We start from the raw sequence: 57,671 nt of genomic DNA on the forward strand, positions 1-57,671 counted from the left end.
TTCGCCCTGCTGAAAGGGCAGGACGAATATCAACCTAAAGTCAGCTAATGGGCTTCCCTGAAACCATAGAATCTCCTACAGTTTCGAACCTGCCTCTGCGCCCTTGGTGGTCTGCTCGGCCAACGCCACCGCGCGGAACATCGCCCGGCGCTTGTTGAGGGTTTCTTCCCACTCCAGCGCCGGTACCGAGTCGGCGACGATACCGCCGCCGGCCTGTACATGCAGCTCGCCATCCTTGATCACCGCGGTGCGGATGGCGATGGCGGTGTCCATGTTGCCGTTCCAGGCAAAGTAGCCCACCGCGCCACCGTAGACACCGCGCTTGACCGGCTCCAGCTCGTCGATGATCTCCATCGCGCGGATCTTCGGCGCCCCGGACAAGGTGCCCGCCGGCAGGATCGCGCGCAGCGCGTCCATCGCCGTCAGCCCCTCACGCAACTGGCCGGTGACGTTGGAGACAATGTGCATGACGTTGGAATAGCGCTCGATCACCATCTTTTCGGTCAGGCGCACGCTACCGGTGGACGACACCCGCCCCACATCGTTGCGGCCCAGGTCGATCAGCATCAGGTGCTCGGCAATTTCCTTGTCGTCCGACAGCAGGTCGTCTTCCAAGGCGCGGTCGGCCTCTTCGGTAGCCCCACGCGGGCGGGTGCCGGCGATCGGGCGCACGGTGACCAGGTTGTCCTCGACCCGCACCAGCACTTCCGGCGAACTGCCGACCACGTGGAAGTCACCGAAGTTGAAGAAGTACATGTACGGCGTCGGGTTGAAGCAGCGCAGGGCGCGGTACAGGTCGATGGGCGCGGCCTTGAAGTCGATGGACATGCGCTGCGACGGCACCACCTGCATGCAGTCGCCGGCGAGGATGTACTCCTTGATCCGGCCCACGGCGTTTTCATAGTCGTCACGGGTATAGCTGGAACAGAATTGCGGCTCGGCCGCCTGTGGGCCGCTCAGGTCCAGGCCGCGGCGCGGGGCGATGGGCTGACGCAGCGTGGCCAGCAACCCTTGCAGGCGCGCCTGGCCCTGCTCGAAAGCCTGCTCGTCGGCCGGGTCGACCAGCACGATGGCGTGCATCTTGCCAGCCAGGTTGTCGAACACCACCACCGCGTCGGAAACCATCAACAGGATATCCGGCACGCCAAGCGGATCCGGGTTCGGGCTGGCGCCGAGGCGTTTTTCCACATAACGCACGCAGTCGTAGCCGAAGTAACCGACCAGGCCACCGTTGAATCGCGGCAGGCCCGCAATGTCGGCGACCTTGTAGCGCTCCTTGAAGGCCTCGACGAAGGCCAGCGGGTCCTCGACATCGTGGCTTTCCACCTCGACGCCATCCTCCAGGATGCTCACGTGGTAGCCATGCACCCGCAGCACGGTGCGCGACGGCAGGCCGATCATCGAGTAACGCCCCCATTTCTCGCCGCCCTGCACCGACTCGAGCAGGTAGGAGTTGGGTTGGTCGGCCAGTTTCAGGTAGATCGACAGCGGCGTGTCGAAGTCGGCCAGGGTTTCACAGGCCAAGGGGATGCGGTTGTAGCCGGCAGCGGCCAGGCGCAGGAATTCTTCGCGGGTCATGTGTAGCCTCGGGCAAGCAGCAAAGGGGGCAGACAAACGGACGTACCGGCGGGTGCCGGTGGGCAGCAGTCAGGCGCGCCAGCGCCAGCGGGCCAGGGCCTTGATGACTTTCATCCAGAGTTTGCCGGTAACCACCACGTTGTTGTCTCTGCTTGGCGGGGCTTGAAGGTCCGTCAACGTTATCCCAGTGTCGGAGACTAAGCAACCGGGCAGCAGCAAGCGCAGGTCGTCGATGACCAGGCTGGGGGATTCCTCGTCGATGGGGCGGCCATGATTGTAGCCGTAGCTCAGGCCTACGCACTTGACGCCGGCGGCCTTGGCAGCCAGCACGTCGCTGCGCGAATCGCCGACGAACAACGATTGTTCGGCGCTGACCCCGGCCATCTTCATCACGAACAACAGTGCCGCCGGGTCGGGTTTCTTCTGCGCCAGGGTATCGCCGCCGATGATCCAGCGGAAATAGCGACCGATCTTCATCTGGTCGAGCAAGGGGGCGACGAAGCGTTCGGGCTTGTTGGTGATCAGCGCCATCTCCACGCCCTGCTTGCGCAGCCAGCGCAAGGTGTCGCGCACGCCGGGGTAGACCACGGTCAGCTCATGGCTTTCGGCGTAGGCCTCCATGAACAGCGCCAGCGCCTGCTCGGCCAGCGCGTCGTCCACCGCCTGGTGCTCGATGCTACCGGCCAGGGCCCGGCGCACCAGCACCTGGGCGCCGTTGCCGACCCAGTGGCGTACCGCCTCCAGCCCGGCGGGCGGGCGCCCGAGTTCGAGCAGCATGCGGTCGACGGCTGCGGCCAGGTCGGGAACAGAGTCGATCAGGGTGCCATCCAGATCGAACATCACCAGCCTGGGCAGCGTCCCCGGGAACAGCTGCTCGAAGCCACTCATGCGCGGGCCAGCGCCAGTTCGGCACGCATCTTGTCGATGACCTGCTTGTAGTCCGGGGTGTTGAAGATCGCCGAACCGGCAACGAAGGTGTCGGCGCCGGCGGCAGCGATCTCGCGGATATTGCCGACGTTGACGCCTCCATCGATTTCCAGGCGGATATCGCGGCCGCTGGCATCGATCAGCGCACGGGCTTCACGCAGCTTGTCGAGGGTGCCGGGGATGAACTTCTGGCCGCCGAAGCCTGGGTTGACGCTCATCAGCAGGACCATGTCGACCTTGTCCATCACGTACTTCAGCGCATCCAGGCTGGTGGCCGGGTTGAACACCAGGCCGGCCTTGCAGCCACCGTCCTTGATCAGTTGCAGCGACCGGTCGATGTGCTGCGAGGCTTCCGGGTGGAAGGTGATGTAGGTGGCGCCGGCCTCGATGAAATCGCCGATGATGCGGTCGACCGGGCTGACCATCAGGTGCACGTCGATCGGTGCGGTCACGCCGTACTTGCGCAGGGCGCTGCAGACCATCGGGCCGATGGTCAGGTTGGGCACGTAGTGGTTGTCCATGACATCGAAGTGGACGATGTCGGCCCCGGCGGCCAGGACCTTGTCGACGTCCTCGCCCAGGCGGGCGAAATCGGCGGACAGAATGGAGGGGGCAATAGCGTAGGGCTGCATGGCGCACCTGTTGGGCAGAATCACGGTGGCGCGCATTGTAACCCAGGCAAGCGAATGAGGGCTGATTGGTATCAAGGGTGTGCAACACGTGGCAAGCCCGCCCCCCCCTTACTGAGCGCTTTCATGATCAGCCCGGCTGCTGGGTCCTCAGCTTCTCGCTGCGCCCGCGCAGCCACTCCAGGGTCAGCAGCAGGATCACCGAGAAGGCGATCAGCAAGGTGGCCGCCGCCGCGATGGTCGGGCTCAGGTTCTCACGGATGCCGCTGAACATCTGCCGTGGCAGGGTCGCCTGCTCGGGCCCGGCGAGGAACAGCGTCACCACCACTTCATCGAACGAGGTGGCAAAGGCGAACAACGCTCCGGAAATAACCCCCGGCGCGATCAGCGGCAGGGTCACCCGGCGAAACGCCAGTAACGGCGAGGCCCCCAGGCTGGCCGCCGCGCGTACCAGGTTGTAGTTGAAACCCTGCAGCGTCGCCGACACGGTGATGATCACGAACGGCACGCCCAGCACCGCGTGCACCAGGATCAGCGAGGTGAAGCTGTTGCCCATGCCCAACGGGGCGAAGAACAGGTAGCTGGCCACGCCGATGATCACCACCGGTACCACCATCGGCGAAATCACCAGCGCCATCACCAGCGACTTGCCGGGAAAATCGCCGCGGGTCAGGCCAATGGCGGCCAGGGTGCCGAACACCATGGCCAGCACGGTGGCCGCCGGGGCGACGATGATGCTGTTCTTCAGCGCGCGCATCCACTCGGCCGAGGCGAAGAAGTCCTGGTACCAATGCAGCGAGAAACCTTGCAATGGATACACCAGGAAGCTGCCACTGTTGAATGAAAGGGGGATGATCACCAGCACCGGCAGCACCAGGAACAGCAGGATCAGGCCGCAGAGAATCCGCAGGCTGTAGAACCACACCCGCTCCACGGGCGACATATAGGGGCTCAGCATGACAAGGCTCCTCAGCTCAGGCGCAGACGGCTGGCGCCGACCAGCCAGCTATAGATCAGGTACAGCAGCACGGTCGCCAGCAGCAGCAAGCCGCCCAATGCGGTGGCCATGCCCCAGTTGATGCTGGTGTTGGTGTAGAAGGCGACGAAGTAGCTGACCATCTGGTCGTTGGGGCTGCCCAGCAGCGCCGGGGTGATGTAGTAGCCGATGGCCAGGATGAACACCAGCAGGCAGCCGGCGCCGACACCGGCGTAGGTCTGCGGGAAGTACACCCGCCAGAAGCTGGCGAACGGGTGGCAGCCAAGCGAGATCGCCGCGCGCATGTAGCTGGGCGAGATGCCCTTCATCACGCTGTACAGCGGCAGGATCATGAACGGCAGCAGGATGTGCACCATCGAGATGTACACACCGGTGCGGTTGAACACCAGCTCCAGCGGTTGGTCGATGATACCCATGGCCATCAGCGCGCTGTTGATCAGGCCGCCGGATTGCAGCAGCACGATCCACGCCGCCACCCGTACCAGGATCGAAGTCCAGAACGGCAGCAGCACCAGGATCATCAGCAAGTTGCTCTGCCGGGTCGGCAGGTTGGCCAGCAGGTACGCCAACGGATAGGCAAGCACCAGGCAGATGGCGGTGATCACCACGCCCATCCACAGGGTGCGGGCGAAAATATCCAGGTAGATGGCCTGGTCGGGCGTGGCCTTGGCCAGCTCACCGAGGTCGTCGATACGGTGGTCGAGGGACGCCAGCAGGTAGAACGAAGTGACCGTACTGGTATTGCGGCGGATCGCCTGCCAGTAGGCCGGGTCGCCCCAGCGCTCGTCCAGCGCTTGCAAGGCTTCTTTATAAGAAGCCGGCTCGGCCTTGAACGGCAGGGCCCGGGCGGTCTTGGCCAGCAGGCTGCGGTAACCGGCCAGCTCCATGTTCAGGCGCTTGGACAGGTCGCCCAGGGTCTGGTTCTTGCGCGATTCGGCCAGGTCCTGGCTCAGGGCCTGGTAGACCGGCTCGCCGGGCAGGCTCTTGCCATCCCACTGCGCCACCGCCTCGACGGTGCGCGGCAAGCCGGCGACCACCTCGGGGTTGCCGACGCTCTTGTACAGCAGCGCCGCGATCGGCACCAGGAACACCAGCAGGAGAAACAGCGCCAGCGGCGCGATCAACGCCTGGGCCTTCCAGCGGTTGACCCGCTCGGCATGCTTGAGGCGCTGCTTGAGGCTTGGACCTGCGCCTTCGTTGAGGGGCACTGCAATGGCCATGGCGAACTCCGGGAAAACAGGGGTGAGGACTATCAGGCCGCACCTGACATCCTGGTTTGGCGCGGACACTGTGGGAGCGGCCTTGCGTCGCGATGGGCTGCCAAGCAGCCCCGGCGCGCCTGCATGATGCCGAGATCCCGGGGCCGCTACGCGCCCCATCGCGACACAAGGCCGCTCCTACAGGATTACTTCTTCGCCGCCCAGGCGTTGAAGCGTTGCTCCAGCTGTTCGCTGTTGTCGGCCCAGAAGGCCACGTCGATCTGCACCTGGTTGGCGATGTTCTCAGGCGTGGTCGGCATGTCCTTCTTCACCGCATCGGCCAGCAGCGGGACGGCCTTGGAGTTGGCCGGGCCGTAGGCGATGTTCTCGGAGTAGGTCTTCTGCTGTTCGGGCTGCACGGTGTAGGCGATGAATTTCTTCGCCTCGTCCACATCCTTGGCGCCCTTCGGAATGGCCCAGGCATCGAAGTCGTAGATACCGCCGTTCCACACCACCTTGAGGTTGCTTTCCTTCTGCACCGCGGCAATCCGGCCGTTGTAGGCCGAGCTCATGACCACGTCACCCGAGGCCAGGTACTGCGGCGGCTGGGCGCCGGCTTCCCACCACTGGATGCTCGGCTTGAGTTCGTCGAGTTTCTTGAAGGCGCGATCCTGGCCTTCCTTGGTAGCCAACACCTTGTACACCTCTTTGGGCGCGATACCGTCAGCCATCAGAGCGAACTCGAGGGTGTACTTGGCGCCCTTGCGCAGGCCGCGCTTGCCGGGGAATTTCTTCGTATCCCAGAAATCGGCCCAGCTGGTCGGCGCACTCTTGAGCTTGTCGGCGTTGTAGGCCAGCACCGTGGACCAGACGAAGAAACCCACCCCGCACGGCTGGATGGCCCCCGGCACGTAGTCGGCTTCGTTACCGAACAGTGCCGGGTCGAGCTCCTCGAACATGCCTTCATCGCAACCCCGGGCCAACTCCGGCGACTCCACCTCGACCAGGTTCCAGCTCACGCTCTTGGTATCGACCATGGCCTTGACCTTGGCCATTTCACCGTTGTACTCCCCGGCGACGATCTTGCCCTTGCCGGCCTTCTCCCACGGCTCGTAGAACGCCTTGGTCTGGGCCGCCTTGTTGGCACCGCCAAAGGAGATCACGGTGAGGTCGGCCGCCATGGCCTGGCCGGCGGCGAACAGCCCCAGGGCCAGGGCGGTCAGGTTCAACTGCTTGCGCATTATTATTCTCTCCACAGTACAGGGTTGGTGACGCAAACCATCAGTGGGCTTCGGTAATCGGATCGAGCGCGCGGCCGTGCTCTACCTCCCAGCCCAGCGGTACCACATCGCCCACGGCCAGGGCCGGGTCGAGCTCGGCGATTGGCTGCTTGACGAAGAAGTCGGCCTTGCCGCAGACCTCCAGGCGCACCCGCACGTGGTCGCCCAGGTAGATGAACTCGGCCACGCGGCCGGAGAAGCGGTTGACGCAGCGCTCGCTGTGGCCGTTCAGGCGCACCCGCTCGGGGCGGATCGACAGGGTCACCGGCTCGCCGGGCTGGCCGACATTCACCGCCAGCGCCTCGACCCGCTCGCCGCGGGCCAATTGCACTTGGCAGCGGTTGCCGTCACTGGCCAGCAAGGTGCCGTTGAGGCGGTTGTTCTCGCCGATGAAGTTGGCGACGAAGGTGTTGCAGGGTTCTTCGTAGAGCGTGCGCGGGTCGGCGATCTGCTGGATTTCGCCCTGGTGGAACACCGCCACCCGGTCGGACATGGTCAACGCCTCGCCCTGGTCGTGGGTCACATAGACCACGGTCACGCCCAGGCGCTGGTGGATGTGCTTGATCTCCATCTGCATGTGTTCGCGCAACTGTTTGTCCAGGGCACCGAGCGGTTCGTCCATCAGCACCAGCTGTGGCTCGAACACCAGGGCGCGGGCCAGGGCCACCCGTTGCTGCTGGCCGCCGGAGAGCTGGCCGGGATAGCGCTTGGCGAAGGCATCGAGCTGGACCATGTTGAGCACGCGCTTGACCCGCTCGCTGATGTCGGTCTTGCTCAGGTTGCGCACGGTCAGCGGGAAGGCCAGGTTCTCGGCCACGGTCATGTGCGGGAACAGCGCGTAGTTCTGGAACACCATGCCGATGTCGCGCTTGTGCGGCGGCACGTTGTTGATCGAACGGCCGGCCAGCTGGATCTCGCCGGCGGTGGGGGTCTCGAAGCCGGCGAGCATCATCAGGCTGGTGGTCTTGCCCGAGCCGGACGGGCCAAGCAAGGTGAGGAACTCGCCCTTGCGGATGTCCAGGTTGAGGTCCTTGACGATCAGCGATTCGCCGTCGTAGCTCTTCTGCACGCCCCGGAAGCTGACCAGCGTCTCGTTCGACTTCGCCTCGCTCATGCCCTGCACCTTCTTGTTGGAATGACTGCGTAGGGCAAGCGTAGAAGAGACGCAAGCGCACGGAAATCGGGGCGACCGAGAGAATGCCCTCATCCGGGTGGAAGAGTTGTTGTAGGGATCGCCCTACAAGGATGGCGTTTTCACGACAGACGCATGCCCTTGCAAGAGCGGCCTTGCCGAGGCGTCGGGCCGGTCGGATCGGGCGGTTTCGCAGCCCCCTCGCCACACATGGCCGCTCCGGCAAACAACCGCACATGTCGCAATCAGACCAGCTTGTGCTCCATGGCGTACTTCACCAGCTTCGCCAGCGAGTTGACCTTGAGCTTCTGCATCAAGCGCGCCTTGTGGGTGCTGATGGTCTTGCTCGACAGCGCCAGCTGCTGGGCGATGTCGTTGACGTTGGCGCCCTGGGCCAAGCGCTCGAACACGGAAAACTCGCGTTCGGACAACAAGGTATGCAGTGGTCGGGTTTCGGTCAGGCCCACTTCGAACACCATGCGGTCGGCCAGGGCCGGGTCGATGTAGCGCCCGCCCCCGGCCACCCGGCGAATGGCCGTCAGCAGCAGGGCCGGGTCGCTGTCCTTGGTCGCGTACCCCGCCGCGCCAGCCCTCAGCGCGCGGGCCGCCATCTGCGCCTCGTCATGCATCGACAGCATCAGGATCGCCGGCGCGCTGGCCAGCGCACGGATCCGCGGAATCGCCTCCAGGCCATTGACCCCGGGCATGGAGATATCCAGCAACACCACCTCGCACGGGGTATGGCGCAAGGTCTCCAGCAACTGCTCGCCATTGCCCGCCTCGCCCACCACCTGCATGTCCCTGGCCAGGCCGATCAACTGCTTGATGCCCTCGCGGACGATGGTGTGGTCTTCGGCCACCAGCACTCGAATCACGGTCGTGTCTCCTGTTGCAAAGGAATCGCCACGCTCAGGCTGGTGCCCTCGCCCGGCTCGCTGTCGAGGGTCATGCTGCCCCCAAGCATCAGTACCCGCTCGCGCACGCCAACCAGGCCGAACGAGGTTGGCCGCGCCGCGTCGACGGCGAAGCCGACGCCATCGTCGATGACGGTCATGCGCAAGGCATCCCGTTCGTGCGCCAGGGTAATCTGCACGGTATGCGCCTTGGCATGGCGCATGACATTGGTCAGCGCCTCCTGGAGGATGCGAAACAGCCCGGTGGCCTTGGCCTCGCTCAAGGGCGGCAGGTGGTCCGGCACCTGCACCAGGCAGGGAATCTGCGTGCGCGCCTCGAAGCGCCGGCCTTGCCATTCGATGGCCGAGGCGATCCCGGCGTCGAGAATCGGTGGGCGCAGGGCGGTGGCCACGTCACGCACCAGCTGGAACAACTGGGCGATCAGGCGCTTCATGCTGGCCAGGCGCTCATTCAACCCGGCATCCAGCTCGGCGTAAGCCAACTCGCACATCGACACCTCCAGCTTGAGCACGGTCAGCATCTGCCCAAGCTCGTCATGCACTTCCCGGGCGATCCGGGCTTTCTCTTCCTCGCGCACGCTCTCCAGGTGCGCCGAGAGCTCGCGCAGTTGCTCCTGGGAGGCGGCCAGCGCCAGCTCGGCCTGCTTGCCCTGGGTGATGTCCCAGACCACGCCGTCCCAGACCATGCGACCGTCGGCCAGGCGCCGGGTGGTGGCCTTGATGTCGGCCCAGCGCCTGGCGCCGTCACGGGTAAGGATGCGGCCCTGCCAGGACCAGTCACGGTCGCAGGCCAGCGCCAGGTCCTGGACCCGGTGATAATCGGCGCGATCCTCGGGGTCGACCAGGTTGCGCAGGCCCATGTCCGGGTGCTGGATCTCGGCGGGGGTGTAGCCGACCAGTGCCGCGCTGCCCTCGCTGATGTAGGGGAACTCCAGGTCGCCTTCGGCCGGGTCGCGCTCCAGGCGGAACACCAGGCCCGGCACGTTGCCAGCGATGCCCTTGAGCCGTGCCTCGCTCTCGCGCAGCGCCGCCAAGGCGCGACGCCGCTCGGTGATGTCGGCGACGAACACCACCAGGTACTCGGCATCACGAAAGCGCAGGAACGACAACGACAGCTCCACCGGCAACTCGCTGCCGTCGGCGCGTCGGCACTGGGTCTCGAACTGCTGGTCGGCGCCATCACCGGCCCGTGCGCGCTTCCACAGCTGCAGCCAGCGGTCCATGTTCAGGTTGGGCTCGATAGCGGCCAGTGGCCGCTCCAGTAATGCCCCCTCGGTAAAACCGAGCATCTGCTCGACGGCGTGGTTGGCGTAGCGCACATGGCTGTCCCAGTTGACCCAGAGGATACCCAGCGTGCTCTGGTCGAGAGAAAATTGGCTCAGGCGCAAGGCTTCTTCACGCACCTGGCGCGCCACCAGGCTTTCCCGCGCGGCCAGCAAGGCGCGCTCCAGCCTGCGTTGCTGCCGGCGTTGCCATACCACGGTGGCCAGGGCGCACAGCAACAGCAGGCCAAACAGCAGGGCGAGGTTCTGCCAGAAGCCCGCCGACTCCGAAAACCTGGGGTATTTGGGCTGCAACCAGCGCTGGTGCAACTGCTCCAGCGTCTTGGCCGGCATGGCCTGCAGCGCGCGCTCGAGCACCTCGGCAAGCGCCGGCCAATCGCGCCGCGAGCCGACCCGCAACAGCTGTGGCAAGCCGATATCGCCGACCACCGCCAGCTCGCCGAACTCGCTCTCGCGGGACAAGCGGCTGAGCTGCGCCTCGTCCAGCACGGCGAAACTGGCCTGGCCAGCCAGCACCAGCTGCAACGCCTCGCGTTCGTTGGGCACGCCCTGCAGGTTGAGATTGGCGTAGTTGCTGCGCAGGTAGTCGGCCAGGGCACCAGGCATGCGCACCGCCACCCGTTCGCTGGCGCCGAGCTTCTCCAGCTCTACCGCCACGCCGCCGCTGCGCAGGCCCACCACCAACTGCGGAATACGCATGTAGGGATCACTGAACAGCCACAGGCGCAGGCTCGTCGGGGTCTGGGTCAGCCCGGGGGCGAAATCGATCTCCCCGGCCTGCAAGGCGTGCTCGAGAGCTGCCTGGTCTGGGAAACCGCGCCAGGTCAGGTCCAGTTCCAGCGCCTGGGCGATGGCGCCGACCAGTTCCACGTTGGCTCCATAGAACTGTTGCAGGCGGCGGTCGAACTGGGCATAGGGCGCCTGCAGCACCAGGCCGACGCGCAGCGCGCGGTGCGCATCCAGCCATTGCTGCTGGGCCGGCGCCAGTATCACCGTCGGCGGCGCCTCCGGCCTTGCCAGGGCGATCAAGGGTAGACACAACCAGCCGATAACCCACAGGCAACGCACTCGCTTCATCTCTACGCTCGTCTTGGCAATGATGGCCGCCTGGCGTGGCCGTCGCGGGCAAATACCATTAGGCTGCCGGTATGATTCTGGCCTTGGATTGATCGATGTTCACACTTTATCGCACGACGCTGGCAATGTGCTGCCTGGCAGCGGCCCTGCCGCTCGGGGCGCAAGCCGCCGACGCCGAACCACCGCAAACCGCCGCCGAAGCGGCCGCCCCCGCCCCTACCCCGCGCGCGCCGCTGCTCGAGCGCAGCCAGGACGATGCCCTGGCCCTGGAACGCCAGGTGCCCAAGGCCGAGCAGCAGATGCTGCAGGCCCATGGCGAAAGCTTCCTGGCGCTGTGGAAGCCCGCCAACGACAGCGACCCCAAGGGCGCGATCATCATCGTCCCCGGCGCCGGCGAGAGCGCCGACTGGCCCACCACCGTCGGCCCACTGCGCCGCGGCTTCCCCGATGTCGGCTGGGGCACCTTGAGCCTGAGCCTGCCCGACCGCCTGGCCGAACGCCCGCAGGCGCGGGTCGACGCCAAGCCTGCGCCCGCAGCCGAGGCAGAAACGGACAAGGGCGAGTCAGCCCCGGCCAAGGATACCCCGGCCGACGCCAATGCCAACGTCGCCCAGGCCACCGCGCCAGAGGCGGATGCCGCCGAAAGCACCGACGCGGTGGAGGCCGACGAGCACACCGCCGAGGAGGATGTCGAGCGTATCTTCGCCCGCCTCGACGCGGCCGTGGCCTACGCCCAACAGCAGAAGGCACGCAGCATCGTCATGCTCGGCAGTGGCAGCGGTGCTTATTGGGCGGCGCGCTACCTCAGCGAAAAGCAGCCGCCCCAGGTGCAGAAGCTGGTGATGGTCGCCGCCCAGACCCCGGCACGGGTCGAGCATGACCTGCTGAGCCTGGCACCCACCCTGAAGGTGCCGACCGCCGACCTCTACTACGCCACCCGCACCCAGGACCGCCTGGCCGCGCAGCAGCGCCTGCAGGCCAGCAAGCGGCAGAAGGACAGCCAGTACCGGCAGTTGTCGCTGATCGCCATGCCGGGCAACAAGGCTGCGGAGCAGGAGCAGTTGCTGCGCCGGGTACGCGGCTGGTTGACACCCAAGGACGACTGACAGGCCACGCCCCCGTAGGCGCCAGCCTTGCTGGCGAACCAAGCGCCGCGGTGCCAATGTTCGCCGACCAGCCGCTGCCTACGGGCAGCGATCAGATCAAAGCCCGCGCCTTTTGCGGATCATTGCATAGGCCTGGTGCAGCTCCCGCGTATGCTCGGTCGCCTCGCGCACCCTCGCCTCGCTGGCACCACTGCCCAGCAGCTTGTCCGGGTGGTGCCGGCTGAGCAGCCGTCGATAGGCCTGCTTGACCTGGTCCGCCTCGGTGTCCGGCTCGACCCCCAGCAACCGCAACGCCGCCGCATAGGTCATGGCGCCACCCTCGACCGCCGATTTGCGCGGTTCATACTCCAGCGCCAGGGCCTGCACCTGAGTGCGGCTCAGGCCCAGTTGCTGCCCCCAGCCCAGCAGCAGGTCGCGCTCCTGGCGCCCGGCCTTGCCATCGGCCCAGACCATCCGCCAGCACGCGCGCAAGGTGCCCTCGGCGGCATGCGGCTGCTGCTTGATCCGGCGCAGATGCTGCCCCAGCCGGTCCTTGCCCGCCTTGCCGCGATTGAACGCGGCAATCGCCCGCAGCCGTGCCGGCTCGCTGAGGTCCAGCCGGGCCATTTCCTGGCGCGCCTGCTGAATGTGCCCCTCGACCACCCGACCATCGCTCTTGGCCAGCCGCCCAAGCAGCACGAACAGCAACTCGTCATCGCGCAGCGCCGGACGTCCGCCCAGGCGCTCGCGCACATCGTCCCATCCCTGCAGGCGCAGGCGCCGATCCATGGCCTGGCCCAGCAACGCCCCGAGCAGCGCCCCGGGGATGCTGGCCACGGCGAAACCGGCGCCGGCACCGATCACTGTGCTCGGCCACCACATATCAGGCGCGCTCGCCAATCAGGCGCTCGACATCGGCCAGGCGCTCGAGGGTACCGACATCGACCCACTGGCCGCTGTAGTGCTCGCCGCTGACCCGGCCCTCGGCCATGGCCTGGCGCAGCAGTGGCGCCAGCTTGAAGGCACCAGGCTGGCAGCCGTCGAACAACGCCGGGGCAAGCACCGAGATACCGCTGTAGGTCAAGGTTCCCGGCGCCGCGTCGCCGTCGCGCACCTGACCGTCGGTCAGGCGGAAGTCGCCGCGGTCGTGGTGGCCGGGGTTGTCCACCAGCACCAGGTGCGCCAGCCCCGACAGGGGGGCCTGCAGGCGAGCGAAGTCGTAGTCGGTCCAGATATCGCCGTTGACCAGCAGGAACGGCGCCTCGCCCAGCAACGGCAAGGCCTTGAAGATACCGCCACCGGTTTCCAGCGGTTCGCCCTCCGGCGAATAGCGGATGCTCAGGCCGAAGCGCTGGCCATCGCCCAGGTGGTCCTCGATCTGCTGGCCCAGCCAGGCGTGGTTGATCACCACCTCGGTGATGCCGGCACGGGCCAGTGCCTCGAGGTGATACTCGATCAGCGGCTTGCCGGCCGCTGGCACCAGCGGCTTGGGGGTGTGCAGGGTCAGCGGGCGCATGCGCTCGCCCTTGCCCGCGGCCAGGATCATCGCCTTCATGGGCGCGCCCCCACCTTGAGCTCGGCAAGCAATTGCCCCAGCTCGGCCAGCTCCGGACGGCGGCCGATCACTTCATCTATATAGGCGAAGAAACGCGGCACGTCGGCCAGGTAGCGCGGCTTGCCGTCGCGGTGGCAGATACGGGCGAAGATGCCGATGACCTTGAGGTGGCGCTGCACGCCCATCAGGTCGCTGGCGCGCTGGAACGCCTCGAAGCTGTCCTGCAGCGGGATGCCGGCGGCACGCGCCTTGTCCCAGTAACCGCGCAGCCAGCCCTGGACGCGCGACTGTGGCCAGCTGAGGAAGGCGTCCTTGAACAGGCAGGTGATGTCGTAGGTGACCGGGCCGTACACCGCGTCCTGGAAGTCCAGCACCCCAGGGTTGGGCGCGCTGTGCATCAGGTTGCGCGGCATGTAGTCGCGGTGCACCAGTACCTTGGGTTGCGCCAGGGCGCTGTCGATCAGCAGTTGGCTGACCCGCTGCCAGCTAGCCTGCTGGGCCTGGCTGAAGGTCAGGCCCAGTGCGCGGCCAACGTACCATTCGGGGAACAGTTCGAGCTCACGGCGCAACAGCGCGACATCGTAGCTGGGCAGCGCTGCGTCCATCGGCAGGCGCTGCAAGGCCAGCAACGCATCGATGGCATCGGCGAACAGGGCGTCGGCGTTGTCCTGGTCAATGATGTCCAGGTATGTCTGGCGCCCCAGGTCGCCCAGCAGCAGGAAGCCGCGCTCCAGGTCCTGGGCATGGATCACCGGCACGTTTACCCCGGCCGTGGCCAGCAAGTGGTCGATATCGACGAACGGGCGGCAGTTCTCCTGGGGCGGCGGCGCATCCATGATCACGAAGCTGTGGCCGGCGCCTTCCCAGCGGAAGTAACGGCGGAAACTGGCGTCGCTGCTGGCGGCGGTCAGGCTGCCTGCGGGCACCTCCCCCCAGGCGTTGGTGCGGAACAGGTTCTCCAGCTGCCCGGCGAGCCAGGCGGTCAGTTGTTGCAGGCGTACATCGTGATCGGGCATTACAAGGGTCTCCGACGGCCCTAGCCGTCAAGCGGGTCATGCTTTATTATCCAGCATCTTTTTCAGACCATCGAGAGGCGTGCGGCCCCCACACGCGGGCAGATGGCACGCAGGAAGCCCGGACTAATAAGATGGCATTGAAATCCCCCGCGTTTCGTAGAAAGTTTCCGTTGCTGGTGACTGGCGGTCTGCTAGCCCTGCAACCTCTGGCCACCTCGTACGTGGTCGCGGCCGAGCAGTTCGACTGCCAAGTGTCCGCCTCCGGTGGTTGGGACTGCAAGCCCAAGACCGCGGCCAACCTGCCTCCGCGCCCGGTACACCCGGGCGCTGCCGCGGCTAGCTCGGGCACCGACGCCGCGGGTCAAGCCGTCGCGGTCGAAGCCGACAAGCCGATGCTGGTCACCGAGGCCAAGGGCCGTGGCCTGAAGTCGCGCAGCGAGGACTACAGCCACCTGGACTGGGTCCCGCGCGAGAAGCTCACCGCCGCACAGCTGGCCGAAACCGGCCCGTACTGCGGTGGCGCCTACATCGAGCCGACCCGCCCGGGCATGAACGACTCAACGCCCAAGGACGAGTCGCCGACCTATATCAACGCCAAGGTCTCCAAGTACCAGCAGGAGCAGCAGATCGCCACCCTGGCCGGTGACGTGGTCATGCGCCAGGGCAGCATGCAGGTCGAGTCCGACGAGGCCAACCTGTACCAGGCCGAGAACCGCGGCGAGCTCAAGGGCAACGTCAAGATCCGCGACAACGGCACCCTGGTGGTCGGCGACGAAGCGCAGATCCAGCTCGACACCGGCGAAGCCCGGGTCGACAACGCCGAATACGTGATGCACAAGTCGCACATCCGCGGCAACGCGCTGTACGCCAAGCGCGCCGAGAACGCCATCATCCGCCTCAAGGACGGTACCTATACCACCTGTGAGCCGGGCAGCAACGCATGGCAGCTCAAGGGCAACAACATCACCCTGAACCCGGCCACCGGCTTCGGTACCGCGACCAACGTCACCCTGCGGGTCAAGGATTTCCCGGTGTTCTACACACCGTATATCTACTTCCCGATCGACGACCGTCGCCAGTCCGGCTTCCTGCCGCCGTCGTTCAGCACCAGCAGCGACACCGGCTTCATGCTGGTCACGCCGTACTACTTCAACCTGGCGCCGAACTACGACGCCACCTTGTACCCGCGCTACATGGCCAAACGCGGCATGCTCATGGAAGGCGAGTTCCGCTACCTGACCAAGTCCAGCGAAGGCCAGTTCGGTGGCGGCTACCTGAGCGACCAGGACGACGACCGCAAGCTGCAGACGGACTACAAGAAAGAACGCTGGATGGTCAACTGGCAGCACAAGGGTGGCCTGGACGAGCGCCTGATGACCGAGGTGGACTACACCGACATCAGCGACCCGTTCTACTTCCAGGACCTGGAGTCGGACCAGATCGGTGTCGAGAGCCGCGACTTCATCAACCAGCAGGGTGCGCTGACCTACCGTGGCGATAACTACACTGCGCGGCTGAACCTGCATGCCTATGAAATGGCGACGATTTCGCAGATCACGCCGTATGACAAGCTGCCGCAGATCACCTTCAACGGGATGCTGCCGTTCCACCCGGGCGGTACCGACCTGACCTACGAAACCGAGGCCGTGCGCTTCGATCGTGATTTGAAGAATGATCTGGTCTTCGACAAGAATGGCCAACCCGACACAACTGCTGGTTTTGTAAGAGACCCGTTCGGCAATATCCTCGGCGGTCGTCGCCTGGATGACAACGTCAGCGGCATCGCCCGCGCCAACGGCACGCGCCTGAATGCAGCGCCTGCCATCAGCTTGCCGATGCAAGCCAGCTACGGCTACATCACGCCGAAGCTGAAGTACGTCTACACCAAGTACGACCTTGACCTTGACAGTCAGGGCAAGGCCGACGCAATCAAGCAGGCGAGTCAGCCTGGCTACGGCAGCTACAACAGCTCGCTGAACCGCGACATCCCGATCTTCAGTGTCGACAGCGGCCTGTATTTCGACCGCAACACCCAGTTGTTCGGCACCAATTACCGCCAGACCCTCGAACCGCGCCTGTTCTACCTCTACGTCCCGTACAAGGACCAGAAGGACATCCCGCTGTTCGACACGTCCGAGAACACCTTCAGCTACGCTTCGCTGTTCCGCGACAACCGCTTCAGCGGTATCGACCGGATCGGTGACGAGAACAAGCTGTCGCTGGGCGTGACCAACCGCTGGATCGAAGACAACGGCTTCCAGCGTCAACGGTTCAGTATCGGCCAGGCTTATTACTTCAAGGATCGCAAGGTTCAATTGCCGGGCATCGACTACCGTAACCGCAAGCAAAGCCTGGCGGACGTCTCGCCGTATGCACTGGAGTACGAATACGCCTTCAACCGCGACTGGCGCTTCAACTCGGACTTCAACTGGGATCCGGATAGCCGCAGCACCCGTTCGGGCAGCGCGATGTTCCACTATCAACCTGAAGACAACCCGAACAAGATCGTCAACCTCGGTTATCGCTACCGTAACGACACCATCGTCTACGACACGCAGACCGGCACCTGGAAAGATCAGGGCGGCGACTACGGAAAACCAGGTGATGCCAACTACATCAAGGACTACTACAAGATCCAGCAGCACGACTTCTCGGTCATCTGGCCGATCGTGCCGCAATGGAGCGTCATCGCCCGCTGGCAGCATGACTACAACCGCAACCGCACCCTCGAGGCGATGGGCGGTTTCGAGTACGACAACTGCTGCTGGAAGCTGCGCCTGATCAACCGCTACTGGATGGACTACGACGACTTCAGCCAAGCCACCCCACAGAACGAGAAGGGCGACCACGGCGTCTTCCTGCAGATCGTCCTCAAGGGCCTCGGCGGCGTGATGGGCAACAAGGTCGAGACATTCCTGGACAAAGGCATTCAAGGTTACCGTACACGTGAAGACCAAGCTTATTGATCGTCTGCGCCCGCTGATGCTGGGCGCCGTACTGCTGAGTGGCGCGGCGCATGCCGCCCCACAACCCCTTGACCGCGTGGTGGCCATCGTCGACAACGACGTGGTGATGCAAAGCCAGCTGGAGCAGCGCGTGCGCGAAGTGCAGCAGACCATCGCCAAGCGCGGTGGTGGCGTGCCGCCGGCCGGTGCGCTGGAGCAGCAGGTGCTGGAGCGCCTGATCGTCGAGAACCTGCAACTGCAGATCGGCGAGCGCTCGGGCATCCGCATCACCGACGAGGAACTGAACCAGGCCGTGGGCACCATTGCCCAGCGCAATGGCATGTCGCCAGAGCAGTTCCGCGCCGCCCTCGCCCACGATGGCCTGTCGTACGACGACGCCCGCGACCAGATCAAGCGCGAGATGATCATCAGCCGCGTGCGCCAGCGCCGCGTCGCCGAACGTATCCAGGTGTCCGAGCAGGAAGTGAAGAACTACCTCAACTCGGACATGGGCAAGATGCAGATGTCGGAAGAGTACCGCCTCGCCAACATCCTCATTCCTACGCCGGAAGGCGCCAACTCCGAAGCCATCCAGGCCGCCGCGCGCCAGGTCGGCGATGTCTACCAGCAGCTCAAGCAAGGTGCGGACTTCGGCCAGATGGCCATCGCCCGCTCACGCAGCGAGAACGCCCTGGAAGGCGGCGAGATGGGCTGGCGCCAAGCCGGCCAACTGCCACCTGACTTCGCCAAGATGCTCAGCAACATGGCGGTGGGCGACATCACCCAGCCAATCCGCATCCCCAACGGCTTCATCATCCTCAAGCTCGAGGAGAAGCGTGGTGGCAGCCAGAGCGTGCTGCGTGACGAAGTGCACGTGCGCCACATCCTGATCAAGCCAAGCGAAATCCGCAGCGATGCCGCCACCGAGCAACTGGCCGAGCGCCTGTACGACCGGATCAAGAGCGGGGAGAACTTCGGCGAACTGGCGAAAAGCTTCTCGGAAGATCCAGGTTCGGCGCTCAACGGCGGCGACCTCAACTGGGTCGACCCGAACAGCCTGGTGCCGGAGTTCCGCGAACAGATGGCCAACGCCCAGCAAGGCGAAGTGACCCGTCCGTTCCGCACCCAGTACGGCTGGCACGTGCTGGAAGTCCTCGGTCGCCGCGCCACCGACAGCACCGACAAGGCCCGCGAACAGCAGGCGATGAACGTGCTGCGCAACCGCAAGTACGACGAAGAGCTGCAGACCTGGCTGCGCCAGATCCGTGACGAAGCCTACGTCGAGATCAAGCTGCCTGGCGCCGACCAGGCCGCCCAGTGAAGCCACTGCGCTTCGCCGTCACGCCCGGCGAGCCGGCCGGCATAGGCCCCGACCTGTGCCTGCTGCTCGCCGCCGAGGCCCAGCCCCACCCCCTGATTGCCATCACCAGCCGTGACCTGCTCGCCGAGCGGGCCACCCAGCTGGGGCTGGCCGTCACCCTGCTGCCGGTCGCCCCTGGCCACTTCCCCGACCAGCCCGCCGCCGCCGGCAGCCTGTACGTGTGGGACACGCCCCTGGCCGCACCGGTGCTGGCCGGCCAACTGGACAAGGCCAACGCCGCGTTCGTGCTCGAGACGCTCACCCGCGCAGGCCAAGGCTGCCTCGCCGGTGACTTCGCCGGCATGATCACAGCCCCCGTGCACAAGGGCGTGATCAACGAAAGCGGCATCGCCTTCTCCGGCCATACCGAGTTCCTCGCCGACCTGACACAGACCACGCAAGTGGTCATGATGCTGGCGACCCGAGGCCTGCGCGTGGCGCTGGTGACCACCCACCTGCCGCTGCGCGACATTGCCGATGCCATCACCGGCGAACGCCTGGAACGCGTCACCCGCATCCTGCATGCGGACATGCGCGCCAAGTTCGGCATCGACAACCCCCGCATCCTGGTCTGCGGCCTCAACCCGCACGCCGGAGAAGGCGGCCACCTGGGCCGCGAAGAAATCGACATCATCGAGCCCACCCTGGCGCGCCTGCGCGCCGAAGGCATGGACCTGCGCGGTCCGCTGCCGGCCGATACCCTGTTTACCCCCAAATATCTGGAGCACTGCGACGCGGTGCTGGCGATGTACCACGACCAAGGCCTGCCCGTACTCAAGTACAAGGGCTTCGGCGCCGCGGTCAATGTGACGCTGGGCCTGCCGATCATCCGCACTTCGGTCGACCATGGCACCGCCCTGGACCTGGCCGGCAGCGGCAAGGTCGACACCGGCAGCCTGCGCGTCGCCCTGGAAACCGCCTACCAGATGGCCGAGAACCGACCATGACCGAGCACTACCAACACCGGGCGCGCAAGCGCTTCGGCCAGAACTTCCTGCACGACGCCGGAATCATCGACCGCATTCTGCGCGCGATCAACGCCAAGGCCGGCGAACACCTGCTGGAAATCGGCCCTGGCCAGGGCGCCCTCACCGAGGGCCTGCTGGGCAGCGGCGCGCAACTGGACGTGGTCGAGCTGGACAAGGACCTGGTGCCGATCCTGCAGCACAAGTTCGCCGGGCGCGACAACTTCCGCCTGCACCAGGGCGACGCGCTGAAGTTCGACTTCAACCAGCTGGGCGTACCGCCACGCAGCCTGAAAGTCGTCGGCAACCTGCCGTACAACATCTCCACCCCGCTGATCTTCCACCTGCTCGATCACGCCGGGCTGATCCGCGACATGCATTTCATGCTGCAAAAAGAAGTGGTCGAGCGCATGGCCGCCGGCCCTGGCGGCGGTGACTGGGGCCGCTTGTCGATCATGGTGCAGTACCACTGCCGCGTGGAACACCTGTTCAATGTCGGCCCCGGCGCGTTCAACCCGCCGCCGAAAGTCGACTCGGCGATCGTGCGCCTGGTGCCCCACGAGGTGCTGCCGCATCCGGCGAAGAACCCGAAGCTGCTCGAGCACGTGGTGCGCGAAGCCTTCAACCAGCGCCGCAAGACCTTGCGCAACACCCTCAAGGGCCTGCTCGACAGCCAGGCCATCGAAGCCGCCGGCGTAGACGGCAGCCTGCGCCCCGAGCAGCTGGACCTGGCCGCCTTCGTGCGCCTGGCCGACAAGCTGGCCGAACAGCAGGCCTGACCCCCGGTTCGCCGGCAAGCCGGCTCCTACAGGCGATACACCCCCTCGTAGGAGCCGGCCTGCCGGCGAACGGCCCTCAACCCTCCCCACACCGCTAGCCCTCCCCCCAGCAATGGCCTAGACTGCGTTATTGCGTCAGTTTGCCCAAGGCCCTTGCATGTCCGACCCCCGCTATCAGATCGACGTCAGCGTCGTGACCCGCTACCTCAAAGACCAATCCGACCCCGAAAGCAGCCGTTTCGCCTTCGCCTACACCATTACCGTGCTCAACAACGGCACGCTCAAGGCCAAGCTGATGTCCCGTCACTGGCTGATCACCAACGGTGACGGTGAAGTCGAGGAGGTGCGCGGCGCCGGGGTCATCGGCCAGCAGCCGTCGATCGAACCCGGCCAGAGCCACACCTACAGCAGCGGCGCGGTGATCAGCACCCGGGTGGGCACCATGCAGGGCAGCTACCAGATGTTCGCCGAGGACGGCAAACGCTTCGATGCACCGATCGCGCCGTTCCGCCTGGCCGTACCCGGGGCCCTGCACTGATGGCCACCTACGCCGTCGGCGACCTGCAAGGCTGCCTGCAACCGCTCAAGTGCCTGCTCGAGCGCGTGCGCTTCGACCCGGCCGTGGACCGCCTGTGGCTGGTGGGCGACCTGGTCAACCGCGGCCCCGAGTCGCTGGAGACCCTGCGCTACCTGTATTCGATCCGCCAGGCGCTGGTCTGCGTGCTGGGCAACCACGACCTGCACCTGCTGGCCGCCTGGCACAACGTCGAGCGCCTGAAAAAAAGCGACACCCTGCGTGAAATCATCGAGGCACCAGACGCCGACCAACTGTTCGACTGGCTGCGCCAGCAGAAGCTGCTGCACTACGACGAGGCCCGCGGCATCGCCATGGTCCACGCCGGCATCCCGCCGCAATGGACCCTGGGGCGCGCCCTGGAGCTGGCGGCCGAGGTCGAGCAGGTGCTGCGCGACGACACCCGCCTGAAGCTCTACCTGGATGGCATGTACGGCAACGAGCCGAACAAGTGGAGCAAGAACCTCAGCGGCATCGAACGCCTGCGGGTGATCACCAACTACTTCACCCGCATGCGCTTCTGCACCGCCGCCGGCAAGCTCGACCTCAAGAGCAAGGAAGGCCTGGACACCGCGCCGAAAGGCTACAAGCCCTGGTTCGACCACGCCGAGCGCCGTTCGCGCCACGTGAAGATCATCTTCGGCCACTGGGCCGCCCTCGAAGGCCGCGTCGACGTGCCCGGGGTGATCGCCCTGGACACCGGCTGCGTGTGGGGCGGCGCCATGACCCTGTACAACGTCGACAGCGGCCAATTCCACCGCTGCGACTGCACCCGCGAAGGCACCCCACGCCCGCCGGTACCACACAACGAGCACCCTTGAAGGAACCGCAGCCATGAGCGAATTCAAACGTATTCCCCCCGAGCAAGCCCTCGCCCTGCGTGCCAAAGGTGCGGTCGTGGTGGACATTCGCGACCCGCAAGCTTTTGCCGCCGGGCACATCGCCGGCGCCACTCATCTGGATAACCATTCGGTGGCCGACTTCATCCGCAACGCCGACCTCGACGCGCCTACACTGGTGGTTTGCTACCACGGCAATTCCAGCCAGAGCGCCGCCGCCTACCTGGTCGGCCAGGGCTTCTCAGACGTCTACAGCATCGATGGTGGCTTCGAGCTGTGGCGCAGCACCTACCCGGCGGAAACCGCCCAGGGCAGCGCTGAATAATTTTTTTCATTTTTCCTGCAGCCCGCGCTCCGTGCGGGCTTGCGCCCGGCCTGACGAACGGTCGTAGGCGCGTTCTCCACTCCCCGCCCTTGACCTTGCCCAGAACCAACTATTCTTAAGCCCAGGCCATCCAAAAAAGGGGAGAGCCGGTACACCGGCGTGCGGGTCATCGGTAGCGTTACAGGGTGTTCTGGGGGGTATACAGCAATCGGCGAGCCCGGTTGCATGCCAGCATCAGCTGACTGATCCGGCGTCGTCTCCACGTATCGAGCGAGGTGACGTCATGAGCATTTTTAGCCACTTCCAACAACGTTTCGAGTCCACCCGCCAGGAAGAACTTTCGCTGCAGGAGTACCTCGAGCTGTGCAAAGAGGATCGCAGTGCCTACGCCTCGGCGGCCGAGCGGCTGTTGCTGGCCATCGGCGAACCAGAGCTGATCGACACCTCCACCAACTCCCGGCTGTCGCGTATCTTCTCCAACAAGGTGATTCGCCGCTACCCGGCCTTTGCCGACTTCCACGGGATGGAAGAGTGCATCGACCAGATCGTCTCGTACTTCCGCCATGCCGCCCAAGGCCTGGAAGAGAAGAAGCAGATCCTCTACCTGCTGGGCCCGGTGGGCGGCGGCAAGTCGTCGCTGGCCGAAAAGCTCAAGCAACTGATGGAAAAGGTACCCTTCTACGCCATCAAGGGCTCGCCGGTCTTCGAGTCGCCCCTGGGGCTGTTCAACGCCACCGAGGACGGCGCGATCCTCGAAGAGGAATTTGGCATCTCCCGCCGCTATCTGAACACCATCATGTCGCCCTGGGCCACCAAGCGCCTGCAGGAGTTCGGCGGCGACATCAGCAAGTTCAGGGTGGTCAAGCTCTACCCCTCGATCCTCAACCAGATCGCCATTGCCAAGACCGAGCCGGGTGACGAGAACAACCAGGACATCTCCGCCCTGGTCGGCAAGGTCGATATCCGCAAGCTCGAGGAGTTCCCGCAGAACGACGCCGACGCCTACAGCTATTCAGGCGCGCTGTGCCGGGCCAACCAGGGCCTGATGGAATTCGTCGAGATGTTCAAGGCGCCGATCAAGGTCCTGCACCCCTTGCTCACCGCCACCCAGGAAGGCAACTACAACAGCACCGAAGGCCTGGGCGCGATTCCCTATACCGGGATCCTGCTGGCCCACTCCAACGAATCGGAGTGGCACACCTTCCGCAACAACAAGAACAACGAGGCGTTCATCGACCGGATCTACATCGTCAAGGTGCCGTACTGCCTGCGCGTCAGCGACGAGATCAAGATCTACGACAAGCTGCTGATCAACAGCTCGCTGGCCAAGGCCCATTGCGCGCCCGACACCCTGAAGATGCTCGCCCAGTTCACCGTGCTCTCGCGCCTCAAGGAGCCCGAAAACTCCAACATCTACTCGAAGATGCGCGTATACGACGGCGAGAACCTCAAGGATACCGACCCGAAAGCCAAGTCGATCCAGGAATACCGCGACTCCGCCGGTGTCGACGAGGGCATGAACGGCCTGTCGACCCGCTTCGCCTTCAAGATCCTGTCCAAGGTATTCAACTTCGACCCGCATGAAGTGGCGGCCAACCCGGTGCACCTGCTGTACGTGCTGGAGCAGCAGATCGAGCAGGAACAGTTCCCGGCCGAAGTCCGTGAGCGCTACCTGCGCTACCTGAAAGAGTACCTGGCGCCGCGCTACATCGAGTTCATCGGCAAGGAAATCCAGACCGCCTACCTGGAGTCCTACAGCGAATACGGCCAGAACATCTTCGACCGCTATGTGCTGTATGCCGATTTCTGGATCCAGGACCAGGAATACCGCGACCCGGAAACCGGCGAGATCCTCAACCGCATCGCCCTCAACGAGGAGCTGGAGAAGATCGAGAAACCGGCCGGCATCAGCAACCCGAAGGACTTCCGCAACGAGATCGTCAACTTCGTGCTGCGCGCCCGGGCCAACAACAACGGCAAGAACCCCAGCTGGCTCAGCTACGAGAAGCTGCGGGTGGTGATCGAGAAGAAAATGTTCTCCAACACCGAGGACCTGCTGCCGGTCATCAGCTTCAACGCCAAGGCCAGCAAGGAGGATCAACAGAAGCACAACGACTTCGTCACCCGGATGGTGGAGCGAGGCTACACCGACAAGCAGGTGCGCCTGTTGTCGGAATGGTACCTGCGGGTCAGGAAATCGCAATAAAGCGGCAAGCGTCAAGCCGCAAGCTGCAAGCTGTCCAGCGCCGTCGTCAAGGTCGGCACTGCGGCTTGCAGCAGCGGTGGCTGCTCTTTCTTGCAGCTTGAAGCTTGAGGCTTGCAGCTGCATCCAGTCACCGGAGGAACCATGAGCTACGTCATCGACCGACGCCTGAACGGCAAGAACAAGAGCACGGTCAACCGCCAGCGTTTCCTGCGGCGGTACCGCGAGCACATCAAGAAGGCCGTCGAAGAGGCGGTGAGCCGCCGCTCCATCATGGACATGGAGCATGGCGAGCAGATCAGCATTCCCGGGCGTGACATCGACGAACCGGTGCTGCACCACGGGCGTGGCGGCAAACAGACCATCGTCCACCCCGGCAACAAGGAGTTCACCGCCGGCGAACACATCGCCCGCCCGCAAGGTGGCGGCGGTGGTGGCGGCCGTGGCAAGGCCGGTAATTCCGGCGAGGGCATGGACGACTTCGTGTTCCAGATCACCCAGGAGGAATTCCTCGAATTCATGTTCGAGGACCTGGAGCTACCCAACCTGGTCAAGCGCCACCTGACTGGCGCCGACACCTTCAAGACCGTGCGCGCCGGCATCGCCAACGAAGGCAACCCCTCGCGCATCAACATCGTCCGCACCCTGCGCTCGGCCCATGCCCGGCGCATCGCCGTGACCGGCAGCAGCCGTGCGCTGCTGCGTGAAGCACAGCAGGAACTGGCCCGGCTGAAGGTCGAGGAGCCCGACAACTTCACCGATATCCAGGCCACCGAAGCCGAGATCGAGCGGCTCAAGGCCAGGATCAACCGCTTGCCGTTCCTCGACACCTTCGACCTCAAGTACAACCTGCTGGTCAAGCAGCCCAACCCCAGCTCCAAGGCGGTGATGTTCTGCCTGATGGACGTTTCCGGCTCCATGACCCAGGCCACCAAGGACATCGCCAAGCGCTTCTTCATCCTGCTGTACCTGTTCCTCAAGCGAAACTACGACCGCATCGAGGTGGTATTCATCCGCCACCACACCAGCGCTCGCGAAGTCGACGAGGAAGAGTTCTTCTACTCCCGCGAAACCGGCGGCACCATCGTCTCCAGCGCCCTCAAGCTGATGCAGGAGGTCATGGCCGAGCGCTACCCGGCCAGCGACTGGAACATCTATGCCGCCCAGGCTTCGGACGGCGACAACTGGAACGACGACTCGCCGATCTGCCGCGACATCCTGGCCAACCAGATCATGCCGCATGTGCAGTACTACACTTATGTCGAAATCACCCCGCGCGAACACCAGGCCCTCTGGTACGAATACGAACGTATCGGCGAAGCCTACCCCGACACCTTCGCCCAGCAGCAGTTGGTATCGGCCGGCGATATCTACCCGGTCTTCCGTGAACTCTTCCAGCGCAGGTTAGCCACATGACCGCCAGAGAACAGCGACGCCAACCCATTTCCACGGGCTCCGAGTGGACCTTCGAGCTGATCCAGACCTACGACCGCGAGATCAGCCGCCTGGCCGCGCGCTATGCCCTGGACACCTACCCCAACCAGATCGAAGTAATCACCGCCGAGCAGATGATGGACGCCTACGCCTCGGTGGGCATGCCGCTGGGCTATCACCACTGGTCCTATGGCAAGCAGTTCCTCAGCACCGAGAAATCCTACAGCCGTGGCCAGATGGGCCTGGCCTACGAGATCGTGATCAACTCCGATCCGTGCATCGCCTACCTGATGGAAGAAAACACCATGTGCATGCAGGCACTGGTAATTGCTCACGCCTGCTACGGCCACAACAGCTTCTTCAAGGGCAACTACCTGTTCCGCACCTGGACCGACGCCAGTTCGATCATCGACTACCTGGTGTTCGCCAAGCAGTACATCGCCCAGTGCGAGGAGCGCCACGGCATCGATGCCGTCGAGGACCTGATCGACTCCTGCCACGCCCTGATGAACTATGGCGTGGACCGCTACAAGCGCCCCTACCCGATTTCCGCCGAGGAAGAGCGGCGTCGCCAGAAGGAGCGCGAGGAACACCTGCAAAAGCAGATCAACGACCTGTGGCGGACCATCCCCAAGGGCTCGGAAAAGGCCGGCGAGCGAGACGACGCGCGGTTCCCCGCCGAACCCCAGGAAAACATCCTCTACTTCATCGAGAAGCACGCACCGCTGCTGGAACCCTGGCAGCGCGAGGTGGTGCGCATCGTGCGCAAGATCGCCCAGTATTTCTACCCCCAGCGCCAGACCCAGGTGATGAACGAAGGCTGGGCGACGTTCTGGCACTACACCCTGATGAACGACTTGTACGACGAGGGCCTGATCACCGAAGGCTTCATGATGGAGTTCCTGCAGTCACACACCAGCGTGGTGTTCCAGCCAGGCTTCGACAGCCCTTACTACAGCGGCATCAATCCCTACGCCCTGGGCTTCGCCATGTACACCGACATCCGACGCATGTGCGAACACCCCACCGAGGAGGATCGGCGCTGGTTCCCCGACATCGCCGGCAGCGACTGGCTGTCGACCATCAAGTTCGCCATGAGCAGCTTCAAGGACGAGAGCTTCATCCTGCAGTACCTGTCGCCCAAGGTCATGCGCGACCTCAAGCTGTTCAGCATCCTCGACGACGACCAGCGCGACGACCTGCTGGTGCCGGCGATCCATGACGAAGACGGCTACCGCACCATCCGCGAGCAGTTGGCCGCGCAGTACAACCTCGGCAACCGCGAACCCAACGTGCAGATCTGGAGCATCGACCGCCGCGGCGACCGGTCGCTGACCCTGCGCCACCAGCAACACAACCGCAAACCCCTCGGCGACTCCACCGAGGAGGTGCTCAAGCACCTGCACCGCCTGTGGGGCTTCGACATTCACCTGGAAACCGTGCAAGGCGACCAGTTGATGAAGACCCACCACATGCCGCCCCGTGGCGAACATGGCGAGGCCGGCGACTATGGGCGCATGGACCTGGCCGTCATCCATCACCTCTGATGCACCGCCATTACTGTCGACAAGGTATCCTGTCGGCAGTAATGGAGGCTGCACATGCACATCTACAAAGTCGGCGGCGCAGTACGCGACCGTCTGCTCGGGCGCCCGGTCAGCGACTTCGACTGGCTGGTGGTCGGGGCCACGGTCGAAGACATGCACGCCCAGGGCTTTCGCCCGGTGGGCGCTGATTTCCCGGTTTTCCTGCACCCGAAGACGGGCGAGGAGTATGCCCTGGCGCGAACCGAGCGCAAGAGCGGCCGGGGTTATGGCGGGTTCACCTTCCATGCCAGCCCGGATGTGACGCTGGAGCAAGACCTGATTCGCCGCGACCTCACCATCAATGCCATGGCCGAGGATGAACAGGGTACGGTTTACGATCCCTACGGCGGCCAGGTCGATCTTGAACAGCGTATCCTGCGCCATGTTTCCCCGGCGTTCGCCGAAGATCCCTTGCGCGTGCTGCGCGTTGCGCGCTTTGCGGCGCGCTATGCGCCGCTGGGTTTCCAGGTCGCCGAGCAAACCCTGGCACTGATGCGCCAGATCGCCGAATCCGGCGAATTGCAGGCGCTGACAGCCGAGCGCAGCTGGAAGGAGATCGAGCGGGCGCTGATGGAGAGCGAGCCGCAAGTGTTCGTCCAGGTGTTGCGTGACTCGGGTGCCCTGAAGGAACTGATGCCGGAGCTGGAAAGCGGCAAGGATACACTCGCGGCGCTGCATCAGGCCGCGCAGCACCAGCAGCCCCTGGCGGTACGCTGGGCATGCCTGCTGCGCGGGCTGGAGCCGGCGGCGATCAAGGCACTCAACCAGCGCTTCAAGGCCCCCCGTGAATGCCAGGAACTGGCCGTTCTGGTGGGGGAGTTTGCCGGGCATGCTGACGACGCCTTGCAGTTAACCCCTGCGAGTTTGCTGGAAACGTTGCAGAAGTTCGACGTCTATCGGCGACCGCAGCGGTTCGAGGATTTCATTGCTGCGTGTGCAATGGCACAGGGCGATGCAGGTTATCCACAGGCCGACTATCTGCGCGGGGCTGCGGCAGCGGCGCGGGCGGTGGAGGTGAAGCCGCTGGTGGAGGCCGGGCTGAGCGGGCAAGGCTTGGGGGAGGCGCTCAAGGGCGAGCGGCTGAAAGCGCTCCAGGCTTACAAGCTCGGCTGACGCTACCGGCCTCTTGGCAAACTCGCGCCTACAGGTAACCCTTCACCTTCAACGATGACGATACCCTGCAGGAGCGGGCTTGCCCGCGAAAGGGCCGGCACAGGCTTACGCCGGAGTCAGCTGCAACCCCCGCCACTCGAAGGCGACCGGTGCCAGCACCTGGTCGATCTGCGCCTCCTGCCACAACCGCGCCATGCTTTTCTCCACCCCCGGATGAATCAGCGCCGGCGCGAGCAACGACAACGGCCACAGCACGAAAGCATTCTTCAGAATCTCTGCCCTGGGCAGCACCAGCCCATCGAAGGTGCCGTGCAGGTCGTCGTACATCAGCACATCGATATCCAACGGCAGCCCCTTGCGGTCTGGCGCATAACGGCCGTTGTCGGCCTCGATGAACTTGAGCCGACGGTCCAGCTCCATCAGCGGCAGGTCGGTCTTGCCGGTCACCACGAAATTGATGAACGGCCCGCTCTTGATGCCCACCGCCTGGCTCTCGAAGGCCGGCGAGCAGCGCATGTCCGAGAGAATCGCCGCCAAGGCATCGAGGCCTGCGCACAGATGCTGGTGGCGATCGATGTTGCTGCCCAGCCCGAGGTAAACCGTGCTCAGAGACATCCGCGCTCGATCTCCACGCCAACACCACCGCGGGCTGCCGGCACCGCGCCCGGCTTGGTGAGTTTCAGGCGCACCCAGGGGATGTTGAATTCAGCCATCAGCACCGCCACCAGGCGCTCGGCGAAGGTCTCGACCAGCTCGAAGCGCGCCTGCTCGGCGAACGCCTGCACCCGCGCCGAAACACTGGCGTAGTCCAGCGCCAGCGACAGGTCGTCACCGGCGGCGGCCGGGCGGTTGTCCCAGGCGAAACTCAGGTCCAGGCGCAGGCACTGGCGAATATCCCGCTCCCAGTCATAGGCACCGATGACGGTATCGACTTCCAGGCCTTCGATGAACACTCTGTCCAAGCACTTCTCTCCACAGCACGACAAGGGCGACGGGCGCCGTTAGAATCAGGGCGTCCTCGCCCGGAATAGTTAGCATGTTTTGGTCACTGGCGCTGTTTGCCTACCTGCTCGGCTCTCTGTCCTTCGCCATCGTCCTGAGCCGCCTCAGTGGCAGCCCCGACCCGCGTTCCAGCGGCTCCGGCAATGCCGGCGCGACCAACATGCTACGCCTGGCGGGCCGCAAACTGGCGATCCTGACGCTGCTCGGCGACCTGTGCAAGGGCATGTTGCCCGTGCTGCTGGCGCGCCTGGCCGGCCTCGACCAACAAGAGCAGGCCTGGGTCGGCGTCTGCGCGGTGCTCGGGCACTTGTTCCCGATCTACTTCCGCTTTCAGGGCGGCAAGGGCGTGGCCACCGCCGCGGGCATGCTCATGGCCCTGTACTTCCCCGCCGCGCTGCTGGCCATCGGCGCCTGGCTGCTGACCTTCTACCTCACCCGCACCAGCTCGCTGGCGGCACTGATCGCCACGCCGCTGACCTTGCCCTTGCTGGCCTGGCGCGAACCCGAGGCGCTGCTGCCGATGACCGTGCTGACCCTGCTGATCGTCTGGCGGCACCGCAACAACCTGCGCGACCTGTTCGCCGGGCGCGAGCGTCATTTCTGATGGCGCCCGCCTGAGCCGGCCAGGTTTCAGACGGCCGGCAACTGTTCCATCGGCCAGCGTGCCTGCACGCTGATCGCCAGGTCCTGCTGCTGCCCGGCCAACAGGCGCTGGCAACCGGCGTAGGCGATCATCGCGCCGTTGTCGGTGCAAAAGCGTGGCCGGGCGTAATAGACGTTGCCCTTGATGCTGGCCAGCATCTCTTCCAGCGACAGGCGCAGGGCCTTGTTGGCGCTCACGCCACCGGCGATGACCAGGCGCTTGAGGCCGGTCTGCTTGAGGGCGCGCTTGCACTTGATGGTCAGAGTCTCCACGACGGCCTGCTGGAACGCCAGCGACACGTCGCAACGGGTTTGCTCGTTGTCGTCCCCGGCGTCGCGGCACTGCTGCCAGGTGTTCAGGGCGAAGGTCTTGAGGCCGCTGAAACTGAACTGCAGGCCAGGCCGGTCGCACATCGGCCGCGGAAACACGAAGCGCCCCGGCGTGCCCTGCTCGGCCAGGCGGGCAATCTCGGGGCCGCCCGGATAATTCAGGCCAATCAGCTTGGCGGTCTTGTCGAAGGCTTCGCCGGCGGCATCGTCCAGGCTCTCGCCCAGCAGTTCGTATTGGCCGATGCCATCGACCCGCACCAGCTGGGTATGGCCGCCGGACACCAACAAAGCGACGAACGGAAATTCCGGCGGTTGCTCCTCGAGCATCGGCGCCAGCAAGTGGCCTTCCATATGGTGTACGCCGATCGCCGGGATATCCCAGGCAAACGCCAGCGCCTGGGCGCAAGAGGCCCCCACCAGCAGCGCGCCGACCAGGCCGGGCCCCGCGGTGTAGGCGATGGCGTCGATCTCGGTGGCGACGCAGTCGGCCTCCTGCAACACCTGGCGGATCAGCGGCAGCATGCGCTTGACGTGATCGCGCGAGGCGAGCTCGGGCACCACGCCGCCATAGACGCGGTGCAGGTCGATCTGGCTGAACAGCGCGTCGGCCAGCAGGCCGCGTTCACTGTCGTATAATGCGACGCCAGTTTCGTCGCAGGATGTTTCCAATCCCAGTACTAGCATGGGTCCGTGCCTTGTCGAGGCTGAATTCGAAGGCGCGCATGATAGTCCCCGTACCTTGTGCCGACCAGCGGTTTTCGATCAGAGGCTTTGCATTCCGGCCAGCTAAGGGTTAACATCCGCAACCCTTGAAAACCGACGTTCTCCAGCACACCTTATGTTTTGCCAGGAGCACGTCTACCCCGGTAATGAATTAAGGTAGCCCTGGATGCCAGCCGTCAAAGTTAAAGAGAACGAACCCTTCGACGTAGCTCTGCGTCGTTTCAAGCGCTCCTGCGAAAAAGCCGGTGTACTGGCTGAAGTTCGTAGCCGCGAGTTTTACGAGAAGCCGACCGCCGAGCGTAAGCGCAAAGCCGCTGCCGCTGTGAAGCGTCACGCCAAGAAGGTTCAGCGCGAACAGCGCCGCGCCGTTCGTCTGTACTAATACAGGCGTTCTACGCAAAGCTTCTGCCCCGCCCGGCCTCGTGCCGGGCTGATGGCAGCGGTCGTTTCAAGCCCTTGGCCATGCGCCTTGGGTGCCCCGGCAAAAGCCATGGGCAACCTGCCGCAACACGTCAGAACTGGTCCTTGACCAGGCGTGCACGTCCTTTCTGACGAGCCCCTTGCGGGCTGGTGACGAGCACAACACCTCTTCTCAGCACCCTCACGCCAAAACCCGCGCACAAGCGTTTAGACTTGCCAGTTGCCAGATGACGAGACTGCCATGGCCGGGCTGATTCCCCAGAGCTTCATCGATGACCTTCTCAACCGCACCGACATCGTCGATGTGGTGAGTTCGCGCGTCCAGCTGAAAAAGACCGGCAAGAACCTGTCTGCCTGCTGCCCGTTCCACAAGGAGAAGTCACCCTCCTTCACCGTCAGCCCCGACAAGCAGTTCTACTACTGCTTCGGCTGCGGCGCCGGTGGCAACGCGCTCGGCTTCATCATGGACCACGACAACCTGGACTTCCCCCAGGCGGTCGAGGAACTGGCCCGCGCGGCCGGCATGGAAGTCCCCCGCGAAGAGGGCCGGCGCGGGCAGAAGCCGCGCCAGCCCACCGACTCGCCGCTGTACCCGCTGCTCGAGGCGGCCAGCGAATTCTATCGCCAGGCCCTGCGCGGCCACCCTACCCGCAAGGCGGCGGTGGACTACCTGAAGGGGCGCGGCCTGTCCGGCGAGATCGCCCGCGACTTCGGCCTGGGTTTTGCCCCGCCGGGCTGGGACAACCTGCTCAAGCACCTGGGCGCCGACAGCCTGCAACAAAAGGTGATGATCGACGCAGGCCTCTTGATCGAGAACGCCGAGAGCGGCAAGCGCTATGACCGCTTCCGCGACCGGGTGATGTTCCCCATCCGCGACAGCCGCGGCCGGGTGATCGCCTTTGGCGGCCGGGTCCTGGGCGACGACAAGCCCAAGTACCTGAACTCCCCGGAAACCCCGGTGTTCCACAAGGGTCAGGAGCTGTACGGCCTGTACGAGGCACGCAAGCACAACCGCAACCTTGACGAAGTCATCGTGGTCGAAGGCTACATGGACGTCATCGCCCTGGCCCAGCAAGGCCTGCGCAATGCCGTGGCCACCCTCGGCACGGCCACCAGCGAAGAGCACCTCAAGCGCCTGTTCCGCGTGGTGCCCAGCGTGCTGTTCTGCTTCGACGGCGACCAGGCCGGGCGCAAGGCCGCCTGGCGCGCCCTGGAGTCGACCCTGTCGAGCCTGCAGGACGGGCGCCGCGCGCGCTTTCTGTTCCTGCCCGAGGGCGAAGACCCGGACAGCCTGGTTCGCGCCGAAGGCACCGACGCCTTCCAGGCCCGCATCAACCAGCACGCCCAGCCCTTGGCCGACTACTTCTTCGAGCAGCTGAGCAACGAGGCCGACCCGCGCTCGCTGGAAGGCAAGGCACACATGGTGACCCTGGCCGCGCCGCTGATCGAGCAGGTACCGGGCGCCAACCTGCGCCAGTTGATGCGCAACCGCCTGAAGGACATCACCGGCCTCGACCCGCAGCAGATGGAACAACTGGCGCAGCAGGCACCGGCCCCCAGCCAGGTGCCGGACTACGACCCCGGCTATGACTACGACGCCATGGCCAGCTACACGCCGGACTACGCCGAGCAGGCGTACCAGCCCGACTACGGCGCGCATCAGCAAGAACAACGGCCGTGGACACCGAACAAGGGCGGCGGCAAGAAACAGTGGGAAGGCAAGCCCTGGGACAGGAAGGGCGGCAAGCCCTGGCAGCGCGACGGCCAGCGCGGCGAAGCGCCGCCACGGGTGCCGGCGCCGGTGGAACCGCCGACCCTGTCGGCGCTGCGTACCCTGCTGCATCACCCGCTGCTGGCCGGCAAGGTCGAGGACGCCAGCCACTTCGCCGACGAAGAGCAACTGTACAGCCAGCTGCTGGTGGCGCTGATCGAAGCCGCGCAGAAGAATCCTAAGCTAAGCTCTATGCAGCTGATCGCACGCTGGCACGGCACCGAACAAGGCCGCCTGCTGCGCGCCCTGGCCGAGAAGGAATGGTTGATCGATGCCGACAACCTTGAACAACAGTTTTTCGACACCATTACTAGCTTGTCCGCCCGCCAACGCGAGCGCAGCCTGGAACATCTGCTCAGAAAAGCACGTCAAAGCGAGTTGAACGCAGAGGAAAAATCTCAGCTGCTCGCCCTGCTCAGCAGGAATGTTCCCGCACAAACCCCGACCTCATCTGGCGCGTGAGGTCCATGCTCGGGTATAATCCTCGGCTTGTTTTTTGCCCGCCAAGACCTTCAGTGGATAGGGTGTTATGTCCGGAAAAGCGCAACAGCAATCTCGTATCAAAGAGTTGATCACCCGCGGTCGTGAGCAGGGCTACCTGACTTACGCGGAGGTCAACGACCACCTGCCTGAGGATATTTCAGATCCGGAGCAGGTGGAAGACATCATCCGCATGATCAACGACATGGGGATCAACGTATTCGAGAGTGCTCCGGATGCGGATGCCCTGTTGTTGGCGGAAGCCGACACCGACGAAGCCGCAGCCGAAGAGGCCGCCGCAGCGTTGGCGGCCGTTGAGACCGATATCGGCCGCACGACCGACCCGGTGCGCATGTACATGCGCGAAATGGGTACCGTCGAGCTGCTGACCCGCGAAGGCGAGATCGAAATCGCCAAGCGCATCGAGGAAGGCATCCGTGAAGTCATGGGCGCCATCGCCCACTTCCCAGGCACCGTCGACTATATCCTCGGCGAATACGACCGCGTCACCACCGAAGGTGGCCGCCTGTCCGATGTTCTCAGCGGTTACATCGACCCTGACGACAACATCGCCGCACCGACCGAAGAAGTGCCGATCCCCGGCGCCAAGGCCGCTGCCGCGAAGGAAGAGAGCGACGACGAGGAAGAAGAAAACGCCGACGGCGATGACGAGGAAGAGACCGAGAGCGGTCCGGACCCAGTCGTTGCCGCGCAGCGTTTCGGTGCAGTCAAGGACCAGCTGGTCGACACCCTCAAGGTGTTGAAGAAGCACGGTCGTGGCCACAAGGACAGCATCGCTGCCATGCAGGCGCTGGCTGACCTGTTCATGCCGATCAAGCTGGTGCCCAAGCAGTTCGACACCCTGGTCGAGCGCGTGCGCGGTGCCCTGGACCGTCTGCGCCAGCAAGAACGCGCCATCATGCAGCTGTGCGTGCGTGATGCACGCATGCCGCGCGCCGACTTCCTGCGCCTGTTCCCGAGCAACGAAACCGACCAGACCTGGTCCGGTGACCTGGCCAAGCGCAACACCAAATGGGCTGCCGCCCTGGGTGAGAAGGACGCCGCGATCGTCGCCTGCCAGCAAAAGCTGATCGACCTCGAGACCGAAACCGGCCTGACCGTCGTCGAAATCAAGGACATCAACCGTCGCATGTCCATCGGCGAGGCCAAGGCCCGCCGCGCCAAGAAAGAAATGGTCGAGGCGAACCTGCGTCTGGTGATCTCCATCGCCAAGAAGTACACCAACCGTGGCCTGCAGTTCCTCGACCTGATCCAGGAAGGCAACATCGGCCTGATGAAGGCGGTGGACAAGTTCGAATACCGTCGCGGCTACAAGTTCTCGACCTACGCCACCTGGTGGATCCGCCAGGCGATCACCCGTTCGATCGCCGACCAGGCGCGCACCATCCGTATCCCGGTGCACATGATCGAGACGATCAACAAGCTCAACCGTATTTCCCGGCAGATGCTTCAGGAAATGGGCCGTGAACCGACCCCGGAAGAGCTCGGTGAGCGCATGGAAATGCCTGAGGACAAGATCCGCAAGGTATTGAAGATCGCCAAGGAGCCGATCTCCATGGAAACGCCGATCGGCGACGATGAAGACTCCCACCTGGGCGACTTCATCGAGGACTCCACCATGCAGTCCCCGATCGACGTGGCCACGGTCGAAAGCCTCAAGGAAGCGACCCGCGACGTGCTCTCGGGCCTGACCGCGCGCGAAGCCAAGGTGCTGCGCATGCGTTTCGGCATCGACATGAACACCGACCATACCCTCGAGGAAGTCGGCAAGCAGTTCGACGTGACCCGCGAGCGGATCCGCCAGATCGAAGCCAAGGCGCTGCGCAAGCTGCGCCACCCGACGCGAAGCGAGCACCTGCGTTCGTTCCTCGACGAGTAAGAGCAACCCCGGCCCAGGCCGGGGTTTTCTTTTGTGACAGAAGGTCATTGCCAGCGCCTACCCCGCGGCCCAGATGCCCGTCTACACTCGAATCAGTCCACCTGATCGAGAGGCCGCTATGCCCTTTATGCCGGCCCTCCTGTTGCTGATCCTGCTTGCCTGGAACACAACGGCCGGCGCCCTGACCCTGACCGACGAGGAACAAGCCTGGCTCAGCGCCCACCCCCAGCTGCGCCTGGGCGTAGACGCTTCATGGCCGCCGTTCGAATTTCGCGACCAGGAAGGCCGCTACCGGGGACTGGCCGCCGATTACATCGCCCTGGTCCAGGAACGCCTGGGCATCACGCTCAAGCCGGTCGAGCCCAGCAGCTGGACCGAGGTACTGGAGCAAGCCCGCGGCAACCGCCTCGACCTGCTGCCCGGGATCATGTCCACCCCGGAGCGCCAGGCCTACCTGGCCTTCACCCGCCCCTACCTGGACTTCCCCATCGTCATCCTCGCCCATGCCGGCGGCGCACAACCGCGTAACCTCAAGGACCTGTATGGCCTCAAGGTGGCCGTGGTGGAGAACTACGCGCCCCACGAACTGCTGCGCACCCACCACCCCGACCTCAACCTGGTGGCCATGCCCAACGTCAGCTCGACCCTGCAGGCCTTGGCCACCGATGAAGTCGACGCAGTGGTCGGCGACCTCGCCTCGAGCATCTGGAGCCTGCGCCAGCTCAAGCTCGACGGCCTGTATGTGAGCGGCGAGACGCCCTACCGCTACCAGCTGGCCATGGCCGTGCCACAACAGCAGAAGATGCTGGTGGGCATTCTCGACAAGGTCATGGCCGACATGAGCAGCGGCGAAGTCAGCCATATCCAGCAGCGGTGGGTGGGCAACGTCGTCGACCAACGGACCTTCTGGAGCGACATGCTGCTCTATGGCCTGCCCGGCGTCCTGCTGCTGGTGGCCATCCTTGCCGTGGTGATTCGCATCAACCGCCGGCTGAGCTCGGAGATCTCCCGACGCATTGCCCTCGAGCAGGAACTGCGCAGCAGCGAATACCATTACCGCGGCCTGATCGAAAGCCTCTCGGCAGTGGCCTGGGAGGCCGATGCCAACGACTTCAGCTACAGCTACGTCTCGCCCCATGCCGAGGACCTGCTCGGCTATCCCACCGGCGAATGGCTCAAGCCCGGCTTCTGGCGCAGTATCCTGCACCCCGAGGACGCGCTCTGGGCCCAGGCCTACTGCGACAGCGAGACCGCCGCCGGTCGCGACCACAGCCTCGACTACCGGGTGATCCGTGCCGACGGGCACACCCTGTGGGTGCGCAACATCGTCAGCATGATCAAGCACGGCCACAAACCCTTGATGCGCGGGCTGATGATCGACATCAGCGAAACCAAGCACACCGAAGCCGCCCTACGCCTGTCCGAGCAAAAGTTCGCCTCGGTGTTCCAGCAATGCCCGGACATCCTGGTCATCGCCCGCCACAGCGATGGCTGCCTGCTGGAGGTCAACGAAGCCTTCGAGGAGCTGATTGGCCTGGGTCCGGCACAGGTCATCGGCCGCACCGCCACCGAGCTCGGCCTGTGGGGCGTGGCCGGTACCGGCCCGGCACTGCTCGAACGCCTGCACCGCGGCGGCATCCGCAACCTGGAGATGACCTTCCGGCGCAGCAATGGCCAACTGTTCACCGGCCTGACCTCGGCCGAAACCTTCGAGCTCGACAGCACCCCGGCGTTGGTGGTGGCGATCCGCGACATCAGCCAGCTCAAGGAAACCCAGCAACAGTTGCAGACCTCCGAAGAGAAATTCGCCAAGGCCTTCCACGCCTCCCCCGACGGCCTGCTGCTGTCGCGCCAGAGCGACGGCCTGCTGCTGGAGGTCAACGAAGGCTTCCGCCGCCTGACCGGCTACGAAGTCGACCCCAACGTCGACCAGACCTCGCTGGACCTGGGCATCTGGGTCGACCTGGGCGAGCGCCAACGCCTGATCGAGCAATTGCAACGCGACGGTTTCGTGCGCGATTTCAGCTGCCACCTGCGCCGCAGCGACGGGCAGATCCGCCTGTGCGAGCTGTCGGCACGGCCCCTGCCGATTGGCGGCGTCGACTGCATGCTGACCATCGCCCGCGACATCACCGAACGCCACCTGATGCAGGAAAAACTGCAACTGGCCGCCACGGTGTTCGAGAACACCGCCGAAGGCGTGCTGATCACCGACACCGACCAGCGCATCAGCGCGGTCAACCGCGCCTTCAGCGAAATCACCGGCTACAGCGAGAGCGAAGCCCTTGGCCAAACCCCGCGCCTGCTCGCCTCCGGCCAGCACGACAGCGCCTTCTACGCCGCCATGTGGCACCAGCTCACCGCCGAGGGCCACTGGCAGGGCGAGATCTACAACAAGCGCAAGAACGGCGAGCTCTACCCCGGCTGGCTGACCATCAGCGCGGTGCGCAACCACGAGCGCGAAATCACCCACTTCGTTGCCGTGTTCGCCGATATCTCCAGCCTCAAGCACGCCCAGGCCAAGCTCGACTACCAGGCTCACCACGACCCGCTGACCGGCCTGCCCAACCGCGCCCTGTTCGAAAATCGCCTGCAAGCAGCGCTCGCCTGCACCCAGGCGTCCAACCGCCAGGGCGCGGTGCTGTTCCTCGACCTCGACCGTTTCAAGCACATCAACGACAGCCTCGGCCACCCGGTCGGCGACCTGCTGCTCAAGGGTATCGCCCAACGCCTCAAGGAGCAGGTGCGCGACGTCGACACCGTGGCCCGCCTGGGCGGCGACGAGTTCATCATTCTGCTGCCCGGCCTGCACAAGCCCAGCGATGCCGGCGCAATCGCCAACAAGTTGCTGGCCGGCTTCCATGCGCCCTTCCAGGCCGGCGACCATGAGTTCTTCACCAGCGCCAGCATCGGCATCAGCCTGTATCCCCAGGACGGCACCGACGTCGCCAACCTGATCCGCAACGCCGACGCCGCCATGTACCGCTCCAAGGCCAAGGGCCGCAACCGGGTCGAGGCCTACACCCGCGACCTCACTGCCCAGGCCAGCGAGCGCATCGCCCTGGAGCACGAACTGCGCCGCGCCATCGAGCGCAACGAACTGAGCCTGTGCTACCAGCCCAAGTTCAGCCTCAAGACCCAGAGCCTGGTCGGCGCCGAAGCGCTGATCCGCTGGACCCACCCGACCTTTGGCGAAGTGCCGCCCGAGCAGTTCATCCACCTGGCCGAAGAAAACGGCAGCATCCTCCAACTGGGCGATTGGGTCCTGGAGCAAGCCTGCCGGCAGATGCACCACTGGAAAAAGGCCTACCACGCCTTCGGCCCGCTGTCGGTGAACCTGGCCGGCGCCCAGCTGCGCCAACCCAACCTGGCCAAACGCATCGAGCAGTTGCTGCGCACCTACCAGCTCAAGGCCGGCGACCTGCAACTGGAGATCACCGAAAACTTCATCATGAGCCAGGCCGAGGAAGCCCTGAGCGTGCTGCACCAGCTCAAGCAACTGGGGGTGCAACTGGCCATCGACGACTTCGGCACCGGCTACTCCTCGCTCAGCTACCTCAAGCGCCTGCCGCTGGACATCCTCAAGATCGACCAGTCGTTCATCCGCGGCCTGCCCGACGACCCCCACGACGCCGCCATCGCCCGCGCCATCATCGCCCTGGGGCGCAGCATGCAATTGACGATCATTGCCGAAGGCGTGGAAAACCAGGCGCAGCAGCGTTTCCTGGCCGCCGAGGGCTGCGAGCAGATCCAGGGCTACATCGTCAGCCTGCCGCTGCCGCCAGCGGAATTCGCCGCTACGTTTCTTCGCATAGCACAAACGGATCTTTCGGATGGCACGCTATCGAAACCCTCGTTATAATCCGGCGCACCTGCTGAGGGCCTATAGCTCAGTCGGTTAGAGCAGAGGACTCATAATCCTTTGGTCCACGGTTCGAGTCCGTGTGGGCCCACCAACCTTGAAGCCGCGTACTACGCGGCTTTCGGCTTTTTGGGTTTGTGGCAGCCGGATCAGTCCTATGGTCCAAAGGTACAAATTAGGTACAGTGCGGCTTCGCTTGCACGCCTTTGGAGTCCTTCAGATGGCCACAATCGTCAAAACCCCTGCCGGCACCTGGAAGGCCATCATCCGCAAAACCGGATGGCCGACCAACGCCAAAACTTTCCGCACCAAGCGCGACGCCGAAGATTGGTCACGACGCACCGAAGATGAAATGGTGCGGGGTGTGTATATCCAGCGCAGCGGGTCCGAGCGCCTGACGCTTGAAAAAGCCTTGCAGCGATATCTAAGGGAAATCACGCCGACGAAGAAACCAACGACTCAGCGGGCGGAGACCACCAAGGCGAAGCAGTTAATCAATGGGCTGGGTAAATACTCGCTCGCTGCACTTTCTGCCGAAGTGATAGCCGATTACCGGGATAAACGTCTTTCCACCTTTACCACACGCGGTCAGCCAACCAGCAACAATACAGTGCGCTTGGAGCTAGCGCTGCTGAGCCACCTGTTCACAGTGGCCATTCAAGAATGGGGATTAGGCCTGACGTTCAATCCTGTGCTGAACATCAGGAAGCCAAGCCCAGGAGAAGGACGTGACCGCCGCCTTACCGCTGATGAAGAGCGAAAACTCATTGCTGCGGTTAAAAAGCACAGCAATCCCATGCTGAATTGGATCGTGCGCATCGCACTAGAAACTGGCATGCGCTCTTCCGAAATCACAACCCTGCGCCGCGGTCAGGTAGATCTAGCGCGCCGTATCGTCCGCCTGCTTGATACCAAAAACACGCAGCATCGAACCGTCCCACTGACAACCGATGCCACCGCCGCTTTCCGCGAGGCACTGGCCAACCCGATTCGTCCACTCGACTCTGATTTGGTTTTCTTCGGTGAGCCTGGCAAAGACGGTAAACGTCGCCCCTACAACTTCAACAAGGTCTGGTTAGACATCAAGAAAAATCTCGGGCTGGCCGATTTCAGGTTCCATGACTTGCGTCATGAAGCCGTCAGCCGTTTAGTAGAAGGTGGCCTCAGCGACCAAAAGGTCGCCGCCATCAGCGGCCACAGATCAATGCAAATGCTCCGACGCTATACCCATCTACGAGCTGAAGACCTAGTCAATGAACTGGATGTTCTGACGCGTCGTCGAACTGGAAAGAAGAAGGAATCGACCCCAGCGCCTTCGACACTGCCTGACGACTAATGCCCATCCTCCGAGCAATCTCGCTCTGGTTCAAACCGGACGCCCGAAGAATCAGCATCTGTTTCTTGGCGTCCGTCAGACGAGCATCAATCATTAGGCGCGCTTGCTCCCGCAGTGCACCTTCATCTGCGGCGGTAAGACCGTTGCTATGCGTGATATGGAAAGCAAAAAGTTCAGCAGCAGGGTTGTCGTGCTTCGGTGACGGAGTGCGCTGAGCACTTTGTTCTGTGAGCCGGGCCAGTTCGAGATTAAAGAGATTCTTTGAGCGCTTTGCCCGTTGATACTGCGGATTCCAAGTCCCATCAGCATGCCGAGGTCGATGGGAAGCGCAATACCGATTACTGAGGTGCAGGGCGTAGTCTGTATCGGCGCTTTCAGGCCAGTCACCTGTATTGATCAGATGAGCGAGTTCAGACGGCTGCCCGCACACCTCACAAAATTCTCTGTTGCGCTGCGCATTTTGAGTTACTCCCTCAACGGCACATCGTGAGCGAGCAGGACGCTTGCGGCCGCACGCTCCGATTACCTCCACCAATGTTTCAAGCGTCCCGATCACCTCTCTCGATTGCTCTCGAGTATGACGCGTCGCGCTCATGTACTGACGGATCAGAACTCGCTGAGCCTGCATAGCTCCCTTGTAGTGAATTGAATGTATCAGATCACTCAGGGCGGTAGTTCCCGGTGCACCCAACATGTATCGCTGAAACACCGCATCGACACACAGCAGCGCGATAGCCGGGTCGATCAGTTGCTCAATCAGCCTGCGTATCGGAAAACGTCTCGCGCTGCTTGAGTACGGCCGCCAGTTTGCGACGAGCTCTCGCACCGCCGCTTCCATGATCGGTGAACAGTTTGGCCAGACTGGGATTTCTGTTTCGCTTGCGCTCATGTCAACCATAATGACCAATTAAAAGAATGTTATCAACCAGTGCCCTCCCTACGATACGGATAAATCCGATCACAAATGGAGATGAGCGATGGGTATCGAAGAAAACCTTTTGGAGCGATTTGGACCACTATTGAGCTTGCCTCAGTTGGCGACGATCTTGGATCGCTCACCAGATGGCCTAAGAATCAGCCTGAGAACGCAAAACCCTTGGACCCTCCCTATCAACAGAGCCCGTCTGAAGATAGGCCGCAGAGTCTACTTCCGGACCTCTCAAATTGCTGAGGTCCTTAGCGCAGACTCATTCGAAGATGAGGGGCGTATTTGATGACCATCGATCTAACCGCAGCTTTTGAAAGTGACCCGCCGGTGCTTGATTTCATATGGCCCGGCTTCCTCGCTGGCACAGTAGGAGCTTTGGTTGCCCCAGGAGCCACCGGGAAGAGCTATTGGGCACTCGAAGCGGCCATGTCGATCGCATGCAGCGTTGCCGGTGGTGATCTAGTAGGGCTTGGTCCTACATGCGCTGGCCGCGTGGTGTATTTCGCTGGAGAAGACCCAGAAGTCGCACTGGTCCGCCGAATCCATGCGATCGGCCAGCACCTGAATCAGCGGGCACGTGAAGCCATCGCGGAGAACCTGATCGTCCAGCCCATCATGGGCATACGGATGAACGTGATGGATGGCCAGCATCTTGCCCGCGTTATCGAATTCTGCGCCGGTGCACGCTTGATCGTGCTGGATACTCTAAGCCGGATTCACGATAGGGACGAAAACAGCAACGGCGATATGGCACGACTTGTCGCCACGCTGGAGTGCGTCGCGACGAGCACTGGGGCATCCGTCCTGTACTTGCATCACGTCAGCAAAGGGAGTGCCCGTGAGGGGCAGACTGACCAGCAGCAGGCGGCGCGGGGCGCCTCCGCCCTGATCGACAACGCCCGTTGGTGCGGCTTCGTCGCAAAAATGACAGAGGAACAGGCCAAGACCCTCAGCGACCGCGCCTATGATCGACAGCCGATCGGCAATGACCGAAGGAGCTTGTTTGTCCGCTTCGGTGTTAGCAAACAGAACTACGACGCCACCCCAGTCGATCAATGGTACAAGCGCCATGACGGCGGCGTCCTTGTACCAGTGGAACTGCTGGAGACGAAGAGGGGAGGAACTCTGCACATCGTCAATGGAGGCGACGATGAGCGGTGGTAATGCAGTGACCCCCACCAGTACAAGCGCGCAGGCGCGCGTGATGCTCTATCAACCTAGCCAGCGCCCTCGATTACGGGAGAGTGACTGGGCCGATACGTCATTCGGTCGCTGCCGTGTGACAGGCAGACTAGGCCAGAGACACGCCGATATAGTCGAAGCGATATTGTATTGCGCTGAACGGCGGCGCGATGCTTCTGATGGCGGGGTGGAGCTTCTAGTAGACCCCGCTCGGGTGAGAAAAACACTGTCCGACAGCCGCTACAGCTTTACACAGATCGAAAAGCTGTTGGCCGAACTGCGAGCTGCGACGATCACAATCGAAACGCCACAATTCGATTTTCCAATAATCGGCGGATTGATCGATCACGTTATCCCTTCGCCGATGACGCGGCTTGATCCGCTTACAAGGGGAGAGCGAAATCTGTGGCGGGTGCGGCTTGGCGTAGCATTGGTAATGCTACTTGAGCATGATTTGAGTTTGTACTACGACCCGGCCCCCATTGCCCGTCTCCAGCATGGCATTAGCCAAGCGGTTGCGCGGCACGTTTTGAGCCACAAGTTTGAGCCGTCAGGTGGCTGGTATCTTGACACCGTCATCGTGGCTGTGGCCGGTGCGATGCAGAGTAAGGCGATGCGCGATGCGCGGTACAGGTTGAGGGAAGACGCCGCCGAGTTGAAAGCGTTAGGCCTGATTCTGGACGGCGTGAGGGTTAAGAAAAAAGGTACTGGTGAAGCTTGAAGCGTCGCATACCCGCCCGATAGCGTTGCACATCCGCCCGATAGCGTTGCACACCCGCCCGAAACGTCGCACACCCGCTCGGACTTGGCAGGATATTCAGGATATTCAGTTCTGCGCGGCGCAGCCCGCGCTTAGGCGCGGTCCGGCCTTGCCAGTAGGCCTACGGCCCTTGGGCACCAAAAGAAGAAGCTGTCCCGTCGTACACCCACCGCTTCGAGCCTGGCATGTAGCCCCCTCTGCAAAATCTAAATAGACATTAAAACGACGAGAGGTGGCCGTAGGCCGTTCCATTGCGCTCATCAAGGGGTCTGGTGATGTCAGGGTCGAGTGTCGCTCAAGACGCAGCTCAGAGCCTGTAAGGTGGGCGTATCAGACTGTTCAAAGTCCGTGCGTATTACTAATGACAAAGCCCTGAGCTTTGGATGGCCTTTATCCGTGTAGATGGTGGAGGTGGTCCTGCGATCCTCCTAAAGCTCGCTACGAGACAGGAGAGGCTGGATTGGAATGAACCCCACACATAGGCGGGGTTGTCTAGGAGGCTGGTCGGCAATTAGCGATTGTTGGGCTTCTCTCGTTTCTGTGCTTCCTGCACGGCCTGAATGGCAATCAACACTTGATGGTTCAGAGCGACGCTACTCTTACTTCCCAGGAGAGGTAGACGATTCAGGATCTGCGTGCCCGCAAACATGCGATAAGAGGCAGACAAGGCAAGCGGTCTGATTCGAAGCTGTATGGCCGTGAATTGGCGATTCAGCTTATCCAGCTGCGGCCCATAACCTTTGCTACGCAGATATCGGCCGAGCGCCCACAGACCGACGGCCGAGGTCGAAGTGAGAACTACGAATCCAGCGAATATCAGAATTTCATTCATGGTTATTTCTCCGGTTGGTCGTTGCTCGTGGCCATGCTCGGAACGTCGAGGCGCCCCAGATTCGAGCTGGTGTCCTCATCTGGTCGGATGACGTTGGATTCCCCGCCTATCGTTTCCCCAGGCGGTTCTGCGCTTGTGGTCGATCTGGCTTCGCCGAGAGCTGATGTTGGAACACCAGCACCAAGAGACACTGAGTGCGCATTCTCCATGCCGGGCACTGACAGCGAGGCGATCACGCCGAGTGCTTTTGCCCCACCATTGGCCGCTTGGGACAGTGCGTTGCCGGAACTAACAGTCCCACCCTTTGGTGCCGCTTTTTGATCATTGTCATCGCCACTCTGCGCGGCCTTCCTCGCCTGCTTAGCGGCCTGTTGGACGCCGTTGCTGGGCGTAGCCGATGGGGTAGCTGCACCACCGCCAGTCCTCGCACCTGCGGAGCTTGCCCCCTTGGTCGCTGCGCCGCCGCCAGTGTTGGCCCCCACGCCGGAGGACGTTGCACCACCTACAGACGAAGCGGCACCACCGGCAAAGCTGGAGTTGATAGCCCCTGCCAGACCGCCACTGCTGATGCCACCGGCACCCGCTGCACCGGCAGCACCACTGCTGCCAGCAGCACCGAGAGCACCGGCAGCGGCAGGAGCGGCCGCCCCGGCGGTGGCGATGGTCGCGATTGCCGCCGCTGCACCGGCAGCACCAGCCGCCGCCATACCACCGATGGCTGAGCCACCCCCCATCGAGGTGCCACTTATCATGCCGCCGATCAGGTCAGGAATGGTCTTTGTCAGATAGCAGCACACCAAGGCCAGACCAACCATCGTCATCAACGATGCTTCGTCATTGGTGTAGGCGGTCAACCACTGCTTGGCCGACTGAACGATTAGGCCGACAATCAGCGTTAAGACGAACAGCTTGGCTCCGATTGCGACGGTGAAACGCATTGGAGCGATTGCAAAATCACGCGTCCATTGTGAGCCGCCAAAGCCAAAGAACAGCACCGAAGCATTGATGATTACGTAAGACTCTACGAGCGTTACGAACATGAATGCAGCGATGAAGGCGAAACACGCCAATACAAGGATTGCGCAAACTGCGATCAGGATTCCTTTGGCCGGCGAAAACACAGATATGCCCTTCACCATGGTGCGGCCAAAATCCAGCGCAACCGCCAGCATATCGCCGGGTTCTAACGGGCGCTCGAGGCCGCTCGCAGATGCCGCCGCATCGCGGAAGCTATCGACAATGGCAGATGACCATTCCACCGAGTACTTCATAACGGCAAGGAAGAAACCGACCACCAGGACGAACCGCAGTAGCTCGCTGACAATCTCGCCGAGGTCGGCTTGCTTCATGACTAGAGGCATGAACGTCCAGATGAACTGAATCGAGGCCAACAGCCAGAATAATCTGATCGCGTAGTCATACAGTTTTCCTGACCACTGGTGCGACTGCTGCAAAACGAGGTCGAGTAGGCCTTGGACCGAAGTGTCGGCATGGGAAAGGTCGGTCGCGGCCATTGCATCTCCGCTCACGAATACACCCGCCAAGACGAGGAAGAACAGTAGGCGACGATCCATAACTAGTACCCCTTAACTCCGCCGCGAGTGTTCGGTCGCGCTTCAAACGAGGCATCAGCGTCGCGGTGTTGCTGTTTCTGCTCCGCCACCGATGTGCACTCGCTGTTGCGTTGAACCGCCGCAGTGATCATAGAACCGGTTAGTGCAGAGCCGGAGCAGATCAACGCGATGAGCCATTTCGAAACAGTCATTCTCAGTACCCCTTCACGCCGCCGCGTGTATTTTTGCGCGCTTCAAACTGCTGTTCGGTAGCTTCGCTGGCTGCTGTACGGTCCCCCTGCTGAGCCAGATAGTTGCCCTGCATGTTGATTTGCGTAGCCACCAAATCGCGCAGCTTTTGCAACTGCTGTACGTTCTGTGAGGCTATTTCGTTGCCCGCCTGAAGTGCTTGCATCCGGCCCACAGCTGACTGTGAACGGATCATCATGCGGTCAAGCTGCTCGCCCTCAGACTCAAAGGTGCTGGTATTGAGGTTCGCCGCTTCTAGCGCAGCTTTCACGTTATCGCGGCCTTGCTCAGACCAAGTCTGATAGCGATCTTGTGCCAGTGACTCAGCCGAGTTGGCAACTTGATTCAGGTACGAATTGAAGCCGGGGAAAGCCGTGTTGAACTGCGAATCCATATTCTGGATTTGGCGGCCCAACGCCTGCGAGCGATCGTAGATTTTCATTACGTTTTTAAGATCGGCCGCGATGCTGCCGAACACCGAATCGGGCAAGCCCCTACCTTGAGTTACCATAATTTGATACTGCTGAATCTGCGTTTGTAACTGCTCGGCCGTATTCAGCGCCGTGTTGACCTGCTCCGCATATTCAAACATTTGCTGATAAAATGTAGAACAATTTGCGCAGTAGATAGCGAAAGCATTCTGCTGCGTAAAGATAAAAACAGAAACCGCAGCTATTAATCTAAATACTTTCTTCATTCTTGTCTCCAATGTGAGCCCGTCATGACAAATGACCTTGATTTCTTGCAGTAGCGAGATACGTATCGTGTGAACTGAACATATCCAAAACTAAATCTATCAACATATTGGGCGTAAAGATTTTTAAGCGTGTAACCAAGCAGTATTTTCGCCTCCAACTCTTCCTTGATCGAGAAGAATTCGGCGCGCCCACCTCTTCTCTTGATACGCTTTAGACTATCACTTCGCATCGGCTCCCCCTGCTAATGCAATTGGTTTTAGCACGAATGAAAATCTAAGAAAACACTGAATAGCTGAGCAGCGAAAGCTAATGAAATCGGACGCAACCATATGCAACTCAAGGCAACTCAAGGCAACTCAAGGCAACTTTAAGCAATTTAGTGAAATTTAATTCAGATGGTAGATTTTGGGGTTTAAATTTCCTTTAATCGCTTACAACAAGCCGGCAAGATGTGTGTTGTAGGCCTACGCTGCTTCGCAGCTACGACCTCCAACACCGCCCCTTACTCACCTGCGGTTCGACGGATCTTGCTCTGCGAGGCTTACCGTCGCTGCCGCGACTATTGAAAGCTGGAGAAGACAATATGTTAAAAGATCAAAAGCCTACCCCTCGACGGGAGTTGCCGCCCATCAAGGTGTGGGTGTCGGAAGACGAGCGCTCAGAGATCGAGGATAAGGCCCGTCAGGCCAACCTATCGCTGTCCGGGTACCTTACGGCTGTTGGCCGCAACACTCCCATACGATCCGTCGTTGACCTGCGCGCGGTTGCCGATCTGTGCAAAGTAAATGGCGATCTGGGAAGGGTCGCGGGACTATTAAAACTCTGGCTCGCAGAAAAGCGCGGCGAAGGAGCAAGACCGATGGACGTGGAAGCAACGATGAATGACTTCCGAAAGCTGCAGGCTGAGATTCTTGCCATCATGTCACGAATAGTTAGGAAAGCCTAAGCAAGGACCCTGAGGTAACGCAGGCGACAGCCCGAACTAGTTGATGCGGGATATGCACGCGGCCGGTTGGAACCCAACTCTAAAATTGCGACCGAAGCTTAATATCCTGTACTAGAAATAAAAAATGGACTATAGAGAACTGCAATTGAAAGACCTTGCACACCAACGATACTTTATTGAACTACTACAAAAGAATCGACCCTACGCAATGAAATTGTTAGAGGAAATATCTAACGATATTATTTGTGACGAAAAAGAACTAATGCTCGAATATATACGCAACGCCTTTCCAGAGGACAATGGTATCCAGGAACCAAACGACGATAACGGTCCGATGTAGGGCTTTATTACCATCGCCTGATTTTGACATTTACGTCAAAAAAAAGTATCCTGCCCATCATCAAATTGGTGAGGAAACGCCCTTGCGGACGGTCCAAGAGCTAGGCCGAGCGGTCGCTGAACGTAGACACCGGCTAGGGCTAAAACAAGGTCTTGTGGCAATTGAGGCCGGAATATCTCAGGAGTGCCTTTCCCGCTTCGAGCGCGGACGATCGGAGGAGCTTGGGTCCAGAAAGCTGCTTGCCATTCTTAAAATTCTTGGGCTGGAGCTATCTCTGCAGGCCATTTCTTCTGACACGCTCGGCAATACAACAAAGGTTTCTGTTGATGAATGACCTGTTCACTATTCCTGGGAGCGGTTGCGAACCAGCAACGGGTGACCTATTTGCTCCAGTTTCTGCGGGGGTAGGTAAGCAAATCAATGGCTCAGACCATGACTTTTTGCGAAAGCAACACGTGCCGCCCTTTTGTAGCAAAGGCCCTGGGCTTTCTCTTGTAGACCTTTTTTGTGGTGCAGGAGGGATTTCCCTTGGGATCGCTGAGGCAGCTTATGATCTCGGTTTAAGCTTGCATATCCCATTAGCTGTCGACTTTGAACCAACGGCTGTAAAAGTATACAAAGAGAATTTTAAGTTCGCCAACGCGATTCAAGCGAACGTTAGCGACCTGTTTAGTAGCTCTGATCAATTTGATGACCTTACGGATACAGAGCAACAGTTGAGAGCTCAGGTGGGGAAAGTCGATATTCTAGTCGGCGGACCACCATGCCAAGGACACTCAGATTTAAATAATTATTCGAGACGGAATGACCCCAAAAACAGCCTGTATTTCATAATGGCTCGTGCGGCTTACGTGCTCCAACCTTCTCATATTATAATCGAAAATGTCTTGGGGGCGCGCCATGATAAAAATGGCGTTGTTCACAAGACGATTTCCGCTCTTCAGGAGCTTGGCTATCGAGTCGAAATGGCCCCTGTAGACCTAACGGTTATTGGGGTTCCTCAAACTCGCCGCAGACTAATAATAGTTGCTTCTAAATCAGCCACTGAAGGCATTACAAAGGCGGTCGAGCGATTCACTACACCCGTGCGCAACTTGGAATGGGCCATTAAAGACCTCGAAGATAGTCATTCGCCGAATTTGGAAGAAACTCCTTCTAAGCCATCGAAGGACAACATGGCTAGAATTAACTATCTTTTTGACAACGATATAGATGACCTACCAAATCATATGAGACCGCCCTGCCATGCCCATGGCAATCACTCCTACAAAAGCATTTATGGTCGGTTAAAATGGAGTGAGCCATCGCAAACTATCACAAGTGGCTTTTATAGCATGTGCATGGGCCGCTACGTGCATCCGAGTCGCAGGCGTACACTGACTGCCAGAGAAGCAGCTCGACTGCAGTTCTTCCCAGATTATTTTAAATTTAACGCTGCAGGGTCTAGAACTGCAATCGCGAAAATAATCGGTAACGCGGTGCCACCCAAGCTTTCTTATATATTTGCTTATAGTCTGATATGTGACAATCGCATATGAATCTCGAAAAGTTACAAGACTTGAAACCTAAGGTTTGCGGATTATTTTCAGGCATTGGGGGGTTGGAGCTTGGCTTCCATCTAAATGGTTTTCAATCTCAGATGCTATGTGAGATCGACCCGGTAGCTGCGCATGTTTTGAAAGTCCGGTTCCCCAACGTAGAACTTATCGACGACGTTCGAGATGTGTCATCGCTGCGCGGCGCAGATGTATTATGTGCTGGCTTTCCATGCCAAAACCTTAGTTCCTCAGGAAACAAGGTAGGAATCAACGGCAGTCAGTCCTCATTGGTAGATGAAGTTTTCAGAGTACTCAAAACCAATCATCCTAAATGGGTGATTATTGAAAATGTCCGGTTCATGCTTCACCTAAACAAAGGTGAGGCCATGAGACGGATAGTTGAGAGCTTCGAGCAACTTGGTTACAACTGGGCTTATCGAGTTATTGACTCCCAGTCTTTTGGCGTACCTCAACGCCGCCATCGGGTTTATTTTGTTGCATCCCGTGAAGAAGACCCTAGAAACGTCATTCTCTCTGATGACAGCGGTAAGCCGGAATCGCTTAAAGAACTTTCAATCGAAGAACCGATTGGCTTTTACTGGACAGAAGGTGCGTTTGCTGCCGGGCTAAATAAAAATGCCATTCCCCCGCTTAAGGCTGGCTCCACCATCGGTATACCCTCCCCGCCTGCAATCTGTTTCCCAGATGGATTAGTTGGAACGCCAGATATTAGAGATGCTGAACGAGTACAAGGCTTCTACGAGGATTGGACTAAGCCAGCTGAGGAAATCGCTAAACCATCAATTAGATGGCGTTTGCTTGGAAACTCTGTAACCGTTAACGTTTCGGAATGGATTGCAAAGAAAACCTTGAGGCCGGTGGAATACGACGCTTCAAAAGATCGGCCTTTAGGACAAAAATGGCCTATGGCTGCATGGTCCATCAATAAGCAAAGGTATGAGTCCAGTAGCTCAGACTGGCCTTTTGATTCTAAAATCGCTCGAATATCAGAATTTCTGCTACACCCCGTTAAGCCTCTCTCAATACGTGCAACGACGGGATTTCTTTCTAGAGCATATAAAGGCAATCTTAAGTACCCGGCAGGCTTTCTGGAAATACTAAGCAATCATTCAGGATTTAGGTAAAATGGATTTGAGCTCGATTTCGCTAAATGATTTTTTTGAGGCCATTCAATACCTTCGAGAGGCTGACTCTCAAAACAACAACAAAGGTAAACTGATTAAAGAGTGGTATGCACAAAATTTTGGCGCTACCGCGCGCGCGAGTATAGTTAACGAACTGCGCCAAGCTGGCAACAGAGTAAAAGAGCAACTAAGCCCTCAAGATGCACAACATGTCCTCTATGTTGTGACCGACCCTAATGCATTAGACAAGCTGATCAACGACTGTCAGAAGTTTTTGTATAATGGTTTAGAGACCGTACTCTTTATGGAGGCAGCAAAAGGCGCTTCAGGTAGCGCCACCCCAGTCTTCCTGCTCTCTAACGCAGCCTCTAATAGTTCGGTGGAAGGGTTTTATTTAGCAAACTTCAAAGACTTGAAGGTGCACAAATTCAGCCCTGACCGTAAAGTCATTTCCACAGGCGCTAGCCAAGCAAACTTGCCTCCGGTCAAACTTCAATCCCTTATAGCAGAAGACAATGAAATTTACTTAAAGGTCTTACAGCTTCTGGATGACGGCTATGGAGGCGTTATCTTCACGGGAGACCCAGGAACAAGTAAAAGCTGGTTTGCTAGACAGATAGCTCTCAGATTGGCTGACGGCGATCAGGAGCTTGTAAAATTTATTCAGTTTCATCCGGGCTACCAGTATGAGGATTTTGTAGAGTCCTACATCCCTAACGAAAGCGGTGGATTTGATCTGGTTGATAAGATTTTTCTACGCGCATGTGAGGCAGCACGAAACAATCCTGATTCAACATCAGTGCTTGTCATCGACGAGCTCAGCCGAACTGATGTCGTCCGGGTATTTGGTGAAGCTCTAACCTACCTAGAACAGTCCAATCGAAAACTGAATTTCACTTTATCTTCTGGTAGATCCTATTCTGTCCCTGACAACTTGGTGGTCCTGTGTACGATGAATCCATGGGATAGAGGAGTCGAAGAACTGGATATGGCCCTGGAACGCCGATTTGCAAAAATTCATTTTGAACCGAAAATTGAGTTACTGAGAGACGCCCTTTCTGGGAGTAGCTTGAGCGATGAGCGAAAAGGAAAACTCGAACAATTTTTCTTCATGACCTCCCGACACTCAAACCGGTTATGCAGTCTCGGCCACGCCTATTTTTTGAAAGTTAAAGATGATGATAGTCTCAAGCGCCTATGGGATCACCAGCTGTCGTTTCATTTTGAAAGAGTACTGAAGAATGATCCCGAGCAGCTGGCTCTAATCCAGTCCGCATGGAATCGTATTTTTCATGAAGAGTGAGAATACAAAGACTCTAACCATTGCGGAATTCAAGGACATGGACGTTCCTGAATCCTTACTACTTCCGAGTGGAGAACTCCTTGCCTACCCCGAGATTCTAGAAAGAAACTTCTTTTCTATTCGATACAAGAAAGGAAAGCCAATATTCCAGGCCGGAGGTTGGGTCGGCGTCATTCCAGTAAATGACAAGTTAAGTCTTAATATAATCCCCAAGGTGCCTATTAGCAACTTGGAGCGGCTCGTTTTCCTATCCAATCACAAACCCGAAATCCTTAAGAACTTCAAGCGCCGCTATTCCCCCCACGATTATTCGTCAAAAAACCTGAATGAATTCTTGATCGATTGCTTACTAAAGCACATTGAAGAGATTATAAATACCGGACTGTACAAAAAGTATGCAAGAGTAGAAGAGCAAACCTTATTTCCCTCCGGAAAGATAAATTTCAACAAAACGATTAGAGCTCGGGCCAAACTTAATGGTATGCATGTCGTAGCTTCCCACTACGAGAGGATGATTGACAACCCCCCCAATCGTTTCCTAAAAAAGGTTTGTTTGGGTCTCTCAAAAAATCCGGAAATGGTAAAGGACAAGCATCGCCGAGTTGCAATACAGTACGCCCTTAACTCTTTTGCAGAGGTCTCAGATCACTACGAGCTGCACAATGCGCAGCACGATCCGAGCCTTAATATTGAGTGCCTCAAAGAGAACTATCGCGACGCGGTAGGCTTGGCAATGATCTTCATTTCCGGCAAAGGATTAAGCTTCGGACTTAGTGGTTCTACAAGCGCCAACTCTCTGATTTTGAATCTTGCAGAAGCCTTTGAGTGGTATGCTCTTGAGGTCTTGCGATCCGCTTACCGATACCGGAATGACATTCAAGTCTTGGACGGAAATAAAGGCGGCGCAGATGGAGGGAAAAAAGCGTTGCTAGTTCCACCTCCGCAAGTAAAAAACCCTATCATGGCCACCCCAGATATTGTTCTAAAATCTGTTCAGACCAGTGGTGACTCTACCATTGTTATCGACGTAAAGTATAAATCCATAGAAAAGCTTCCCGACCGAGATGACCTTAATCAAATTATTTCTTATGCCGCCTCTTACAGCGCCAGTCATGGAATATTGATATTTCCTGCAAATGATAAAAATCCATCCGGCATAAATCTAATAGGCGAATTACCCGGCGTCAGATTTTACGCCCTGTTTATTGACCTGAATAACTCGCGCATCGAGGAAGAAGAGGCCTTGATGGCATCTAGATTGTCAGATCTTTTTTAAGGGCCTCGAGGGTTATTTATGGAGTCGAACGAAGAAATATCATATCGGATGCGTGCTGTACCCCGAGCAACCCACGCTCAGCCGCTGCTGCACGCTCAGCCGCTGCTGGATGCTGTAAAAATTGCTGGCAAGCCAGGACGACCGCGTAAACGTAGCCGGTGGTTGCTGGCTGACAAGGGATACGATGCCGAGCACCTGCGCCAGTACTGCGACCGTTACCGAATGCAGCCGGTAATCCCATTGCGCGCTATGCCGCGCAAACCTCGACCTGGCTTGCCCCGACTGTTTGACCGGCCCAAATACCGGCAACGGAACATCATTGAGCGGATGTTTGGCTGGCTGAAAGAAAATCGCAGGATCGGCACTCGCTATGACAAGCTGGCCAAGAGCTTTGCAGCCATGGTCACCTTGGCCTGCAGCCTACGTTGCATGCGGCAATACTTTTCGTACAAAGCCTAGTCATCCATGGCTGCAGCATATCCAAAATTTTGTTCGCGAAAAAAATTGCGCGGAAAAATCACTTATTCCCCTCCCGCCGACGCGCTTTGCCTCGCGAAATAGTGCAAAGCCCAGCCCTGGTGCAGGCTAGCCCCGGGGCAGGCCCAGCGCGGGCCGCGTAGAGCACCAGGGCATTGCACACTGCGCAAAGAATTGAGACCTATGCAGTGCGGTACAGTCCGATGTGTCCGCCAGCGAGCAAGCCAAAGCAAAGCACTAAAGCGTCATTTTTATTTGCAACCCAACCGCCAGCGCGTTTCCTCTTTGTTTACCAAAGAATGCACCAGGCTCGATGTAGTACTGCACGTCGGGGCGCAGCAGTAGCCAAGGGGTCACTTGCGCACCGTAGTTCAGCTCCAGCACTTGCTCGCCGCTATCCAGACCACTGATCATGGAATATTGCTCTGCACCGGCTTCCTGCACATCGCGGGTGCGCGGGTTAATCACGGCGCGGCCATAGCCAAAGGAAATGGAGTCTTGCGGGCGGCTGTCAAACGGCTTTTGCCTAACCAGGCCCACGGAGTACCAGCGACGCATGGGTGAGGTCGCAGCGTTACTGGTGGCAGCTTGCCCGAACAACCGTAGGGCACTCGCTGGGTCTTGCTCATCGCGCCAGATCGCCTGGTCGACCAGCAAGTAAGCGCCTGTACGACTGCTGCTTTTACCGGTGCCGCCAATCTTGGGGTAATCGGATGTATCGTAGTACCAGCCCACTTTGTACTGGCCGTTGAGGAAGGCGCCGTTATTGATGATCGCCTCCAGTGGCATGATGGCGCCCGTCGTGCCATTGGCGGGCATGGCGAAGGCTTTGGATACGCGCGCGTTGTACTCCGGGTTGACTTGGAACAACGCCGTTTGCAGCGTCAGCGACGGGTTGACGTCATACCGCAACTCGCCACCCCAGTGGGCTGTCGGGTAGTTACCCCAGCCACTGCCGCTGGACATGGTCAGCGGGTGTGCACAAAAGCCGGCGCTGACAAAGTTGGCCAGGATCGGCATGCCACCGAACTCGGTGCCCATGACCATGTAGCCAACCTTGGCGGACAAGTCGGGGGAGAACAGATTGCGCTGGTAACTCAACTCCGTCAGCCGGGTGTACTCGCCCCCATAGATTTCTTGCGCGGACATGCGGTTGCCAATCAGGTCCTCGGTGGCACTGTGGCCGCGACGATCATTGACCAGCACTTGCACACGACCGGCATTTGGAATGTCGAGCAGTTTGCTCAAGTCAAACTGCGCGCCCAGACGTATCTGTTGTGCATAGCGGGTGCCGCGCTTGATGCCGCCATTCAGGCTGGAAAGGGTTTCCGAGGTGTAGTCACCCGTCAGCTTTATACCTTGCTCCTCCAGCTTCTGGCGCTGTCCGCCCCAGTTGCCAGTGAGCGTAGGTTGCGTCATCAGGCTGGCAGTGCCTGCCAGTGCGCAAGGCAGGGGCAGGAAACACAGGGACAAGCCGCTGCACAGGCTGCAGGCCAGCACGATGCGGATGGGTAATGACATGGTGGGCAGGCTCCCTTGCGTGAAAATCGTTGCACAGCCCAGGCTTGCGAGAGGGCCGACTGGAAAGAAAAATCCCCGCGAACGGGGATTTTTCATAGGGCATCAACGAAGCGTTACGGCTTGCTGCTGTCAGGCAGCGCGTACGCGATGATGTAGTCGCCCACATCTGGCGAGTGGCTCATGCCGCCCGCGGAGATCACCACATACTGTTTGCCGGTGGTGGGCGACTTGTAAATCAGCGGGGCCGCCACGGCGCCCACTGGCAAGCGGGCCTTCCAGACTTCCTTACCGGTTTTCGAGTCGAGTGCACGCAGGTAGTAGTCCTGAGTGCCAGCGAAGAACACCAGGCCGGATGCCGTCGAGGTCGGGCCACCCAGCGTCGGCATACCCAGCGGGATCTGCATATGCGTCTTGATCCCCAGGGGGCCAGTATCCTGAACCGTGCCCAGTGGCACCTGCCATACCAGCTTCTGGGTATTCAGGTCGATCGCGCTCATGCTGCCAAACGGTGGGGTATTGCATGGCACGCCCAGCGGCGACTGGAGAATGTCGATCTTCACGCCGCCATAGATACCTGCAACCTGCGGGCGAATGGTGCCCATGAAACCAGGCACTTCATCGGTCGAGACTTTGTACTTACGGGTGTTTTCCTGGGTTACCAGCGACATGCGCAACGGCATGCGCATGTCGTTGACGAACATCATGCCGGTGTTTTCATCGATGGAAATACCACCCCAGTTCATGCCACCCAGCAGCCCGGGCCATTCAATGTACGGCTTCTCGGTGGGCGGTGTGAACGGGCCGACGTATACCGAGTCCTTGAACATGATGCGGCAGTAGAGTTGGTCGAAGGTGGATACCCCCCACATCGATTGCTCGGTCAGTGGGTCCGCACCAATCACCGGCATGCCGGTCGAGAACGGTTGGGTTGGCGAAAGGTGTTCGCCTTCTGCAGCCGGTGAGGTGGGAACAGGGCGTTCCTGGACTTCTGTGACGGGCTGACCAGTACGGCGGTCCAGTACGAAGATATTGCCGGTCTTGGTGGTCTGAATCAGCACCGGGGTCTTCACCCCTTGCGCATTGTTCATTTCGTAGAGCACGGGTTGCGACGGCAGGTCGTAGTCCCAGACATCATGATGGACAGTCTGGTAAACCCACTTCGCCTTACCCGTCGACGCGTCGACCGCGACAATCGCTGTGCCGAACTTCTCCTTCACCTGATTCCGGTCGCCACCCCAATAGTCAGGCGGGCCGTTACCGGTTGGCAGGTAGACCAGGTTCAATTCCTTATCGTAGGTAGGAACGGTCCATACGTTAGGTGTTTCCAGCGCGAACTGATGGTCAGCCGCCGCTGTGTCGGTGCCCTCGGGCGCGCCGACATCCCACGCCCATACCAGCGCACCGGTCAGCACATCGAACGCACGTACGGCACCGGAAGGCTCGCCGGCCACGATGTCACGTACCCAACCACCCACCACCGTGAGGTGGCCCATGACGACCGGCAGCGATGTCGGGTGGTAGCGCTTGCTGTTTTCCGTTGGTCCCATGCCTTTCTTGAGGTCAACGAAACCTTGCTCGCCAAAGTTAGGGCACAGGTTGCCAGTGTGTGCGTCCAGGGCAAACAAGCGGGCATCCACCGACGACACCAGAATGCGCTGGCGA

The 57,671-nt window shown here is 61.1% G+C and carries 49 protein-coding genes and 1 tRNA gene (1 of these 50 running past the window's edge); 28 read left to right on the forward strand and 22 right to left on the reverse strand.

Features of this window, described 5'->3' with window-relative positions; translation table 11 throughout:
• Positions 1–75: 75 nt before the first annotated feature.
• The 9 genes from trpE to NJG22_RS05210 form a co-directional block, all read right to left on the reverse strand.
• On the reverse strand, positions 76–1,578 hold the full coding sequence (trpE, locus tag NJG22_RS05170) for an anthranilate synthase component I (RefSeq protein WP_253093087.1): 1,503 nt from the start codon (positions 1,576–1,578) through the stop codon (positions 76–78).
• Positions 1,579–1,647: 69 nt separating this feature from the next.
• Complete coding sequence (locus tag NJG22_RS05175) at positions 1,648–2,466, reverse strand: phosphoglycolate phosphatase (RefSeq protein ID WP_217850715.1); 819 nt, start codon at positions 2,464–2,466, stop codon at positions 1,648–1,650.
• Entirely contained in the window at positions 2,463–3,137 is a 675-nt protein-coding gene (gene rpe, locus NJG22_RS05180; protein WP_253093088.1) for a ribulose-phosphate 3-epimerase, read from the reverse strand. The genes NJG22_RS05175 and rpe overlap by 4 nt, the downstream gene beginning before the upstream one ends.
• 127 nt (positions 3,138–3,264) lie before the next feature.
• Positions 3,265–4,092 (reverse strand): ABC transporter permease, encoded by an 828-nt coding sequence (locus NJG22_RS05185; protein WP_110734614.1) that lies wholly within the window; start codon positions 4,090–4,092, stop codon positions 3,265–3,267.
• 11 nt (positions 4,093–4,103) lie between these two features.
• On the reverse strand, positions 4,104–5,351 hold the full coding sequence (locus NJG22_RS05190; protein WP_253093089.1) for an ABC transporter permease: 1,248 nt from the start codon (positions 5,349–5,351) through the stop codon (positions 4,104–4,106).
• A gap of 185 nt (positions 5,352–5,536) precedes the next feature.
• Positions 5,537–6,571, reverse strand: a complete 1,035-nt coding sequence (locus NJG22_RS05195) for an ABC transporter substrate-binding protein (RefSeq protein ID WP_253093090.1) — start codon at positions 6,569–6,571, stop codon at positions 5,537–5,539.
• Between the two features lie 40 nt (positions 6,572–6,611).
• Positions 6,612–7,724 (reverse strand): ABC transporter ATP-binding protein, encoded by a 1,113-nt coding sequence (locus tag NJG22_RS05200; RefSeq protein ID WP_253093091.1) that lies wholly within the window; start codon positions 7,722–7,724, stop codon positions 6,612–6,614.
• 263 nt (positions 7,725–7,987) lie between these two features.
• A complete protein-coding gene (locus NJG22_RS05205; RefSeq protein WP_253093092.1) occupies positions 7,988–8,617 on the reverse strand; it encodes a response regulator transcription factor in 630 nt (209 codons plus the stop codon).
• Positions 8,614–11,016 carry a sensor histidine kinase gene (locus NJG22_RS05210; RefSeq protein ID WP_253093093.1) on the reverse strand — a complete coding sequence of 801 codons (2,403 nt, stop codon included), beginning with the start codon at positions 11,014–11,016 and terminating at the stop codon, positions 8,614–8,616. The genes NJG22_RS05205 and NJG22_RS05210 overlap by 4 nt, the downstream gene beginning before the upstream one ends.
• Positions 11,017–11,111: 95 nt before the next feature.
• Here NJG22_RS05210 and NJG22_RS05215 point away from each other — a divergent pair, with 95 nt between their 5' ends.
• A complete protein-coding gene (locus NJG22_RS05215) occupies positions 11,112–12,122 on the forward strand; it encodes an alpha/beta hydrolase family protein (RefSeq protein ID WP_253093094.1) in 1,011 nt (336 codons plus the stop codon).
• A 96-nt stretch (positions 12,123–12,218) separates the two neighbouring features.
• Here the strand turns inward: NJG22_RS05215 and NJG22_RS05220 are convergent, their stop codons facing one another.
• Genes NJG22_RS05220 through NJG22_RS05230 form a run of 3 tightly spaced genes read right to left on the reverse strand, consistent with a single transcriptional unit; the run spans position 12,219 to position 14,672 of the window.
• Positions 12,219–12,983 carry a TerB family tellurite resistance protein gene (locus NJG22_RS05220; protein WP_253093095.1) on the reverse strand — a complete coding sequence of 255 codons (765 nt, stop codon included), beginning with the start codon at positions 12,981–12,983 and terminating at the stop codon, positions 12,219–12,221.
• 1 nt (position 12,984) lies between these two features.
• The gene (gene murU / locus NJG22_RS05225) at positions 12,985–13,656 is read right to left on the reverse strand and encodes an N-acetylmuramate alpha-1-phosphate uridylyltransferase MurU (RefSeq protein ID WP_253093096.1); all 672 of its coding nucleotides are present in this window, start codon (positions 13,654–13,656) and stop codon (positions 12,985–12,987) included.
• Positions 13,653–14,672: a phosphotransferase gene (locus NJG22_RS05230; protein WP_253093097.1), complete on the reverse strand. Its 1,020-nt coding sequence runs from the start codon at positions 14,670–14,672 to the stop codon at positions 13,653–13,655. The genes murU and NJG22_RS05230 overlap by 4 nt, the downstream gene beginning before the upstream one ends.
• Positions 14,673–14,803: 131 nt before the next feature.
• Here NJG22_RS05230 and NJG22_RS05235 point away from each other — a divergent pair, with 131 nt between their 5' ends.
• The 11 genes from NJG22_RS05235 (at position 14,804) to NJG22_RS05285 (ending at position 28,795) form a co-directional block, all read left to right on the forward strand.
• On the forward strand, positions 14,804–17,638 hold the full coding sequence (locus tag NJG22_RS05235) for an LPS-assembly protein LptD (protein WP_253093098.1): 2,835 nt from the start codon (positions 14,804–14,806) through the stop codon (positions 17,636–17,638).
• Positions 17,619–18,938, forward strand: coding sequence for a peptidylprolyl isomerase SurA (gene surA / locus NJG22_RS05240; protein WP_134689804.1), 1,320 nt, complete (start codon positions 17,619–17,621; stop codon positions 18,936–18,938). Before NJG22_RS05235 ends, surA begins: the two co-directional genes overlap by 20 nt.
• Positions 18,935–19,924 (forward strand): 4-hydroxythreonine-4-phosphate dehydrogenase PdxA, encoded by a 990-nt coding sequence (gene pdxA, locus NJG22_RS05245; protein ID WP_253093099.1) that lies wholly within the window; start codon positions 18,935–18,937, stop codon positions 19,922–19,924. The genes surA and pdxA overlap by 4 nt, the downstream gene beginning before the upstream one ends.
• Positions 19,921–20,721, forward strand: a complete 801-nt coding sequence (rsmA, locus tag NJG22_RS05250) for a 16S rRNA (adenine(1518)-N(6)/adenine(1519)-N(6))-dimethyltransferase RsmA (RefSeq protein WP_134689806.1) — start codon at positions 19,921–19,923, stop codon at positions 20,719–20,721. The genes pdxA and rsmA overlap by 4 nt, the downstream gene beginning before the upstream one ends.
• A 157-nt stretch (positions 20,722–20,878) precedes the next feature.
• On the forward strand, positions 20,879–21,259 hold the full coding sequence (gene apaG / locus NJG22_RS05255) for a Co2+/Mg2+ efflux protein ApaG (RefSeq protein ID WP_253093100.1): 381 nt from the start codon (positions 20,879–20,881) through the stop codon (positions 21,257–21,259).
• Positions 21,259–22,116, forward strand: coding sequence for a symmetrical bis(5'-nucleosyl)-tetraphosphatase (locus NJG22_RS05260; protein ID WP_253093101.1), 858 nt, complete (start codon positions 21,259–21,261; stop codon positions 22,114–22,116). The genes apaG and NJG22_RS05260 overlap by 1 nt, the downstream gene beginning before the upstream one ends.
• A gap of 13 nt (positions 22,117–22,129) precedes the next feature.
• Entirely contained in the window at positions 22,130–22,459 is a 330-nt protein-coding gene (gene glpE / locus NJG22_RS05265) for a thiosulfate sulfurtransferase GlpE (protein ID WP_253093102.1), read from the forward strand.
• Positions 22,460–22,742: 283 nt separating this feature from the next.
• Positions 22,743–24,665 (forward strand): PrkA family serine protein kinase, encoded by a 1,923-nt coding sequence (locus tag NJG22_RS05270; RefSeq protein ID WP_217850767.1) that lies wholly within the window; start codon positions 22,743–22,745, stop codon positions 24,663–24,665.
• Positions 24,666–24,806: 141 nt separating this feature from the next.
• Positions 24,807–26,078, forward strand: coding sequence for a YeaH/YhbH family protein (locus NJG22_RS05275; protein ID WP_253093103.1), 1,272 nt, complete (start codon positions 24,807–24,809; stop codon positions 26,076–26,078).
• Positions 26,075–27,643: a SpoVR family protein gene (locus tag NJG22_RS05280; RefSeq protein ID WP_253093104.1), complete on the forward strand. Its 1,569-nt coding sequence runs from the start codon at positions 26,075–26,077 to the stop codon at positions 27,641–27,643. The genes NJG22_RS05275 and NJG22_RS05280 overlap by 4 nt, the downstream gene beginning before the upstream one ends.
• A gap of 54 nt (positions 27,644–27,697) precedes the next feature.
• Positions 27,698–28,795, forward strand: coding sequence for a multifunctional CCA addition/repair protein (locus NJG22_RS05285; protein WP_253093105.1), 1,098 nt, complete (start codon positions 27,698–27,700; stop codon positions 28,793–28,795).
• Between the two features lie 105 nt (positions 28,796–28,900).
• Here the strand turns inward: NJG22_RS05285 and folK are convergent, their stop codons facing one another.
• Together folK and folB are read right to left on the reverse strand one after the other, a co-directional pair.
• Positions 28,901–29,410: a 2-amino-4-hydroxy-6-hydroxymethyldihydropteridine diphosphokinase gene (folK, locus tag NJG22_RS05290; RefSeq protein ID WP_217850774.1), complete on the reverse strand. Its 510-nt coding sequence runs from the start codon at positions 29,408–29,410 to the stop codon at positions 28,901–28,903.
• Positions 29,401–29,757 carry a dihydroneopterin aldolase gene (folB, locus tag NJG22_RS05295; protein WP_110994292.1) on the reverse strand — a complete coding sequence of 119 codons (357 nt, stop codon included), beginning with the start codon at positions 29,755–29,757 and terminating at the stop codon, positions 29,401–29,403. The genes folK and folB overlap by 10 nt, the downstream gene beginning before the upstream one ends.
• Positions 29,758–29,831: 74 nt before the next feature.
• On the opposite strand from folB, the gene plsY reads away from it, so the two are divergent.
• Positions 29,832–30,401, forward strand: coding sequence for a glycerol-3-phosphate 1-O-acyltransferase PlsY (plsY, locus tag NJG22_RS05300; protein WP_134689815.1), 570 nt, complete (start codon positions 29,832–29,834; stop codon positions 30,399–30,401).
• 26 nt (positions 30,402–30,427) lie between these two features.
• Here plsY and tsaD read toward each other — a convergent pair whose 3' ends face one another.
• Positions 30,428–31,453: a tRNA (adenosine(37)-N6)-threonylcarbamoyltransferase complex transferase subunit TsaD gene (tsaD, locus tag NJG22_RS05305; RefSeq protein ID WP_253093106.1), complete on the reverse strand. Its 1,026-nt coding sequence runs from the start codon at positions 31,451–31,453 to the stop codon at positions 30,428–30,430.
• Between the two features lie 205 nt (positions 31,454–31,658).
• Here tsaD and rpsU point away from each other — a divergent pair, with 205 nt between their 5' ends.
• From rpsU to NJG22_RS05335, 6 genes are all read left to right on the forward strand, one after another.
• On the forward strand, positions 31,659–31,874 hold the full coding sequence (gene rpsU, locus NJG22_RS05310) for a 30S ribosomal protein S21 (protein WP_003255575.1): 216 nt from the start codon (positions 31,659–31,661) through the stop codon (positions 31,872–31,874).
• Positions 31,875–32,153: 279 nt separating this feature from the next.
• Positions 32,154–34,145, forward strand: a complete 1,992-nt coding sequence (gene dnaG / locus NJG22_RS05315; RefSeq protein ID WP_253093107.1) for a DNA primase — start codon at positions 32,154–32,156, stop codon at positions 34,143–34,145.
• Between the two features lie 67 nt (positions 34,146–34,212).
• The gene (gene rpoD, locus NJG22_RS05320) at positions 34,213–36,063 is read left to right on the forward strand and encodes an RNA polymerase sigma factor RpoD (RefSeq protein WP_253093108.1); all 1,851 of its coding nucleotides are present in this window, start codon (positions 34,213–34,215) and stop codon (positions 36,061–36,063) included.
• Positions 36,064–36,181: 118 nt separating this feature from the next.
• On the forward strand, positions 36,182–39,925 hold the full coding sequence (locus NJG22_RS05325; RefSeq protein ID WP_253093109.1) for an EAL domain-containing protein: 3,744 nt from the start codon (positions 36,182–36,184) through the stop codon (positions 39,923–39,925).
• A gap of 17 nt (positions 39,926–39,942) precedes the next feature.
• Positions 39,943–40,019, forward strand: a tRNA-Ile gene (locus NJG22_RS05330).
• Positions 40,020–40,145: 126 nt separating this feature from the next.
• The gene (locus NJG22_RS05335; protein WP_253093110.1) at positions 40,146–41,261 is read left to right on the forward strand and encodes a site-specific integrase; all 1,116 of its coding nucleotides are present in this window, start codon (positions 40,146–40,148) and stop codon (positions 41,259–41,261) included.
• On the opposite strand, the gene NJG22_RS05340 is transcribed toward NJG22_RS05335, so the two are convergent.
• Entirely contained in the window at positions 41,176–42,150 is a 975-nt protein-coding gene (locus tag NJG22_RS05340) for a LuxR family transcriptional regulator (RefSeq protein ID WP_253093111.1), read from the reverse strand. The genes NJG22_RS05335 and NJG22_RS05340 overlap by 86 nt on opposite strands.
• A gap of 324 nt (positions 42,151–42,474) precedes the next feature.
• Between NJG22_RS05340 and NJG22_RS05345 the strand changes: the two genes are divergently transcribed.
• Positions 42,475–43,353 (forward strand): helicase RepA family protein, encoded by an 879-nt coding sequence (locus NJG22_RS05345; protein ID WP_253093112.1) that lies wholly within the window; start codon positions 42,475–42,477, stop codon positions 43,351–43,353.
• The gene (locus NJG22_RS05350) at positions 43,340–44,092 is read left to right on the forward strand and encodes an ABC transporter ATPase (protein WP_253093113.1); all 753 of its coding nucleotides are present in this window, start codon (positions 43,340–43,342) and stop codon (positions 44,090–44,092) included. The genes NJG22_RS05345 and NJG22_RS05350 overlap by 14 nt, the downstream gene beginning before the upstream one ends.
• Positions 44,093–44,642: 550 nt before the next feature.
• Here the strand turns inward: NJG22_RS05350 and NJG22_RS05355 are convergent.
• The 4 genes from NJG22_RS05355 to NJG22_RS24635 all read right to left on the reverse strand — a co-directional run bounded on the left by NJG22_RS05355 (position 44,643) and on the right by NJG22_RS24635 (position 47,692).
• Complete coding sequence (locus NJG22_RS05355) at positions 44,643–44,963, reverse strand: hypothetical protein (protein ID WP_253093114.1); 321 nt, start codon at positions 44,961–44,963, stop codon at positions 44,643–44,645.
• A gap of 2 nt (positions 44,964–44,965) precedes the next feature.
• Positions 44,966–46,537 carry a P-type conjugative transfer protein TrbL gene (gene trbL / locus NJG22_RS05360; RefSeq protein ID WP_253093115.1) on the reverse strand — a complete coding sequence of 524 codons (1,572 nt, stop codon included), beginning with the start codon at positions 46,535–46,537 and terminating at the stop codon, positions 44,966–44,968.
• 193 nt (positions 46,538–46,730) lie between these two features.
• Complete coding sequence (gene trbJ / locus NJG22_RS05365; RefSeq protein ID WP_253093116.1) at positions 46,731–47,462, reverse strand: P-type conjugative transfer protein TrbJ; 732 nt, start codon at positions 47,460–47,462, stop codon at positions 46,731–46,733.
• On the reverse strand, positions 47,459–47,692 hold the full coding sequence (locus NJG22_RS24635; protein WP_366518784.1) for a TraK family protein: 234 nt from the start codon (positions 47,690–47,692) through the stop codon (positions 47,459–47,461). Before NJG22_RS24635 ends, trbJ begins: the two co-directional genes overlap by 4 nt.
• Positions 47,693–48,046: 354 nt before the next feature.
• Here NJG22_RS24635 and NJG22_RS05370 point away from each other — a divergent pair, with 354 nt between their 5' ends.
• From NJG22_RS05370 to NJG22_RS05395, 7 genes are all read left to right on the forward strand, one after another.
• Positions 48,047–48,409, forward strand: coding sequence for a CopG family transcriptional regulator (locus tag NJG22_RS05370; protein WP_253093117.1), 363 nt, complete (start codon positions 48,047–48,049; stop codon positions 48,407–48,409).
• A gap of 299 nt (positions 48,410–48,708) precedes the next feature.
• On the forward strand, positions 48,709–49,083 hold the full coding sequence (locus tag NJG22_RS24640; RefSeq protein ID WP_366518785.1) for a helix-turn-helix transcriptional regulator: 375 nt from the start codon (positions 48,709–48,711) through the stop codon (positions 49,081–49,083).
• A complete protein-coding gene (locus tag NJG22_RS05375) occupies positions 49,076–50,287 on the forward strand; it encodes a DNA cytosine methyltransferase (protein ID WP_253093118.1) in 1,212 nt (403 codons plus the stop codon). Before NJG22_RS24640 ends, NJG22_RS05375 begins: the two co-directional genes overlap by 8 nt.
• Complete coding sequence (gene dcm, locus NJG22_RS05380; RefSeq protein WP_253093119.1) at positions 50,284–51,432, forward strand: DNA (cytosine-5-)-methyltransferase; 1,149 nt, start codon at positions 50,284–50,286, stop codon at positions 51,430–51,432. Before NJG22_RS05375 ends, dcm begins: the two co-directional genes overlap by 4 nt.
• Before the next feature lies 1 nt (position 51,433).
• Entirely contained in the window at positions 51,434–52,735 is a 1,302-nt protein-coding gene (locus tag NJG22_RS05385) for an AAA family ATPase (protein WP_253093120.1), read from the forward strand.
• Positions 52,725–54,011, forward strand: coding sequence for an McrC family protein (locus tag NJG22_RS05390; protein WP_253093121.1), 1,287 nt, complete (start codon positions 52,725–52,727; stop codon positions 54,009–54,011). Before NJG22_RS05385 ends, NJG22_RS05390 begins: the two co-directional genes overlap by 11 nt.
• Positions 54,012–54,059: 48 nt before the next feature.
• A complete protein-coding gene (locus NJG22_RS05395) occupies positions 54,060–54,470 on the forward strand; it encodes a transposase (protein WP_290444545.1) in 411 nt (136 codons plus the stop codon).
• A 255-nt stretch (positions 54,471–54,725) separates the two neighbouring features.
• Here NJG22_RS05395 and NJG22_RS05400 read toward each other — a convergent pair whose 3' ends face one another.
• Positions 54,726–56,009, reverse strand: a complete 1,284-nt coding sequence (locus tag NJG22_RS05400) for a carbohydrate porin (RefSeq protein ID WP_253093122.1) — start codon at positions 56,007–56,009, stop codon at positions 54,726–54,728.
• A gap of 113 nt (positions 56,010–56,122) precedes the next feature.
• Positions 56,123–57,671, reverse strand: the 3' portion of a protein-coding gene (locus NJG22_RS05405; protein ID WP_041925559.1) for a membrane-bound PQQ-dependent dehydrogenase, glucose/quinate/shikimate family. The gene runs 887 nt beyond the window's last position; the window shows 1,549 of its 2,436 coding nt (coding positions 888–2,436); the start codon falls outside the window, past its right edge; the stop codon is at positions 56,123–56,125.

Source organism: Pseudomonas sp. VA159-2 (assembly GCF_024126635.1).
Lineage (GTDB): Bacteria > Pseudomonadota > Gammaproteobacteria > Pseudomonadales > Pseudomonadaceae > Aquipseudomonas > Aquipseudomonas muyukensis.

Bases quoted from the DNA above. Each gene is read 5' to 3' on its own strand.
- NJG22_RS05385 (WP_253093120.1), top strand. From the start codon at position 51,434: ATGGATTTGAGCTCGATTTCGCTAAATGATTTTTTTGAGGCCATTCAA.
- NJG22_RS05185 (WP_110734614.1), bottom strand. From the start codon at position 4,092: ATGCTGAGCCCCTATATGTCGCCCGTGGAGCGGGTGTGGTTCTACAGC.
- NJG22_RS05325 (WP_253093109.1), top strand. From the start codon at position 36,182: ATGCCCTTTATGCCGGCCCTCCTGTTGCTGATCCTGCTTGCCTGGAAC.
- apaG (WP_253093100.1), top strand. From the start codon at position 20,879: ATGTCCGACCCCCGCTATCAGATCGACGTCAGCGTCGTGACCCGCTAC.
- rpsU (WP_003255575.1), top strand. From the start codon at position 31,659: ATGCCAGCCGTCAAAGTTAAAGAGAACGAACCCTTCGACGTAGCTCTG.
- NJG22_RS05335 (WP_253093110.1), top strand. From the start codon at position 40,146: ATGGCCACAATCGTCAAAACCCCTGCCGGCACCTGGAAGGCCATCATC.
- NJG22_RS24640 (WP_366518785.1), top strand. From the start codon at position 48,709: ATGGTATCCAGGAACCAAACGACGATAACGGTCCGATGTAGGGCTTTA.
- NJG22_RS05395 (WP_290444545.1), top strand. From the start codon at position 54,060: ATGCGTGCTGTACCCCGAGCAACCCACGCTCAGCCGCTGCTGCACGCT.
- NJG22_RS05200 (WP_253093091.1), bottom strand. From the start codon at position 7,724: ATGAGCGAGGCGAAGTCGAACGAGACGCTGGTCAGCTTCCGGGGCGTG.
- NJG22_RS05215 (WP_253093094.1), top strand. From the start codon at position 11,112: ATGTTCACACTTTATCGCACGACGCTGGCAATGTGCTGCCTGGCAGCG.
- tsaD (WP_253093106.1), bottom strand. From the start codon at position 31,453: ATGCTAGTACTGGGATTGGAAACATCCTGCGACGAAACTGGCGTCGCA.
- NJG22_RS05370 (WP_253093117.1), top strand. From the start codon at position 48,047: ATGTTAAAAGATCAAAAGCCTACCCCTCGACGGGAGTTGCCGCCCATC.
- NJG22_RS05390 (WP_253093121.1), top strand. From the start codon at position 52,725: ATGAAGAGTGAGAATACAAAGACTCTAACCATTGCGGAATTCAAGGAC.
- murU (WP_253093096.1), bottom strand. From the start codon at position 13,656: ATGAAGGCGATGATCCTGGCCGCGGGCAAGGGCGAGCGCATGCGCCCG.
- rpe (WP_253093088.1), bottom strand. From the start codon at position 3,137: ATGCAGCCCTACGCTATTGCCCCCTCCATTCTGTCCGCCGATTTCGCC.
- trpE (WP_253093087.1), bottom strand. From the start codon at position 1,578: ATGACCCGCGAAGAATTCCTGCGCCTGGCCGCTGCCGGCTACAACCGC.
- NJG22_RS05230 (WP_253093097.1), bottom strand. From the start codon at position 14,672: ATGCCCGATCACGATGTACGCCTGCAACAACTGACCGCCTGGCTCGCC.
- NJG22_RS05195 (WP_253093090.1), bottom strand. From the start codon at position 6,571: ATGCGCAAGCAGTTGAACCTGACCGCCCTGGCCCTGGGGCTGTTCGCC.
- NJG22_RS05275 (WP_253093103.1), top strand. From the start codon at position 24,807: ATGAGCTACGTCATCGACCGACGCCTGAACGGCAAGAACAAGAGCACG.
- rpoD (WP_253093108.1), top strand. From the start codon at position 34,213: ATGTCCGGAAAAGCGCAACAGCAATCTCGTATCAAAGAGTTGATCACC.
- NJG22_RS05260 (WP_253093101.1), top strand. From the start codon at position 21,259: ATGGCCACCTACGCCGTCGGCGACCTGCAAGGCTGCCTGCAACCGCTC.
- glpE (WP_253093102.1), top strand. From the start codon at position 22,130: ATGAGCGAATTCAAACGTATTCCCCCCGAGCAAGCCCTCGCCCTGCGT.
- NJG22_RS05400 (WP_253093122.1), bottom strand. From the start codon at position 56,009: ATGTCATTACCCATCCGCATCGTGCTGGCCTGCAGCCTGTGCAGCGGC.
- plsY (WP_134689815.1), top strand. From the start codon at position 29,832: ATGTTTTGGTCACTGGCGCTGTTTGCCTACCTGCTCGGCTCTCTGTCC.
- trbJ (WP_253093116.1), bottom strand. From the start codon at position 47,462: ATGAAGAAAGTATTTAGATTAATAGCTGCGGTTTCTGTTTTTATCTTT.
- NJG22_RS05175 (WP_217850715.1), bottom strand. From the start codon at position 2,466: ATGAGTGGCTTCGAGCAGCTGTTCCCGGGGACGCTGCCCAGGCTGGTG.
- NJG22_RS05355 (WP_253093114.1), bottom strand. From the start codon at position 44,963: ATGAATGAAATTCTGATATTCGCTGGATTCGTAGTTCTCACTTCGACC.
- NJG22_RS05235 (WP_253093098.1), top strand. From the start codon at position 14,804: ATGGCATTGAAATCCCCCGCGTTTCGTAGAAAGTTTCCGTTGCTGGTG.
- dnaG (WP_253093107.1), top strand. From the start codon at position 32,154: ATGGCCGGGCTGATTCCCCAGAGCTTCATCGATGACCTTCTCAACCGC.
- NJG22_RS05345 (WP_253093112.1), top strand. From the start codon at position 42,475: ATGACCATCGATCTAACCGCAGCTTTTGAAAGTGACCCGCCGGTGCTT.
- NJG22_RS05285 (WP_253093105.1), top strand. From the start codon at position 27,698: ATGCACATCTACAAAGTCGGCGGCGCAGTACGCGACCGTCTGCTCGGG.
- NJG22_RS05340 (WP_253093111.1), bottom strand. From the start codon at position 42,150: ATGAGCGCAAGCGAAACAGAAATCCCAGTCTGGCCAAACTGTTCACCG.
- trbL (WP_253093115.1), bottom strand. From the start codon at position 46,537: ATGGATCGTCGCCTACTGTTCTTCCTCGTCTTGGCGGGTGTATTCGTG.
- NJG22_RS05190 (WP_253093089.1), bottom strand. From the start codon at position 5,351: ATGGCCATTGCAGTGCCCCTCAACGAAGGCGCAGGTCCAAGCCTCAAG.
- NJG22_RS05375 (WP_253093118.1), top strand. From the start codon at position 49,076: ATGAATGACCTGTTCACTATTCCTGGGAGCGGTTGCGAACCAGCAACG.
- NJG22_RS05280 (WP_253093104.1), top strand. From the start codon at position 26,075: ATGACCGCCAGAGAACAGCGACGCCAACCCATTTCCACGGGCTCCGAG.
- dcm (WP_253093119.1), top strand. From the start codon at position 50,284: ATGAATCTCGAAAAGTTACAAGACTTGAAACCTAAGGTTTGCGGATTA.
- NJG22_RS05220 (WP_253093095.1), bottom strand. From the start codon at position 12,983: ATGTGGTGGCCGAGCACAGTGATCGGTGCCGGCGCCGGTTTCGCCGTG.
- NJG22_RS05350 (WP_253093113.1), top strand. From the start codon at position 43,340: ATGAGCGGTGGTAATGCAGTGACCCCCACCAGTACAAGCGCGCAGGCG.
- NJG22_RS24635 (WP_366518784.1), bottom strand. From the start codon at position 47,692: ATGCGAAGTGATAGTCTAAAGCGTATCAAGAGAAGAGGTGGGCGCGCC.
- folK (WP_217850774.1), bottom strand. From the start codon at position 29,410: ATGTCTCTGAGCACGGTTTACCTCGGGCTGGGCAGCAACATCGATCGC.
- NJG22_RS05270 (WP_217850767.1), top strand. From the start codon at position 22,743: ATGAGCATTTTTAGCCACTTCCAACAACGTTTCGAGTCCACCCGCCAG.
- NJG22_RS05210 (WP_253093093.1), bottom strand. From the start codon at position 11,016: ATGAAGCGAGTGCGTTGCCTGTGGGTTATCGGCTGGTTGTGTCTACCC.
- rsmA (WP_134689806.1), top strand. From the start codon at position 19,921: ATGACCGAGCACTACCAACACCGGGCGCGCAAGCGCTTCGGCCAGAAC.